The organism is Streptomyces sp. NPDC023723 (assembly GCF_040639815.1).
Lineage (GTDB): Bacteria > Actinomycetota > Actinomycetes > Streptomycetales > Streptomycetaceae > Streptomyces.
This window is the reverse complement of the sequence record NZ_JBFAAP010000005.1, coordinates 170778-225489: the sequence shown is the minus strand read 5'-3', so window position 1 is coordinate 225489 and position 54712 is coordinate 170778. Positions and strand designations below refer to the sequence as shown.

Annotated in this window: 54 protein-coding genes (1 of these 54 running past the window's edge); 23 read left to right on the top strand and 31 right to left on the bottom strand. The window is 74.4% G+C overall.

What is annotated here, in order from left to right; genetic code table 11:
- Positions 1 to 285 carry the 3' portion of a cation:proton antiporter gene (locus tag AB0G32_RS09215; protein ID WP_361160419.1) on the top strand. Its footprint begins 996 nt before the window's first position, so the window shows 285 of its 1281 coding nt (coding positions 997-1281); the start codon falls outside the window, past its left edge; it ends in the stop codon at positions 283 to 285.
- Positions 286 to 346: 61 nt separating this feature from the next.
- Here the strand turns inward: AB0G32_RS09215 and AB0G32_RS09210 are convergent, their stop codons facing one another.
- The 3 genes from AB0G32_RS09210 to AB0G32_RS09200 are packed head-to-tail and all read right to left on the bottom strand — an operon-like array spanning position 347 to position 4268.
- Positions 347 to 1789 (bottom strand): fatty acid--CoA ligase family protein, encoded by a 1443-nt coding sequence (locus AB0G32_RS09210; protein WP_361160417.1) that lies wholly within the window; start codon positions 1787 to 1789, stop codon positions 347 to 349.
- Positions 1782 to 3326 (bottom strand): FAD-dependent oxidoreductase, encoded by a 1545-nt coding sequence (locus AB0G32_RS09205; RefSeq protein ID WP_361160415.1) that lies wholly within the window; start codon positions 3324 to 3326, stop codon positions 1782 to 1784. The genes AB0G32_RS09210 and AB0G32_RS09205 overlap by 8 nt, the downstream gene beginning before the upstream one ends.
- 24 nt (positions 3327 to 3350) lie before the next feature.
- Positions 3351 to 4268, bottom strand: coding sequence for a helix-turn-helix domain-containing protein (locus AB0G32_RS09200; RefSeq protein WP_361160413.1), 918 nt, complete (start codon positions 4266 to 4268; stop codon positions 3351 to 3353).
- A 231-nt stretch (positions 4269 to 4499) separates the two neighbouring features.
- Here AB0G32_RS09200 and AB0G32_RS09195 point away from each other — a divergent pair, with 231 nt between their 5' ends.
- Positions 4500 to 5939, top strand: a complete 1440-nt coding sequence (locus AB0G32_RS09195) for an MFS transporter (protein ID WP_361160410.1) — start codon at positions 4500 to 4502, stop codon at positions 5937 to 5939.
- 10 nt (positions 5940 to 5949) lie between these two features.
- Here AB0G32_RS09195 and AB0G32_RS09190 read toward each other — a convergent pair whose 3' ends face one another.
- Positions 5950 to 6846, bottom strand: coding sequence for a helix-turn-helix transcriptional regulator (locus AB0G32_RS09190; RefSeq protein WP_361160548.1), 897 nt, complete (start codon positions 6844 to 6846; stop codon positions 5950 to 5952).
- Positions 6847 to 6990: 144 nt separating this feature from the next.
- Between AB0G32_RS09190 and AB0G32_RS09185 the strand changes: the two genes are divergently transcribed.
- From AB0G32_RS09185 to AB0G32_RS09175, 3 genes are all read left to right on the top strand, one after another.
- Positions 6991 to 7206 carry a 4-oxalocrotonate tautomerase family protein gene (locus AB0G32_RS09185; protein ID WP_361160408.1) on the top strand — a complete coding sequence of 72 codons (216 nt, stop codon included), beginning with the start codon at positions 6991 to 6993 and terminating at the stop codon, positions 7204 to 7206.
- A 53-nt stretch (positions 7207 to 7259) separates the two neighbouring features.
- Positions 7260 to 7799 carry an SRPBCC family protein gene (locus AB0G32_RS09180; protein WP_361160406.1) on the top strand — a complete coding sequence of 180 codons (540 nt, stop codon included), beginning with the start codon at positions 7260 to 7262 and terminating at the stop codon, positions 7797 to 7799.
- A gap of 190 nt (positions 7800 to 7989) precedes the next feature.
- Positions 7990 to 9228, top strand: a complete 1239-nt coding sequence (locus AB0G32_RS09175; RefSeq protein WP_361160403.1) for a wax ester/triacylglycerol synthase domain-containing protein — start codon at positions 7990 to 7992, stop codon at positions 9226 to 9228.
- Here the strand turns inward: AB0G32_RS09175 and AB0G32_RS09170 are convergent.
- Positions 9221 to 10060 carry a helix-turn-helix transcriptional regulator gene (locus AB0G32_RS09170; RefSeq protein ID WP_361160400.1) on the bottom strand — a complete coding sequence of 280 codons (840 nt, stop codon included), beginning with the start codon at positions 10058 to 10060 and terminating at the stop codon, positions 9221 to 9223. The two genes, AB0G32_RS09175 and AB0G32_RS09170, sit on opposite strands and share 8 nt — an antisense overlap.
- 150 nt (positions 10061 to 10210) lie before the next feature.
- Between AB0G32_RS09170 and AB0G32_RS09165 the strand changes: the two genes are divergently transcribed.
- Positions 10211 to 10972, top strand: coding sequence for an alpha/beta fold hydrolase (locus AB0G32_RS09165; RefSeq protein ID WP_361160397.1), 762 nt, complete (start codon positions 10211 to 10213; stop codon positions 10970 to 10972).
- Here the strand turns inward: AB0G32_RS09165 and AB0G32_RS09160 are convergent.
- The 4 genes from AB0G32_RS09160 to AB0G32_RS09145 form a co-directional block, all read right to left on the bottom strand.
- Complete coding sequence (locus tag AB0G32_RS09160; protein WP_361160394.1) at positions 10947 to 11330, bottom strand: VOC family protein; 384 nt, start codon at positions 11328 to 11330, stop codon at positions 10947 to 10949. The two genes, AB0G32_RS09165 and AB0G32_RS09160, sit on opposite strands and share 26 nt — an antisense overlap.
- Before the next feature lie 105 nt (positions 11331 to 11435).
- The gene (locus AB0G32_RS09155; RefSeq protein WP_361160393.1) at positions 11436 to 13064 is read right to left on the bottom strand and encodes a cation acetate symporter; all 1629 of its coding nucleotides are present in this window, start codon (positions 13062 to 13064) and stop codon (positions 11436 to 11438) included.
- The gene (locus AB0G32_RS09150) at positions 13061 to 13435 is read right to left on the bottom strand and encodes a DUF485 domain-containing protein (RefSeq protein WP_361160390.1); all 375 of its coding nucleotides are present in this window, start codon (positions 13433 to 13435) and stop codon (positions 13061 to 13063) included. Before AB0G32_RS09150 ends, AB0G32_RS09155 begins: the two co-directional genes overlap by 4 nt.
- 275 nt (positions 13436 to 13710) lie before the next feature.
- Positions 13711 to 14331 (bottom strand): helix-turn-helix domain-containing protein, encoded by a 621-nt coding sequence (locus AB0G32_RS09145; RefSeq protein WP_361160387.1) that lies wholly within the window; start codon positions 14329 to 14331, stop codon positions 13711 to 13713.
- Between the two features lie 86 nt (positions 14332 to 14417).
- On the opposite strand from AB0G32_RS09145, the gene AB0G32_RS09140 reads away from it, so the two are divergent.
- The gene (locus AB0G32_RS09140; protein ID WP_361160384.1) at positions 14418 to 15380 is read left to right on the top strand and encodes a zinc-binding dehydrogenase; all 963 of its coding nucleotides are present in this window, start codon (positions 14418 to 14420) and stop codon (positions 15378 to 15380) included.
- Positions 15381 to 15412: 32 nt separating this feature from the next.
- Here the strand turns inward: AB0G32_RS09140 and AB0G32_RS09135 are convergent, their stop codons facing one another.
- Positions 15413 to 16168, bottom strand: coding sequence for a phosphotransferase (locus tag AB0G32_RS09135; RefSeq protein WP_361160381.1), 756 nt, complete (start codon positions 16166 to 16168; stop codon positions 15413 to 15415).
- A gap of 145 nt (positions 16169 to 16313) precedes the next feature.
- On the opposite strand from AB0G32_RS09135, the gene AB0G32_RS09130 reads away from it, so the two are divergent.
- On the top strand, positions 16314 to 16841 hold the full coding sequence (locus AB0G32_RS09130; RefSeq protein ID WP_361160378.1) for a DinB family protein: 528 nt from the start codon (positions 16314 to 16316) through the stop codon (positions 16839 to 16841).
- Between the two features lie 110 nt (positions 16842 to 16951).
- Positions 16952 to 17911 (top strand): TAXI family TRAP transporter solute-binding subunit, encoded by a 960-nt coding sequence (locus tag AB0G32_RS09125; RefSeq protein ID WP_361160375.1) that lies wholly within the window; start codon positions 16952 to 16954, stop codon positions 17909 to 17911.
- Here the strand turns inward: AB0G32_RS09125 and AB0G32_RS09120 are convergent.
- The 7 genes from AB0G32_RS09120 to AB0G32_RS09090 all read right to left on the bottom strand — a co-directional run bounded on the left by AB0G32_RS09120 (position 17902) and on the right by AB0G32_RS09090 (position 27862).
- On the bottom strand, positions 17902 to 19296 hold the full coding sequence (locus AB0G32_RS09120) for a HAMP domain-containing sensor histidine kinase (RefSeq protein ID WP_361160372.1): 1395 nt from the start codon (positions 19294 to 19296) through the stop codon (positions 17902 to 17904). The genes AB0G32_RS09125 and AB0G32_RS09120 overlap by 10 nt on opposite strands.
- A complete protein-coding gene (locus AB0G32_RS09115; protein WP_361160370.1) occupies positions 19296 to 19973 on the bottom strand; it encodes a response regulator transcription factor in 678 nt (225 codons plus the stop codon). Before AB0G32_RS09115 ends, AB0G32_RS09120 begins: the two co-directional genes overlap by 1 nt.
- A 9-nt stretch (positions 19974 to 19982) precedes the next feature.
- Positions 19983 to 21320: an MFS transporter gene (locus AB0G32_RS09110; protein WP_361160367.1), complete on the bottom strand. Its 1338-nt coding sequence runs from the start codon at positions 21318 to 21320 to the stop codon at positions 19983 to 19985.
- Between the two features lie 497 nt (positions 21321 to 21817).
- Positions 21818 to 22012, bottom strand: coding sequence for a DUF5302 domain-containing protein (locus tag AB0G32_RS09105; RefSeq protein ID WP_361160364.1), 195 nt, complete (start codon positions 22010 to 22012; stop codon positions 21818 to 21820).
- Positions 22013 to 22060: 48 nt separating this feature from the next.
- Positions 22061 to 23683 (bottom strand): ribosomal protection-like ABC-F family protein, encoded by a 1623-nt coding sequence (abc-f, locus tag AB0G32_RS09100; RefSeq protein ID WP_361160362.1) that lies wholly within the window; start codon positions 23681 to 23683, stop codon positions 22061 to 22063.
- Between the two features lie 226 nt (positions 23684 to 23909).
- Positions 23910 to 27095 (bottom strand): amidohydrolase family protein, encoded by a 3186-nt coding sequence (locus tag AB0G32_RS09095; RefSeq protein WP_361160360.1) that lies wholly within the window; start codon positions 27093 to 27095, stop codon positions 23910 to 23912.
- Positions 27092 to 27862, bottom strand: coding sequence for a methyltransferase domain-containing protein (locus tag AB0G32_RS09090; protein WP_361160357.1), 771 nt, complete (start codon positions 27860 to 27862; stop codon positions 27092 to 27094). The genes AB0G32_RS09095 and AB0G32_RS09090 overlap by 4 nt, the downstream gene beginning before the upstream one ends.
- 269 nt (positions 27863 to 28131) lie before the next feature.
- Between AB0G32_RS09090 and AB0G32_RS09085 the strand changes: the two genes are divergently transcribed.
- On the top strand, positions 28132 to 28788 hold the full coding sequence (locus tag AB0G32_RS09085; protein ID WP_361160354.1) for a maleylpyruvate isomerase N-terminal domain-containing protein: 657 nt from the start codon (positions 28132 to 28134) through the stop codon (positions 28786 to 28788).
- 11 nt (positions 28789 to 28799) lie between these two features.
- Here AB0G32_RS09085 and AB0G32_RS09080 read toward each other — a convergent pair whose 3' ends face one another.
- Positions 28800 to 29144, bottom strand: coding sequence for an STAS domain-containing protein (locus AB0G32_RS09080; RefSeq protein WP_361160352.1), 345 nt, complete (start codon positions 29142 to 29144; stop codon positions 28800 to 28802).
- Between the two features lie 129 nt (positions 29145 to 29273).
- On the opposite strand from AB0G32_RS09080, the gene AB0G32_RS09075 reads away from it, so the two are divergent.
- Positions 29274 to 29600: a helix-turn-helix domain-containing protein gene (locus AB0G32_RS09075; RefSeq protein WP_361160349.1), complete on the top strand. Its 327-nt coding sequence runs from the start codon at positions 29274 to 29276 to the stop codon at positions 29598 to 29600.
- Here the strand turns inward: AB0G32_RS09075 and AB0G32_RS09070 are convergent.
- Positions 29597 to 31738 carry a SpoIIE family protein phosphatase gene (locus AB0G32_RS09070; RefSeq protein ID WP_361160346.1) on the bottom strand — a complete coding sequence of 714 codons (2142 nt, stop codon included), beginning with the start codon at positions 31736 to 31738 and terminating at the stop codon, positions 29597 to 29599. The genes AB0G32_RS09075 and AB0G32_RS09070 overlap by 4 nt on opposite strands.
- 252 nt (positions 31739 to 31990) lie before the next feature.
- Between AB0G32_RS09070 and AB0G32_RS09065 the strand changes: the two genes are divergently transcribed.
- The 8 genes from AB0G32_RS09065 (at position 31991) to AB0G32_RS09030 (ending at position 37265) form a co-directional block, all read left to right on the top strand.
- Positions 31991 to 32200 carry a hypothetical protein gene (locus AB0G32_RS09065; protein WP_361160343.1) on the top strand — a complete coding sequence of 70 codons (210 nt, stop codon included), beginning with the start codon at positions 31991 to 31993 and terminating at the stop codon, positions 32198 to 32200.
- A 114-nt stretch (positions 32201 to 32314) separates the two neighbouring features.
- Positions 32315 to 32755, top strand: a complete 441-nt coding sequence (locus AB0G32_RS09060) for a phage holin family protein (RefSeq protein ID WP_361160341.1) — start codon at positions 32315 to 32317, stop codon at positions 32753 to 32755.
- On the top strand, positions 32752 to 33237 hold the full coding sequence (locus AB0G32_RS09055; RefSeq protein ID WP_361160338.1) for a DUF3618 domain-containing protein: 486 nt from the start codon (positions 32752 to 32754) through the stop codon (positions 33235 to 33237). Before AB0G32_RS09060 ends, AB0G32_RS09055 begins: the two co-directional genes overlap by 4 nt.
- A 364-nt stretch (positions 33238 to 33601) precedes the next feature.
- On the top strand, positions 33602 to 34060 hold the full coding sequence (locus AB0G32_RS09050; protein ID WP_361160335.1) for an Rrf2 family transcriptional regulator: 459 nt from the start codon (positions 33602 to 33604) through the stop codon (positions 34058 to 34060).
- Between the two features lie 135 nt (positions 34061 to 34195).
- Positions 34196 to 34297, top strand: a complete 102-nt coding sequence (locus AB0G32_RS09045; RefSeq protein ID WP_361160332.1) for a putative leader peptide — start codon at positions 34196 to 34198, stop codon at positions 34295 to 34297.
- A gap of 118 nt (positions 34298 to 34415) precedes the next feature.
- Positions 34416 to 35522: an aliphatic sulfonate ABC transporter substrate-binding protein gene (locus AB0G32_RS09040; RefSeq protein WP_361160329.1), complete on the top strand. Its 1107-nt coding sequence runs from the start codon at positions 34416 to 34418 to the stop codon at positions 35520 to 35522.
- A gap of 56 nt (positions 35523 to 35578) precedes the next feature.
- Positions 35579 to 36376: an ABC transporter ATP-binding protein gene (locus AB0G32_RS09035; RefSeq protein ID WP_361160326.1), complete on the top strand. Its 798-nt coding sequence runs from the start codon at positions 35579 to 35581 to the stop codon at positions 36374 to 36376.
- Positions 36363 to 37265, top strand: coding sequence for an ABC transporter permease (locus AB0G32_RS09030; RefSeq protein ID WP_361160323.1), 903 nt, complete (start codon positions 36363 to 36365; stop codon positions 37263 to 37265). The genes AB0G32_RS09035 and AB0G32_RS09030 overlap by 14 nt, the downstream gene beginning before the upstream one ends.
- 131 nt (positions 37266 to 37396) lie before the next feature.
- Here the strand turns inward: AB0G32_RS09030 and AB0G32_RS09025 are convergent, their stop codons facing one another.
- The 11 genes from AB0G32_RS09025 to AB0G32_RS08975 form a co-directional block, all read right to left on the bottom strand.
- On the bottom strand, positions 37397 to 38281 hold the full coding sequence (locus AB0G32_RS09025; RefSeq protein WP_361160320.1) for a glutathione S-transferase C-terminal domain-containing protein: 885 nt from the start codon (positions 38279 to 38281) through the stop codon (positions 37397 to 37399).
- Between the two features lie 51 nt (positions 38282 to 38332).
- A complete protein-coding gene (locus tag AB0G32_RS09020; protein WP_361160318.1) occupies positions 38333 to 39613 on the bottom strand; it encodes an acyl-CoA dehydrogenase family protein in 1281 nt (426 codons plus the stop codon).
- Between the two features lie 68 nt (positions 39614 to 39681).
- A complete protein-coding gene (locus tag AB0G32_RS09015) occupies positions 39682 to 40248 on the bottom strand; it encodes a winged helix-turn-helix domain-containing protein (protein WP_361160316.1) in 567 nt (188 codons plus the stop codon).
- A 94-nt stretch (positions 40249 to 40342) separates the two neighbouring features.
- Positions 40343 to 40426, bottom strand: a complete 84-nt coding sequence (locus tag AB0G32_RS09010; RefSeq protein WP_361160545.1) for a putative leader peptide — start codon at positions 40424 to 40426, stop codon at positions 40343 to 40345.
- 90 nt (positions 40427 to 40516) lie between these two features.
- Positions 40517 to 41416 carry an LLM class flavin-dependent oxidoreductase gene (locus tag AB0G32_RS09005; protein ID WP_361160314.1) on the bottom strand — a complete coding sequence of 300 codons (900 nt, stop codon included), beginning with the start codon at positions 41414 to 41416 and terminating at the stop codon, positions 40517 to 40519.
- Between the two features lie 12 nt (positions 41417 to 41428).
- Entirely contained in the window at positions 41429 to 42409 is a 981-nt protein-coding gene (locus AB0G32_RS09000) for an ABC transporter substrate-binding protein (protein ID WP_361160312.1), read from the bottom strand.
- A gap of 29 nt (positions 42410 to 42438) precedes the next feature.
- Positions 42439 to 43203 carry an amino acid ABC transporter ATP-binding protein gene (locus AB0G32_RS08995; protein ID WP_361160310.1) on the bottom strand — a complete coding sequence of 255 codons (765 nt, stop codon included), beginning with the start codon at positions 43201 to 43203 and terminating at the stop codon, positions 42439 to 42441.
- Positions 43200 to 44207, bottom strand: a complete 1008-nt coding sequence (locus AB0G32_RS08990) for an amino acid ABC transporter permease (protein WP_361160307.1) — start codon at positions 44205 to 44207, stop codon at positions 43200 to 43202. The genes AB0G32_RS08995 and AB0G32_RS08990 overlap by 4 nt, the downstream gene beginning before the upstream one ends.
- Before the next feature lie 19 nt (positions 44208 to 44226).
- The gene (locus tag AB0G32_RS08985) at positions 44227 to 45177 is read right to left on the bottom strand and encodes an ABC transporter substrate-binding protein (RefSeq protein ID WP_361160304.1); all 951 of its coding nucleotides are present in this window, start codon (positions 45175 to 45177) and stop codon (positions 44227 to 44229) included.
- The gene (locus tag AB0G32_RS08980; RefSeq protein ID WP_361160301.1) at positions 45177 to 45689 is read right to left on the bottom strand and encodes a GNAT family N-acetyltransferase; all 513 of its coding nucleotides are present in this window, start codon (positions 45687 to 45689) and stop codon (positions 45177 to 45179) included. The genes AB0G32_RS08985 and AB0G32_RS08980 overlap by 1 nt, the downstream gene beginning before the upstream one ends.
- The gene (locus AB0G32_RS08975; protein WP_361160298.1) at positions 45686 to 46834 is read right to left on the bottom strand and encodes an LLM class flavin-dependent oxidoreductase; all 1149 of its coding nucleotides are present in this window, start codon (positions 46832 to 46834) and stop codon (positions 45686 to 45688) included. The genes AB0G32_RS08980 and AB0G32_RS08975 overlap by 4 nt, the downstream gene beginning before the upstream one ends.
- Positions 46835 to 47867: 1033 nt before the next feature.
- Between AB0G32_RS08975 and AB0G32_RS08970 the strand changes: the two genes are divergently transcribed.
- The 4 genes from AB0G32_RS08970 (at position 47868) to AB0G32_RS08955 (ending at position 53094) form a co-directional block, all read left to right on the top strand.
- On the top strand, positions 47868 to 48899 hold the full coding sequence (locus tag AB0G32_RS08970; protein WP_361160295.1) for an amino acid ABC transporter permease: 1032 nt from the start codon (positions 47868 to 47870) through the stop codon (positions 48897 to 48899).
- Entirely contained in the window at positions 48896 to 50875 is a 1980-nt protein-coding gene (locus AB0G32_RS08965) for an FAD/NAD(P)-binding protein (RefSeq protein ID WP_361160292.1), read from the top strand. Before AB0G32_RS08970 ends, AB0G32_RS08965 begins: the two co-directional genes overlap by 4 nt.
- The gene (locus AB0G32_RS08960) at positions 50862 to 52184 is read left to right on the top strand and encodes a sulfite oxidase (RefSeq protein WP_361160289.1); all 1323 of its coding nucleotides are present in this window, start codon (positions 50862 to 50864) and stop codon (positions 52182 to 52184) included. The genes AB0G32_RS08965 and AB0G32_RS08960 overlap by 14 nt, the downstream gene beginning before the upstream one ends.
- A gap of 211 nt (positions 52185 to 52395) precedes the next feature.
- On the top strand, positions 52396 to 53094 hold the full coding sequence (locus AB0G32_RS08955) for a hypothetical protein (RefSeq protein WP_361160286.1): 699 nt from the start codon (positions 52396 to 52398) through the stop codon (positions 53092 to 53094).
- A 187-nt stretch (positions 53095 to 53281) separates the two neighbouring features.
- Here the strand turns inward: AB0G32_RS08955 and AB0G32_RS08950 are convergent, their stop codons facing one another.
- The gene (locus tag AB0G32_RS08950) at positions 53282 to 54643 is read right to left on the bottom strand and encodes an MFS transporter (protein WP_361160284.1); all 1362 of its coding nucleotides are present in this window, start codon (positions 54641 to 54643) and stop codon (positions 53282 to 53284) included.
- Positions 54644 to 54712: the final 69 nt, after the last annotated feature.

Sequence of the window (54712 nt, the reverse complement as noted above, 5' to 3'; positions counted from 1 at the left end):
TGCTGGCTGGCCGCCCGGGCCTCCGGGGAGCCGAACCGGGTGGCGCTGCGGGTCGGGGCGCTGATGAACGCGCGGGGTCTGATGCAGCTGATCGCGCTCAACCTCGGCCTCGCGGCGGGCATCGTGACGCAGGCGATGTTCAGCGCGCTGGTGGTGGTGGCCATCGTCACCACTGTGATGGCGACGCCGCTGCTGGCGCTGATCGACCGGCGGGAGCGGGGCCGCGGGGAACGAGACGGCGACGGCCGTCCGCGGCCGGCGGCCGTCGTGGCCGAGAGTCACTGAACGCACGCGGCGAAGGCCCGGCCCCCTGGGGGGCCGGGCCCTTCCGTCCGCCGCCGCCTTGTCATCCCCGGCCGGCGAGCCGCCGCTTGTCGGGCTTGCCCGCCGGGGTGAGCGGCACCTCGTCGATGAGGGTGAGCCGGGTCGGCGCGCACGCCTCGCCCAGCCGTGCCGCCACCAGCTCCCGCAGTTCGCCGAGGCCGGGTCCGGGCCCGTCGGCGGGGACCACGAAGGCATGCACGGTCTCCCCGGTGCTGTCGTCGGGGACGGCGGTGACATACGCCTCGGCGACCGCCGGGTGGGTGGCCAGCAGCCGCTCCACCGGGCCGGCGTAGTACACGTTGGCGTTGACGATGATCACGTCGCGGGCCCGGCCGGTGAGCCACAGCCGTCCCTCGTCGTCGAGCCGGCCCAGGTCGCGGGTGCGGACCCAGCCGTCCGGGGTGAACACCTCGGCGGTCAGCTCGGGTTCGCGCCAGTAGCCGCTGCTCTGCGCCGGGGTGCGGACGAAGAGCTCGCTCTCGGTGCCGGGCGGGGCGGGGCGGCCGTCGGCGTCCCGGACCTCCAGGTCGACGGGCGGGACGCCCAGCGAACCGGGCTCGTCGGCGGGGGTGGCCATGGAGATCATGCCGGTCTCGGTCTGGCCGTAGCCGTGGAAGACGACCGGCCCGAGCACCTCGGCGGCCTCCCGCAGCCGCCCCGGTTCCAGCGGCGACCCGGAGACCATCAGCGCGCGCAGCGAGCCGAGGTCCACGGGTGCCTCCCGCTGGCCGGCCACCAGCTTGGCCAGCCGGGCGACGGTGATGACGCTCGCGGTGGCCCGGTGCCGGACGAAGGCGTCGGGGAAGGCGGGCGGGTCGGCGGTGACCAGGGTGCCGCCGGCCGCCAGGGAGAGCAGGCCGTACTCCATCATGACCTGGCTCGCCAGGGTGCCGAAGACCAGGAACCGGTCGAGGCGCCCGGCGAGTTCCCGGACCGCGGGCGGCCAGGCGTCGGGCTTCAGCGTCCAGGCCGCGGTCATCGCCGCGTAGCTCTGGGCGCAGGCCTTGGGCAGGCCGGTGCTGCCGCTGGTGTGCAGCAGCCGGGCGACGTCCCCGGGTCGGGCGGTGACCCGGGGCCGGACGCCGTCGTCCGGCGCCGACAGCAGGTCGTCGAGGGCGAGGACGGTCCCGGACGACGGGGTGTCCGGCGCGTCGGTGATCCGGTGGGTGACGTCGGTGAGGAGGTGGTCGCGCTGACGGTCGGTCAGGCCCGGCCGTACGCCGACCACGCGGGCGCCGACGGCATGGGCGGCGACGACCGCGGCGAACGCCTCGGGGCTGACGCCCAGCAGCAGCGCGACCCCGTCACCGGGACCGACGCCGCGCTGTCGCAGGCCGCTGGTCACGCGCCGTACCGACGCGAGGAGTTGGGCTCCGGTGACGGCCCGGTCCAGGTGCTCGAAGACCACGCGGTCGCCCGCCGCGTCGAGGAGGTCCAGTACGCAGCCGGGAAACTGCTCAGTCAAGGCACGCCTTCACGAACGAGGTCAGCGGCTGCTGGTGGACGGCCGGGATGTCCCAGTCGTTCTCCAGGTTCTCCGCGAGGTGGTGGGTGCCGTCCAGGACGCCGTCGCGGTAGTGGCGGACGACGGGGTGCAGGTAGACGGAGTCGGCGGCGTGCTCGACGTCGTTCTCGACGACGCGCGGGACGCTGACGTCGAACGGGTCGACGTCGTCGTGGCCGGGCCCGTACTCCAGGTCGACGGTGAACCGGTGCGCGGCGGCGCCGAGACCGCCGTCACTGACGTGGGCGAGCGGGACCTCTTCCTGGTACCGGGCCTCGTCGCCGTCCACGGTGACCACGTCGCCGAGGAACCCGAACTGCTGCCACAGTCCGGAGGAGCGGTTGACGCGGGCGACGAGGGCGTCGGCGACGGCCTCCGGGGTCGCGGGCAGCGTCCGGGCGGGCCAGGGGGTGTCGTGGTAGCGGGCGTCGAGGACGCGGCCGAGGGCCCGGACGCCGTAGCGGAAGCCGTGGATGAAGCCGTTGGTGCACTTCTTGAAGTCGCGCTGCTGGGTGAGTGTGCCGGCGAAGTAGAGGCCGGGGACGTTCACCGACTCGTAGGCGGAGGTCTGTTCGGGGAACCGGTCGTCGATGACGAGGGCGGGGCGGCAGGTGTCGTCGAAGACGCTCGCGTCGAAGCGGAAGCCGGCCGCCAGGATGATCCGGTCGTAGCGCAGTTCGCGCAGCTTCTCGACGGTGCGGGCGTAGCGGAACAGCACCCGGTAGCCGCCCTGCGGGGCCTTCTCGACGCTCTCCACAGTGCCGTCCAGGACGGCGTTCTGCGACTTGAGCTGGTAGCTGTCGAGGAAGTTGTTGTTCACCGCGCGCAGATGGCCGACGAAGTGGGTCTGCCATGCCATCTTCAGCGAGTGCGGGCCGGCCACGTGGATGACGGCCGCCTTCGCCATCAGTGACTCGGCGGTCTCGAAGGCGGAGTTTCCCTTGCCGACGACCAGCACCCGCTGGTTGGTGAAGGAGGCCGGGTCGGTCTCGAAGTCGTCGTAGCGTTCGGCGAGTTCGATGCCGGTGATGGGCGGTACGTTGAGGCGGGAGACGCCGGTCGCCACGACGATCCGGCGGGCCCGCCAGGTCCGTCCGGCGGCGTCCAGGACGGTGAAGACGCCGTCGGCACGGCGGACGCGGACGGCCTCGGTGCCGTATTCGACCCGCACGCCGGTCCGCTCGGCGTAGTCGGCGAGATAGCGCACGAAGTCGTCGGCGCGGGGGAAGTAGTCGTCGCTGTACCGGGTGAACAGCAGCTCCGGGTCGTCGCTGAGCAGCGAGTTCCAGTCCATCCGGAGGCGCAGCTCCGGGTCGCTGTAGCCGGTGTTGACCTTGTTGACGGATATCAGCTGCCGATGCCGGGGGAAGCGGGTGAAGAACGTTCCCGGGCCGTTTCCCCGCTCCAGGACGACGTAGTCGCGTCCGTCGCGTTCCAGGGAAGCGGCGAGCTGAAGTCCGGCCGGCCCGGCCCCGATGATCAGGTAATCGCGCACCATGCACGGGACGCTAGCGGCGCCACATCAGAAGGCTCTGAGATTGCCGGCCGGCTCCGGGTGGCCGGCCGGGGCGGGCACCGGGCGGGCGGCGGCGGACTCCAGGCGCAGCACGGCCGCCTCGTCCGGGGTGCCGGGCACCGCCTGGTAGACCACCATGCGCTGGCCGCCGGTCCGGGCCAGCCGCATGACCTCGTAGGTCAGCGTCATCAGGCCCGCCTTCGGGTGCCGGAACGTCTTCTGGCCGCCGCCGCGTTCGCAGACGTCGTAGCGCTCCCAGAGCCGGGCGAAGTCCGGCGACTTCACGACCAGTTCGCCGACGAGGGCGGTGAGCTCCGCCGACTCCGGGTCGGCGCCGGCGACCGCGCGCAGGTGCGCCACCGAGGAGGTGACGGTCGCCTCCCACGGCTCGTACAGGGTCCGGCCGACCGGGTGCAGGAAGAGGTAGCGGGTCAGGTTGCGCTGTTCCTCGGGCCACTCCCACAGGCCGGGCATCAGCCGCCGGGCCGGCGGGTTCGCGGCCAGCACCCGGTTGAAGCGGTTCACCACGTAGGCGGGCATCGGGCGGACCGACTCCAGCATCCGCAGGACCGAGTCGCGGACGGTGTGGTCGGAGGTGGCCGGCAGTTCGGAGCTCCGGCCGGAGGCCAGCTCGGCCAGTTCGTGCAGGCGTTCGTAGGCGTCGCCGCGCAGCCGCAGGGCGCGGCCGAGGGCGTCCACGACGGCGACGGACGGGTTGGTCTCCCGGCCGCGCTCCAGCCGGATGTAGTAGTCGACGCTCACCCCGGCCAGCGCGGCCAGTTCCTCGCGGCGCAGGCCGGGGGTGCGGCGCAGGCCCGCGCCGGCCGGGAGGCCGACGTCCTGCGGTCGTACCTGGGCCCGGCGGGCCTTGAGATACCGGCCGAGTTCGGTGCCCCGCGCGTCCCCTGTCCCTGCTGTCGCCATCCGCCCATTCTGACAGGCGGCCGGGGAGCGTGCGGGGCCGTGTCACTGCCTGGAACGCGGCACCTCCGGTACGGCGCGGTCTGCCGGGCGGCGGCGCGCGGGCCCAGAGTGGTCTGCGGAGCGGGCGGCCCGGCCGCCGGGGCCCAGGGGGTGCGCGGCACCGGACCGCGGCCCGGCGGCCGGTACCGCCCGCCCGTCCCGTCGCTGCCCTTCTCTTCGAGGAGTTCCGCCGTGCCCGCTCTCCGTCGCCGGTCCCCCGCCCACGGCTCCGTGCCGTCCGCGCCCATGCGCCACGCCGGGCGCGGTGGTCCGCCGGGGACGGACCGTCCGGTGGCGCGCGGCGCCCTCGCCCTGGTCGCGGGGCTGCTCGGCTTCACCGTGATCACCATCGACGTCTCGGCCGTGAACATCGCGCTGCCCGCGATCCAGGACTCCCTCAGCGGCGGGATGGCGGGGCTGCAGTGGGTGGTCGACGCGTACACCCTCACGTTCGCGGCGCTGATGCTGTCCGCCGGCGCCCTGGCCGACCGGATCGGTGCCCGCCGCGCCTACGCCTGGGGGGTGGCCCTGTTCACCGTCGCCTCCCTGGCCTGCGCGCTGGCCGGGAACATCGCGGTGCTGACCGGCGCGCGGGTGGCGCAGGGCGGTGCGGCGGCGATCGTGCTGCCGGCCTCGCTGGCGCTGATCCGGCACGCCTACGACGACGCCCGGGCCCGGGCCCGCGCCATCGCCCTGTGGACGGTCGGCGGGTCGGTGGCGATGGCGGCGGGTCCGGTGCTGGGCGGGCTGCTCACCGACACGGCCGGCTGGCGGGCGGTGTTCCTGCTGAACCTGCCGGTCGGCGCGGTGATCCTGGGCCTGCTGATCCGGGTGCCCGGCTCGCCGCGCCGGCCCGCCGCGCTGGACGGCGCCGGGCAGCTCACGGCCGTACTGGCCCTGGCCTCCCTGGCGTTCGCGGTGATCGAGGGCGGGCACCGGGGCTGGACCAGCGTCCCGGTGCTGGCGGCCGCGGTGCTCGCCGTCGCCGCCGGATACGCCTTCTGGGCGGTGGAGCGCCTCCAGCGGCGGCCGATGGTGCCGCTGGACCTGCTGACCGACCGCCGGGTCGCCGTCCCGCTCGCGGTCGGCTTCGCCGTCAACGCCGCCTTCTACGGCGGGATATTCCTCCTCGGGCTGTACTACCAGCAGGTGCGCGGCATGTCGGGGACGGTGGCCGGGCTGATGTTCGTGCCCATGTCGGCGCTGGTGACGGCGACCAACCTGGTCTCGCCGCGGCTGGCCGAGCGGATCGGGCGGCGGCCGGTGATCGTGGCCGGGCAACTGGTGTTCGTCGGCGCGATGCTGGCGCTGCTGCCGCTGGCCGCGCGCACCCCGGTGTGGCTGGTGCTGGTGCTGCTGGTGCCGTTGAGTGTCGGCGGGGCGCTGGTGGTGCCCGCGCTGACCGCGCTGCTGATGGACGCCGTGCCGGGGGCCCGGGCGGGGACGGCGTCGGGGCTGCTCAACTCGCTGCGGCAGACCGGCGGCGCGCTCGCCGTCGCCGTGTTCGGCAGTCTGCTCGCCGCGCCGGACGGCGGCTTCTCGCTGCCGGGCATGCGGACCGGTCTGCTGCTCGTCGCCGCCCTGCTGCTGGCCACCGCGGTACTGTCCCGGCTCGCACTGCCCCGGGAGTGACCCGGCCGGCTCAGCGGCCGGCGGTCCGGTCGGCGGGCGGCCGGACCAGGGCCGGGTCTGGCCGGTCCGCCGCCATGTCCTGGGCGCCGATCACGCCGAGCAGTTCCAGCTGTCCGGCGCCCTCGGTGCCGGGCGGGGCGGTGAACCACAGCAGGCGCTGGCAGCCGTCCTCGCTGAACAGGCTGTGGCAGTCCAGTTCGACGACGCCCAGGACAGGGTGGACGATCCGTTTGTGATCGGTCCGTCTGAGGGCGACGTCGTGGGTGTCCCACAGGGCGCTGAACTCGGGGCTGCGCCGCCGCAGTCCGGCGACCATCCGCCGGACCCGGACGTCGGCGCCGCGCCGGGCGGCCACGGCCCGCAGGTCGGCGACGAGGACGCGGGAGTGGTGCGGGTGGTCCTCGGCCGGGTAGAGGGCGCGGGCGGCCGGGTCGGTGAACCAGCGGTGCACGAGGCTCGCCTCCGGTCCGCGCCCCGCCGGGGGCCTGCCGACGAGCGCGGCGGCCAGTGGGTTCTGCACCAGGGTCTCGTGCAGGTCGGTGATGATCTGGGCGGGCGTGCCGCCGAGCCGGTCCAGCAGCCCGAGCAGGGCGGGCTGGACGTGCGCGTCCGGGCCGTGCGCCGCCGGCGGCAGCGGCCGCCGCGCGAGGTGGAACAGGTGGTCGCGGGTGTCGCCGTTCAGGCGCAGCGCCCGGGCGAGGGCGGCCAGCACCTGCGCGGAGGGCTGGGCGCCGCGGCCGCGTTCCAGTTCGGTGTAGTAGTCGGCCGACAGGCCGGCCAGCTGGGCGACCTCCTCGCGCCGCAGCCCGGGCACCCGGCGCCGGGGACCGGCGCTCAGACCGACGTCCGCGGGCCGGATCCGGTCGCGCCGGGACTTGAGGAAGGCACCGAGTTCCTTGTGGTTCACGTCCGCCATCGTCACGCACACCGGCACCCGGGAGCCAGGGGACGGCGACCCCTGGGTGCGGTCCACCCTGGCCGGGCCGGGCGCCGTCGCCCAGGCTGGGGTGCGCAGCATCCACCGCCAGCCCTCACAAGGAGTGCCACCACCATGCCGTTCGCCAACTTCAAGGTCCCCGCCGGTTCCCTCGACGACCGGCGGAAGAAGGAGATCGTCACCCGCGCCACCGAGCTGTTCGTCGACGTCTACGGGGAGCGGGCCCGCGCCACCACCCTGGTCCTGGTCGAGGAGGTCACCGACGGCGGCTGGGGCATCGGCGGCGAGGTGCTCACCCTCGCCGCGCTGAACGGCTCGCCCGGGAACTGACCATCCGGCTACGGTCCACGGGAGCGGCCGGACCGACGCCGGAAAGGGACGACATGCGCTTCACCGACGAACCCCGTACGCACTGCGAGGTATCCGTGGCGGCCGGGCCGGGCCGGGTCTGGGAACTGGTGACCGACATCGGACTCCCGGCCCGGCTCAGTCCGGAACTGCGCCGGGTCGCCTGGCTCGACGGCGCGGACCGGCCCGCGCCCGGCGCGCGCTTCGAGGGCCACAACCGGCACCGGCTGCTCGGCCAGTGGCGCACCGTCTCCCACGTGACCGAGCTGACCCCGGGCCGGACGTTCACCTGGGCGGTGACGGACGCCGACGGCCACTACGGGCCGCCCACCCTGGACCCGGCCCGGCCGATGGCGGTCTGGAGCTACACGCTGGAGGCCGAGGAGGACGGCACCCGGCTGCGCCAGTCGGTGCGGGTGGGGCCGGGCGCCAGCGGCCTCACCCGGGCGATCGAGCGCTGGCCGGACCGCGAGCCGGACCTCGTCGCCGCCCGGCTGGCGGAACTGCGCGCGGGCATCCGGGAGACCCTCACCGGCCTCAAGGCGCTCGCGGAGACGGACCCCGGCCACCGGTAGCCCGGACGGCAAGCCCCCGGGGCACACCGCCGGCCTCGCGTGCTCCCGCTCGCCGCGCCCGCCGCGATCCGGCCGGCCTCCATCCCGTCCGCCCCGCCCGGTGGCGGCCCCTACGGCCGCTCCCACGCTGTCACCCGGGCGATTCCCGACGAGGGCGCGACGTGACCGGTCGGGGCGCGGGCTCGTTGCGGTGAGCGTGTACTCCATCACCGCGACCGATCGCGCCTTCCTCACGATGCGGCGGCCCCCCGTCGCCGGATTCTTCCTCGACTTCGACGGCCGGGCGCCGTCCGTGGACGAGCTGGCGCGGCGCGTCGTGCGCCGGTCGGGCTCGCTGCCCACGCTGAACCGTCTGCTGCCGGCGGGCTCCGCCCGGTACTGGCCCGTGCGGACCGGCCCCGTCGAGCCGGACGTCCACGTCCGCCACTGGCCCGTCCCGGACGCCACGGACACCCCGGACGGGGACCGGGCGCTCCAGGACGCCTGCGAGGCCCTGCTGACCCGGGAGCTGCCCGGTCCGGGACATCCGCCGTGGGACTGCTGGCTGCTCACCCGGCCGTCCGCCGGGCGGTTCCGGATGTGCTTCCGCGTGCACCACGGCCTGCACGACGGGGTCGGCGCCGCGCACAGCGCCCTCGCCCTCCTCGCGGACACCCCGGTGAACGGGCCCCGGCTGTATCCCGGCGCCGGCCCCGGCCTGCGCGCGGGCCTGCGGGCGATGCGGGAGACGGTCGCGCCCGTGCTCCGCCCGGGGGCGCCCTGGAACACCATGCGCCGGGTGGCCGGGCCGGGCGGTGGCGTGCGGTGGGCGCACGGTGATGTGCCGCTGGCCCGGCTGCGCGCCCTGGCGGACACCCACCGCGCCAGCGTGAACGACATCGCGGTGGCCGCGCTGGCGCTCGCCCTGCGGTCGTGGAGCACGGAACTGGCGCTGCCCGACGCCCCGTCGCCGGCCCGGACGCTGGTGGCGATGTCCACCCGGCGGCCGCCGGAACGGCTCCGGCCGGGCAACCACGTCGCCTTCCACCGGCTGTATCTGCCGGTGTCCGCCGCCACGCTGGCCGCCTCGGCGGCCGAGGTGCGCCGGCAGACGGACGCCGTACGGCACTCGCGCCGCCGCGACGCGCTGCGCGCGCTGCTGGACCTGCCCGGTCCGCTGGCCCCCGGGGTGCGCGGACTGCGGGCCGTGATCAACCCCCGCCTCTACCCCTTCGTGGTGAGCAGCGTGTCCTTTCCGGACACGTTCACCTGCTTCGGCGGCCGGCTGGGCGCGGCCTCGCTGTTCCTGAACGTCGGCGACGACGAGCAGCGGTTCGTGTACCTGTCCTTCACCCGCACCCCGGACACCGTGCGCTGCACGGTCGTCACCGACGCCGCCCGGGCGCACACCACCGCGCTGCCCAGGCACTGGGTGCGGGCGCTCAGCTGACGGCGTCCGCCGGGGTCCGCGCGACGGAGGCGAGCAGGGCCAGCTTGTCGGCGCTGTCGGTGCCGGGGTCCGGGTGCAGCACCACCAGCATCTGGCCCGCCGTACCGCCGATGTGCAGCTTCTCCGCGTTCAGCCGCAGGTCACCGACCTGCGGGTGGGCGAAACGCATCGGCGCTCCTTCGCACACCTGGACGTCGTGGCGGGCCCAGAGCCGGCTGAAGCGGGGGCTTCGCAGGCAGAGCCCGCCAACCAGCTCGACGAACCGGGGGTCGTCGGTGTCGGTGCCGATCGACTGGCGGAAGACCGCGACCGCGCCCTCGGTGGTCTCCTCCCAGTCCGGGTAGAGGGCCTGGTCGGCGGGGTCGCAGAACAGGCCCCACAGCCGGTTGACGCCCGCCGCCAGCCGCGGCGACAGGGCCGTCGCCAACGGGTTGGCGGCGAGGATGTCGAAGTAGCGGTCCTCGACCAGCGCGGGCAGCGGGAGTGTGCTGACGAGCTGGGCGATGCCCGCGGGGACGGTTTCCGGCCGGCGCCGGTCGGACCGCCGGCGCGGCCGGGTGGCGCCCAGGCGCAGCAGGTAGGCCGTCGCGTCGTCGTCTAGCCGCAGGACGCGGGCCAGCGATTCGAGGACCTGCACGGACGGGTTGCGGTCCCGGCCCTGCTCCAGGCGCAGGTAGTAGTCGGCGCTGATGCCGGCGAGCATCGCGACCTCTTCGCGGCGCAGTCCGGGCACCCGCCGGATTCCCACCGCGGGGATACCGGCCGCCTCGGGAGTGACCAGCTCGCGGCGAGCGCGCACATAGTCACCGAGCAGGTTCGGTTCATCGGTCATCCACCCACTGTAGGTCGTGGTTCCGGGCCGCTGCCTGGTCCTGTCACCCCCAGGATCGCGGGGGCTCTGGCTGGTGGGGCGGCCGGTGCGCATCGTGATCGGTGGCGTGCACGCCGCACGTACGGATTCACACAGCGAGGAGCAACACCCATGTCGACCTATCTGCTCGTACACGGTGCCTGGCACAGCGGACGGGCCTGGGACCGAGTGGTCCCGCTGCTGTCGTCGGCCGGCCACCGGGCGCTGGCGCCGTCCCTGACCGGGTACGGCGACAAGGCGCACCTGCTCGGTCCCGAGGTGGGACTCGACACCCACGTCGACGACGTCGTGGGGCTGCTCGTCGAGGAGGACCTCACCGATGTGGTGCTGGTGGGGCACAGCTACGCCGGGCTGGTCATCTCGGCGGTGGCGAACCGGGTCCCGGAGCGGATCGCGCACCTGGTCTTCCTGGACGCGATGGTCCCGCTGGACGGCGAGAGCGCGGCCGACGTCATGCCCGTGACCCAGCACCTGATCGACCAGGCGCTGAAGTCGGAGAGCGGCTGGCGGGTGCCGCCGCTGCCCGAACTGCCGGCGCCGGCCGGGCTGTTCGGGATCACCGATCCCGCGGACATCGCCTGGGTGCGGTCGATGGCCTCGGACCATCCGGTGCGCTGCCTCCAGCAGCCGGTCCGGCTGGACAACCCGGCCGCGGACCGGATCGCGCGCACCCACATCCACTGCGTGGCCGGTGTGCCGGAGGGGTTCGCCCGGCGGCCGGTGCCCGCCGTGCAGCCGAACGGGACGCCGGCGCGGGTGTGGGAGCTGCCGACCGGTCACGACAGCATGGTGACCATGCCGGACGAGCTCACCGCGCTGCTGCTCCGCCTCGCCCCGGCGTCCGCCGTCACGACCCGCTCGGCGCGCGACTGAGGTCCACGACGCAGAAGAGGTTGTCGTCGGGGTCGGCGAGGACCACGAAGTCGGGCTCGGGCGGGTAGCGGTCCCAGTCGACGGCCCGGGCGCCGAGCCCGATCAGCCGCCGGACCTCCGCCTGCTGCTCCGCCGTACTGTCCGTGAACAGGTCCAGGTGCAGCCGGGGGCGCGGTTCGGCCGGGGACGCGCTGCGCAGCAGGCCGAGCGCCCGGCCGGAACCGTCGGCGTGGTCGAGCGTGCGCCAGGTCCCGCTGCGCCACTCCTCGGTGGCGACCAGGTCCAGCGCCCGGGTCCAGAAGGCCACCGCGCGCGGCAGGTCGGTGACACCGATGACGGGGATTCCGAGTCTCAGCATGGGGGCGAGAGTAGGGCCTGTCGTGCGAACTCCCGTCGTCCGCCCGGGGGCGTCGCCGACGGGGCGCCCGGCGCGGGCGGTGAGGGCCAGGGGGGCGTACGGCGGTCAGTCGTCCGGGGTCCATCCCGGGCGGCGGCGCGGCGGGCCGGCCAGGACCAGGTGCTCGACGGCCGCGTACCGCTCGCGTTCGCGCCGGGCGCCGCGGCGGCCGCCCCACAGGGTGCCCAGCCAGCCGAAGGCGAAGCCCAGCGGCACCGACACCAGGGCGGTGGTCGAGAACGGGAACCAGTTGAAGTCGGCCTCGGGGAAGGCCGCGGCCGGGGAGCCGGAGACCAGCCGGGTACCGGACATCAGGACCAGGGTGACGGCCGAGCCGCCGATCAGGGTGCACAGCAGGCCGGTCCGGCTGAAGCTGCGCCAGAACAGGGTGAAGACCAGGGCGGGGGCGATGGCCGAGGCGCCCATGCAGAAGGAGAGCGTGGCCAGCGGCTGGAGGCTGCGATGCTGGGCCAGGGCGGCCAGTACCACCACCGGGACGCCGACGACCAGTGCGGAGACCCGGGCCAGGGTCATCTCCCGCACCGGCGGCAGGCCCGCGCGGCGGGAGGCGATGACGTCGTGCGCCAGTGAGTTGGCGCAGGCCAGCGTCATCCCGGCGACGGAGGCGAGCAGGGTGAGGAAGACCGCCGTGGTGACGGTGCTGAACAGCAGGCTCTCCACGCGGGACACCTCGGGGCCGAACGCGGCCCGCGCGCCCAGCAGGTAGGCGGTGCTGCCGCGCGGGTCGGCGGTGGTGATCCCGGCCCGGCCGACCAGTGCCGTCGCGCCGATCCCGATGACGGTGATCACCAGCATGAACAGCGCCACCGACGACACCGCCCAGGACATGGTGCGCCGCACCTGCCGGGCGCTGCCCGCGGTGTACATGCGCATGGTGACGTGCGGCAGACAGGCGCCGCCCAGCACGATGGCGACCTGGGTGCTGATCATGTCCGCGGCGGGGTGGGGGCCGTCCGCGAACTGGAGTCCGTAGCGCAGGAACGCCTCGCCGGCCCCGCTGCGCCGCGCGGCCGTGTCGACCATCGCCCGGGGGTGCCAGCCGAAGGTGTGCAGGACGAGGACGGCGACGACCAGCCCGGAACCCAGCAGGATGACCGTCTTGAGGATCTGGATCAGCGCGGTGCCCTTCATCCCGCCGAGCGCCGCGTAGCTGATCATCAGCAGTCCCGCGCCGCCGATGCAGCCGGTCTTCATCATGCTGTCGGAGAACCCCAGGATGAATCCCAGCAGCTGTCCCACGCCGGCCAGTTGCACGATCATCATCGGGACCAGCGACAGCAGCGTCACCGCGCACGCCGTGATGCGCACCGTCCGTCCCGGCATCCGCCGGCCCAGCGCGTCGCCCATGGTGAACCGGCCCGTGTTGTGCAGGGGTTCGGCGAGCAGCACCATCAGCAGCAGCAGGGACAGCAGCGTGCTGAGGGCGAGCACGACGCCGTCGTAGCCGGACAGCGCGATCACCCCGCCGACGGTGAGGACGGTCGCGGCGGAGATGTAGTCGCCGGCCACGGCCAGGCCGTTGCGCAGCGGCGACAGCGAGCGGTAGCCGGTGTAGAACTCCTCCAGGTCGTCCCGGTCGGGGCCGGTGAGCACGCACAGCAGCAGGGTGACGGTGACGACGCTGCAGAACGCGACCAGGGACCAGGACTGGGCGGAGCCGCCGAGGTCCGTCATGCCGGCGGCTGCCCGTCACCGCCGGCCGCACGCCCGTATCCGCTGACTCTGCGGGCCAGCGGATCGACGTACCGTTTCGCCGCGTATTCGAACAGGACGACGCCCAGCCAGGTGACCGGCACCTGGGCCAGGGCCAGCAGCAGTCCCGTGGGCAGGCCGCCGGGCGCGGGGCGGGCCATGAGGCCGGGGGCCTCGACGGTGAGCGCGAGGAAGACGGCGAAGTAGCCGAGGGCGGCGAAGGTGGCGACCCGGCGCTGCCACCGGCAGGCGCGCCGCAGCACCCGCAGCGCGCGGTGGTAGCCGGACCAGGAGGCCGGGCCGGCCTGATACCGCTGTCCGGCCGGGCTGGACTCCGAGCTGTCACAGGACATCTGAAGTCTCCTAGCGCGCGGCAGGGGGCCCGACCTTCGTCGCACGCTATGCGGGTGCCACCGGACGCGAAGGGTTTTCCGTTGAACTGTCCCCCGGGTCCGGGTCCGGCGCCGGTCACGCCTGTGGCCGGTGGTGCCGGTGGGCCGGCCGGGGCCGCCGATGCCCGCCGCGCCGCCTTTCGCGCCCTGCCTCTCCCGCGTTCGCCGTATCCGCTCCTACGTCCGGTGTCGCGGTGGCGGGGCGTGCATCGGTACCGGTCCGGCCGGGGCGGCGGCTACTCCGTGCCGACCAGGCGGGCCACCGGCGGCAGCGGTGCGTGGTCCGGGGACGCCTGGAACGCCTGGATCACGAAGGCGGCGAAGCGGCGGGAGGCGGCGGCCCCGGCGGCCCGTGTCGGTGCCTGGATGCCCCGGTTGGCCATCAGGACGAGGATCAGGTCGTCCAGCGCGAAGTCGGGGCGCAGCCGGCCGGCCTCCTTGGCGCGCCGGGCCAGTGCGGCGACCGCCCGCAGGGTCTGCTCCCGGCCGGCGGCCAGGTCCACCGCCTCGGGGTAGGCCGACACGAAGGCCTCGGTGAAACCCCGGTCGTGGGCATGCAGCGCGCAGATCCGCTCGATCACCCGGCAGAAGCCGTGCCACGGGTCGGGGTCGGCGAGGCCGTCCTCGGCGATGTCCTGGCAGGCCCGCAGCTGGTCCGCGAAGGCCGCGGTGGCCAGGTCCCGCTTGGTCGGGAAGCGGCGGTACAGGGTGGCCGGGCCGACCCCCGCGTGCCGGGCGACCTCCCGCATCGGTACGTCCAGCCCCCGGGCGGCGAACAGGGCGCGGGCGGCGTCGAGGACGCGGTCGCGGTTGTCGCGGGCGTCCGAGCGCAGGGAGTGAGGCAAAGGGTCGGTCACCGCTCTCACTTTAGCGAAGCGGACGGGGGCGTCCGTTAGCGTCCGAAGGGCGGTGGGCACCGCGGCCGAGCAGTGAGGAGAAGGCGTTGAAGGCAGTGGCGATCAAGGCGTTCGGGGGTCCGGAGGGACTGGCGGTGATCGAGCTGCCGGTTCCGGTTCCCGGCGCCGGACAGGTGCGGATCGCCACCGAGGCGATCGGGGTCGGCGGCGTCGACGCGGTGATCCGCAGCGGCGCGCTGGCCGCGTACGGGTACCGGACGGGTCATGTGCCGGGCGGGGAGGTGGCGGGCACCGTGACCGCCGTCGGCGACGGCGTGGACGCCGGGTGGCTCGGCCGGCGGGTCTGGGCGTTCACCGGCACCGGCGGCGGCTACGCCGAGCAGGCGGTCGCGCCGGTGGCGGAGGTCCTTCCGCTGCCCGCGGGTCTGTCGGCGGTGGCGGCGGTGACGCTCGGCAGTGCCTCGGTGGTGGCGCACTTCGGTCTCGCCCAGGCCCGGTTCACGCCGGGCGAGTCGGTGCTCGTGCGGGGCGCGGCGGGCAGCCTCGGGATCACCGCGGTCCAGCTCGCCGCCCGGCGCGGGGCCGGCGCGGTGGCGGTCACGACGTCGTCCGCCGAGCGCGGCGAGCGGCTGCGCGAACTCGGCGCGACCCAGGTGCTGGACCGCTCCGGCGCGGGCGGCCGGGCCGCTCCCGCCGAGTACGACGTGGTCTTCGACGTGGTCGCCGGGGCGGACCTGCCGTCCTTCTTCGGCAGGCTCCGTCCAAGCGGCAGGCTGGTCGTGGTCGGCGCGGTCGGCGGGCAGCCGCCGGCGGACTTCGGGGCGCCGGTGATGGCGGCGTTCCAGCGGTCGCTGTCGTTCGCCGCGTTCAGCGCCGCGACGGTCCCCGTGGCGGACCGGCAGGCCGTGCGGAGCGAGCAGTTCGCCGCCGCGGCCCGGGGCGAGCTGCGTACCGTGGTGCACCAGGTGCTGCCCCTGGACCGGGCCGAGCGGGCGCACCGGGCGATGGCCGCCGGTGAGGTCTTCGGCCGGATCGTCCTGACGCCGTAGCCCGCGCCGGCGGGCCGCTCGGCGCTCGGCGCTCAGAGCAACGCGCGTTCCAGCGTGTCCCGGTGGCCGGCGACCCACTGGCGGGCCCGGCGCACCTCGGTGACCACCCCGGCGTCGCGCAGCCGCGTCGTCGCGGCGTCGCCCGCGGCGGCCCCGGCCTCGATGCCGCGCCAGCACCGGTCCTGCCACCACAGGATCGTGGCCACCAGGTCCCGCCGGTCCGCGAGCCCGTAGGCGTCGGCGATCAGCCGTACCCGTCGCGCGGCCTCCGCCACGTCGGCGACGGACGGGCCGAGGGCCAGGAACTGCCAGCAGAGGTGGGCGATGTCGTGGACCCGCGCGCCCGGCGCCGCCAGGTCCCAGTCGATGAACGCCACCGGCCGCAGGCCCGCGCCGCCGACCGGCCGGTAGACGGTGTTCCTGGGGGCCAGGTCGTTGTGGCACACGACCTCCCGGGTCCCGGCCAGTGGTGTCCCGGCCGTCAGGTCGTGGAACGCGCGCACCAGCCGGGCGGCCGCCGCCAGGCTCTGGTCCGAGCCGACGGCTTCGGGCTGCCGCGGCTGCCAGGCGACATGGCCGTCGAGGTGGCTGAGGATCTCGCGGCCCCGCTCGTCCACGCCGAGGAAGCGCGGTGCGCCGTCCCAGCCTTGTGCCGCCAGCAGACGCAGCAGGCCGCGCACGAACGCCGCGCGGGCGGGCGCGGGCCGGCGCACCGTGTCTCCGACCCGGACGACGGTGTTGACCAGGCCGCCCGGCAGGGGCACTTCGGGCAGCGGCGGTTCGGACATCTGCCCAGCATGCCGGATCACCAGCGGGCCCGCTCACCGGCATGCCCGATCACCGCCCGGCCCGTCCGGTCGGCCGCCGGGTGTTCGGTGTTCGTTCCCCGCGAAGCGGGCCGTGTCCGGCGGCCGGTCCTGTCAGGGTGCCCCCATGAAGACGACACCGGACGGCCGGCCCGTCCCGCCGATGTGCGCCGCCGAGCGTCCCATGCTGGACGCCTGGCTGGACTTCCACCGTGCGACGCTCGCCCTGAAGTGTTCGGGCCTGCGCGACGACCAGGCCCGACGGGCCTCGGCTCCCCCGTCCACGATGACGCCGCTGGGTCTGGTCCAGCACCTGGCCGAGGTCGAACGGCACTGGTTCCAGGGCGTGTTCGCGGGCCTGGACGTGCCCCCGGTGTTCGGCGCGGACAACCCGGACGGCTTCGGCCTGCGGCCCGGCCGGGGGCTGGAGGAGGCCCTGGCCGTCTGGCGGGCGGAGGTCGCCCGGAGCCGGGAACTGGCCGACGGCGCGTCCCTGGACGACCTGGGCCGGCTGTCCGCCGAGGAGGCCGGCCGCGTCGGCGGCGCCGGTGTCTCGCTGCGCTGGATCATGGTGCATCTGATCGAGGAGTACGCCCGTCACAACGGTCACGCCGACCTGCTCAGGGAGGGCATAGACGGAGCCGTCGGGGCGTGAGGCGCCGAACCCCCGCGCGTCCCTCGCCGTGATCGTCTGCGCGGCGGCGCGTCCGCTTCCGGCTCAAGTGCGGTATCCGCGCCCGCCGACGCAGGCCCTACCCTGGCGGTATGTCCAGCCGTCCGCCCGTGGCCCGCCGCGCCCTGCTCGCGCTGGCCGTCGCGGTGGCCGCGTCGAGTCCGGCGGTGGGTCCCGGCCGGACGCGGGTGCGGTCGCTGGTGCTGGCGACCGGGCTGTCGGGCGCGCCGTACGGCACCTTCGGCCGCCGGCTGGCCCGGGAGATCGACCGGCGGGTGGACGCGCTGCGCGTCGACGTGGTCAACACCTCGGCGAGCATCCGCAACCTCCGGCTGCTCGGTTCCGGCGCCGCCGACCTCGGTCTGGTGCTCGGGGACAGCGCCGCGGACGCCTACGAGGGGGCCGGTGAGTTCGCCCGGCCGCTGCCGGTGTCGGCGCTGGCCCGCATCTACCTCAACTACACCCACCTGGTGGCGCGTCCGGCGGCCGGGGTGGCCACCGTCTCCGATCTCGCCGGACTGCGGGTCTCGCTCGGCGTCCAGGGGTCGGGGACCGTCACCGTCGCCCGGCGGATCCTGGCCGCCGCCGGGCTCGGCGGGCGGGTGCGCCGCTGCTATCTGGGGCTGGACGACTCGGTGCGGGCGCTGCGGCGCGGTGAGATCGACGCGTTCTTCGCCTCCAGCGGGGTGCCGGCCAGTGCCGTCACCGCGCTGTCGGCCGCCCGGCCCGTCAAGCTGGTCCCGCTGGACGGCCTCGCGCGGGTGCTGCGGGCGGAGCACGGGCCGGCGTATGTCGATGTGTCGATTCCGGCGGGGACGTACGGGCAGGAGTCCGAGGTGCCGACGGTCGGGGTGCCGACGTATCTGATGGCCCGCTCGGCGGTGCCCGTCCAGGCCGCCTTCGAGGTGACCCGGGCGATGTTCGCGGCGCGGCAGACCCTGCCGGGTCCGGAGGTGCCCGGTGCCTACCTGGACGAGCGGTACGCGATCGGCACCGACCCGGTGCCGCTGCACCCGGGTGCCGTGCGGTACTACCGGAGCGTCTACGGCTGAGCGCGCCGCGCCCGGTCACCGGCGGGCAGCCGGAACTCCACCACCAGACCGTGCGGCCGGCCCGCCCGCAGCGCGAGGGTGCCGCCGGCCGCGCGGGCCAGTTCGTCGGCGATGGCCAGGCCCAGTCCGCTGCCGTCGACTCCGCTGTGCCGGGGGGAGCGCCAGAAGCGGTCGCGGGCGGCGGCGAGTTCCGCGTCGGCCAGCCCGGGGCCGTCGTCCTCGATCCGCAGCAGTACGTCCCCGCCGCCCGGGGCGCCGTCGTGGACCGTGACGGTGACGGTGCCGCCGCGCGGGACGAACTTGACGGCGTTGTCGACGGCGATGTCCGTGATCCGGCCGGCGGTGTCGGGCGGGCACCGCACCACCAGGGCGGCGGGCAGGCCGGTGCGCAGCCGCACGCCCGCGGCCTCGGCGACCTCCGCCCAGATGTCGAGCCGGGGCGCGAGTTCGCCGACCAGGTCGACCGGCTCGGCCCGGGCGGCGCCCTTGGCCTCGATACGGCCGAGGGTCAGCAGGTCCTCCAGGAGGGTGCCGATGCGGTCGAGTTCCTCCATCGCGCCGTGGTAGCGGTCGGCGCCGGAGTCCAGCAGGTGCGGGCGCAGGTTCTCCAGCCGGAGGCTGAGCACGGCGAGCGGGGTGCGCAGTTCGTGGGAGGCGTCGGAGACGAAGGCGCGCTGCTTGTCGAGGGCGGCGGCGACGGCGTCGGCCATGGCGTTGAACCGCGATTCGAGGCGGCGCAGTTCGGAGGGTCCGCCGCCGGTGTCGGGGACCCGGGCCGTCATCCGGCCCTGGGCGATCGCCTCGGTGACCGCGTCGAGGTCGTCGACCGGCCTGAGCGCCCAGCGGGCCAGGCGCCGCGCGGCCTCCACCGCGAGGGCGAAGGCGACCGCGGCGCCCCCGGCCAGGGTGAGCCACACCCGCAGGACGTCGTCGCGGGCCTCGGAGGTGGGGGCCGCGAGCAGCACCACGCCGGTCACCTGGGCATCGCTGCCCACCGGTTCGGCGATCACCACCCGGTCCGGTCCGAAGACGGTGACGAGCGGGAGGCGCGCGGTGGTGCGGCCGGCCAGTGCCCGGCGCAGCGGTCCGGCGCCGTCCGGCACCGGGTCGCCCGCGCGGACCAGGACGGTGCCGGAGTCGCGGCGCACCTCCACCGCGGCGCCGTAGAGCCAGGCGTAACGGTCGGCCTCGGCGCGCAGCACGCTCGGGTCGCTGTCCTTGATCGCCCCTTCGGCCAGCTCCGCCAGCCGGGTGGCGTCGGCGCGCCGGGCAAGCAGGAGTTCGGCGGTCCGTTCCTGGGTGTAGGCCAGGCCCAGCGGGACGGACAGGGCGAGCAGGATGCCGCCGATCAGCGTGAGGTAGGTGGCCAGCAGCCGGCGGCGCATCAGCCGCCCAGCCGGTAGCCGACCCCGCGCAGGGTGCGGATCAGGTCGGGCCGGCCGGTCTTGGTGCGGATGCCCCAGACGTGCACGTCCAGGGAGCGGGAGACGGCGAGGAAGGCGTCGCCCCAGACCGCGTCCATGATCTCCTGCCGGCTGCGGACGACGCCCGGGGTGCGGGCCAGCAGGCCGAGCACGTCGAACTCGCGTGCCGTCAGGGCGACCTCGCACCCGGCCACGGTCACCGTGCGGGACGCCAGGTCGATGTGCACGTCGCCGACGTCCAGTTCCCGGGCCGCGGCCCGGGGCTCGCGGCCGGGCGGTCGGGCCTGCCCGGCACGGCGGCCTACGGCGTCCATCCGGGCCAGCAGTTCCTTGATCCGGAACGGCTTGGTGAGGTAGTCGTCGGCGCCCTGGCTCAGTCCTTGCAGGACCGTGCGTTCGTCGCCGCGCGCGGTCAGCACGATCACCGGTACGGCGGAGACCCGGCGCAGCTGCCGGAGCATGTCCAGGCCGTCCATGTCCGGCAGTCCGAGGTCGAGGAGGACGAAGTCGGCGCGGTCCTTGCGGCGCAGGCCCTCGTCGGCCCGGCTCACCCGTTCCACCGGGTGGCCGCGCTCGACGAGGGCGGTGGTGAGGGCGTCGGCGAGCCGCTCGTCGTCCTCGATCAGCAGCACACGCATGCGCCCAGGCTAGGCCGTGACCTCGGCGGGCTTCCCCGGGGCCCGCTCGCCGCGGGTGAAGGACACGTCCTTGGTCTCCCGCATGGTCAGGTACACCACCAGGGAGACCGCGGCGCACGCCGTGACGTACCAGTAGAAACCGGACTCCATGCCCGCGTCCTTGAACCACAGCGCGACGTATTCGGCGGTGCCGCCGAACAGCGCGTTGGCGAGCGCGTACGGCAGGGCGACGCCCAGCGCGCGGACCCGGGCGGGGAACAGTTCGGCCTTCACCAGGGCGCTCATCGAGGTGTACCCGGTGATGATCACCAGTCCGGCGATCATCAGCAGCAGGGCGCTGCCGAAGGTGGAGACATGGCCGAGCGCGGACATCAGGGGGACGGTGAAGATCATCGCGCCGAGCCCGAAGCCGATCAGCAGCGGACGGCGGCCGATACGGTCCGACAGACCGCCGGCCAGAGGTTGCAGACAGATGAAGACCAGGATGGCGACAAAGCTGACCAGCGAGGCGTCCGTGGTGCTCAGCCCCGCGGTGTTGTGCAGGTATTTGGTCATGTACGTCGAGTACGTGTAGTCGCACAGGGTGCCGCCCATGCTGAAGCCGACGACGAGGGCGACGGTGCGCCGGTACTCCCACAGCCCGCGCAGGGTCCCGCGCTCGTTGCCCGACTTGGTCTCGGCCTCCTCGGCCACCGCCTCCTCGAAGGCGTCGGTCTCCACCAGGTTGCGGCGCAGCCAGAACACCACGGCGGAGCCCACCGCGCCGACGACGAAGGGAATCCGCCAGCCCCAGGAGGTCAGGGTCTGCTCCGACATGTTCTGCTGGAGCAGGATCTGCAGGCTCAGCCCGATGAGCTGGCCTATCTTCATCGACACCATCTGGAAACTGGCGAAGAAGCCGCGCCGGCCCGCGGGCGCCGCCTCCGCCAGATACGTGGCGCTGGCCGCGTACTCACCACCCACCGACAGCCCTTGCAGCAGCCGGGCGAGCAGCAGTACGACCGCGCCCCAGTAGCCGACCTGGGAGTGGGTGGGGGCGACGGCGATGAGCAGGGCGCTGAGCGACATCATCAGCACCGTCACGGTCAGCGCCGCCTTGCGTCCCTTCCGGTCGCCGAGCCGGCCCAGCAGCCAGCCGCCCACCGGCCGCATGAAGAAGCCGACCGCGAAGATGCCGGCGGTGTGCAGGAGTTGCGAGGTGGTGTCTCCGTCGGGGAAGAACGCCGAGGCGAAGTAGACGGAGAAGGTGGAGTAGACGAACCAGTCGTACCACTCGATCATGTTGCCGATCGAACCGCCGACGATCGCCTTCCAGGGGCTCGGCGCGGCGGCCCGCGCGCCCGTCATGGACACAACTGTCTCCAGCCTGTGAGGAATCGGAAATACCTGCGGCGAACCCGCATCACCGCAGGTCGCAGCAGCTTGACCGATGACCGGGACGGCAACCAGAGCCTCGGGCGGAGATCTAACCGGTGCTTAAGACTTCGTCCGCGCGGCGCCCGGGACGGGGCCGGTCGGGACGTATCGCCGCGCCGTCGGCACCGCATGCCGGGGTGCGCCGCGCGGGACCCGGCCGGCGGCACCCGGCTCGTGCGCGGTCGCGGCGGCACCTGTTCGACGGCACGCCGGCCCCGGGTCCATGAGCGCGGCGATCGGCAGCCGGGGGGCGCCGGGGACGGACGGCTTGAGGGCGGCGGCCAGGGGATGGCCGGCTCAGCCCGGGACGGGATCGGCAGCGGCGGCGTGCCGCCGGGCGCGCGGCGGACGGCACGGGCCCGCGCCGGGGCAGAGCGGAGCCGCCGCGCTCCGCCGGTGCGGAGTGCGGCGGCCCGGTAGCGGGAGCGTCAGCCGGATTTGCGGCGGAAGTTGCGGCTCTGGCCCTTGGGCCCGTTCAGGCCCTTGATCTTCTGCCGGCCGTCCTGGTGGGCCTGCTGGGACCTGCTGGCGCGGGCCTTGCGCTCCAGCGCCTCCTGGAACTTGCGCTTGGCCTCGGTCTCCTCGTCGGTCTTCTCGGTCTTCTTTTCCGGGCTGTCGGTCATGTGGGGGTCTCCTTCATTTTCGGTGGTCGGACGGTGGCTCGGTGGGGCTCAGGCGAACGGAGCGGGGCTCCGGTCCCGGGCCGGGAGGGCGAGGTGGCCGCCCTGCCAGCGCTCGCGCAGCCGGCGGTCGTGCGAGACGAGGACGAGGGTGCCGGGGTAACTGTGCAGGGCCTCCTGGAGTTCCTCGGCGAGGGCCGGCGAGAGGTGGTTCGTTGGCTCGTCGAGGAGCAGGACGTCGCAGCGGCGGCTGAGCAGCCGGGCCAGGGCGAGCCGCTGCCGCTGGCCGGTGGAGAGGTCGGTGACCCGGGCGGTGAGGCGGCCGGGCGCGAACAGGCCGAGGGCGAGCAGCCGTTCGGCGTGTTCCTCCGAGGTGCCGGGCAGGCCGCGGGCGTAGGTCTCCAGGACGGTCGCGCCGGGCCGGCCGGAGACGGGCTCCTGGGGCAGGTGCCCGGCGCGGCCGTGCCGGGTCAGCCGGCCCGCGTCGGGGGCGAGCCGGCCGGCCAGCAGACGCAGCAGGGTGGACTTCCCGGTGCCGTTGTCCCCGGTGACCAGCAGCCGCCCGCCGGCCTCGACGGTGAGGTCGACGGGGGCCAGCCTGCCGTGCACGGCGAGGCCGGTGGCGGTGAGGGCCGTGCCGGTCAGCGGGCTGGGCCGGAACGCGGGTGCGAAGCGGAGCGGCTCGGGGGGCGCGGGGACGGGGTCGGCGAGGAGCCGGTCCAGCCGTTGCCCGGCGCTGCGCACGCGGCTGGCGAGGGCCTGCTGGACGCGGCCGGCGGCCGTGCCGTAGGCCATCTTGTTCTTGTCCTGGATGCCGCGGCCCGGGGCGACCCGGCGGGCGGTGGTGGCGGTGCTCTCCCGCAGGGCGTCGGTCTCGGCCAGCCAGCGGGCGTGTTCCTGGGCCTGGCGGGCGCGGGCGGCGGCCTTCTCGGCGAGGTAACCGGCGTAGCCGTTGCCGTAGCGGGTGACGGTGTGCCGGTCGGCGTCGACCTCCAGGAGGGTGGTGGCGACGCGGTCCAGGAAGGCGCGGTCGTGGGAGACGACGACGGTGGTGCCGCGGCGGCCGCGCAGGTGGTCTTCCAGCCAGGTCAGGGCGGCCGCGTCGAGGTGGTTGGTGGGCTCGTCCAGGAGCAGCGCCTCGGGATCGGAGGCGAGCACGGCGGCCAGCCGCAGCCGGACCTGTTCGCCGCCGGAGAGGGCGCCGACGGCCCGGCCGCGGGGCAGCCCGGGCAGGCCGAGGCCGTGCAGGGCGCGCTCGACGCGGGCGTCCGCCTGGTAGCCGCCGCGCAGTTCGAAGGCGGTCGTCAGCTCGCCGTACTCGGTGAGCGCGGCGTCCTCGCCCGCGGTCATCGCCGCTTCCAGCGCGCGCATCCGGCGCTCAAGGGCGCGCAGGTCGCTCAGTGCCTCGTCGACGACCTGCTGGACGGTGTGGTGGGGCGGCAGCCGGCCGTCCTGCGGGAGGTGGCCGAGGCCGCCGTCGGTCTGGACGACGACCTCACCGCTGTCGGGCCGCTCGGCACCGGCGAGCAGCCGCAGCAGGGTGCTCTTGCCGGAACCGTTCTCCCCCACCACACCGGTGCGTTCACCGGCGGTGAGGGTGCAGGTGACGGAGTCAAGGACGAGCCGGCCGTGGTACGACTTCGTCACGGCGCGTGCGGTGAGCTGCGTGGGCATGCGAGTACTCCGGAACGTTCGCGAGCGAGGCGGCCCGGGTGGGCCGCTGGGTCGGGAGAACGTTCTGGATGAGCATGTCCGCTCCGTTGCCTCGACGACAGTACCCGCACACGCTGGCACGCATCCGACGGCGGGGCAACCGAGTTTTTCCGGACAGCCGGGCAGGAGCGCGGGTGGGCAGGAGCGCGGGTGGGCCGGCGGGCGGTCGGGCGATCGGGCGGGTCAGTCAGTCGTCGGGACGGCAGCAGGAGCCGCGCCGGAGCCGGTGGGCCACGTCGAGCCACGAGCCGGTTTCCGGGGGCGGCTGCGGGACGGTGCCGTAGGCGGCGGTCAACTCGGCCGTGCGGTGCGGAGTTCCGGCGCGCAGGACGGCGCGGGTTCGCACCAGGTGGCCGAAGTCGCGGAACGGGTCGCCGTCGACGACGGTGAGGTCGGCGAGCTTGCCCGGTTCGACCGTGCCGAGGTCGGCGGAGCGGCCGAAGAGCCGGGCCGGGACGGTGGTGACGGTGTGCAGCGCCTGGACGGCGGTGAAGCCGTGGCCGTGCAGGGCGCGCAGGCCGAGGTGGAGCGACAGGCCGGCCGGCACCAGCGGTGCGTCGGTGCCCAGGGCGAGGGTGGCGCCGGCCTCGGCGAGCCGCCGGTAGTTGCCCATCTCCACCGCCAGGGCGTGCCGTTCGGCGGCGGTGGCCGCGGTGCCGGCCCGGTCGCGGACGGCGGCGGCGTCCCAGGGCGGCAGCAGGGCACGCACCCGGGGGTCGTCGGCCAGCGCGGGGTCGGCGGCGAGCAGGATCTGCGCGGTGAACGGCGTGCCGATCAGACCGAAGCGGCCGTCGGCGTACTGCGCGGCCAGGTCCTGGTGGATGTGGCCCCGCGGGGTGGTGGCGTGGCCGTGCGGCAGGCGTTGGGTGGCCTGGAGGTGGGTGGTCAGGTCCTGCCCCGCCGCGCGGCCGGGTGCGCACAGGTGGCTGCCGCAGGGCACGCCCAGCGCGTGGGCGGCCGCGGCGGCCTCGGCCATGACGGAACCGGAGGCCCGCACATACGTCTTGACGAAGTCGACGTCGAGGGCGGCGGCCCGGCGCAGGGTGCGCCGCACACCGGCGGTGGTGCGGTGGGCCCGGCCCATGCTGTACGCGGTCCGGGCGCCGTCGATGAGTTCCGCGCAGGCCAGCAGGCGGGGACCGGTGCTGTGGCCGCTGTCGGTGGATTCCCGCAGCCGGACGGCGTCGTAGAGGGAGCCGCCGAGGCAGGCGGTGGTGGTGATGCCGTAGGCGAGGGCCGCGAGGTTCTGCCGGGCCCCGTAGGTGGCGGTGTAGGGGTGGGTGTGGCTGTCGAACAGGCCGGGCAGCACGGTCTGCTGGGAGGCGTCGAAGGTGCGGTGGCCGGGGCGGCGGGCGCGGTGCGGTTCGACGGCGCTGATCCGGCCGTCGCGGACGAGGATGTCGACGTCGTGCCGCGGGGGCGAGCCGGTGCCGTCCCAGAGCTGGCCCGCGTGCACCCGCAGCGGTTCGCGGCGGGCGGGGCGGGCGGGGCGGGTGGTGATCCCGGCGGTGCCCAGCGTCCGGGTCGCGAAGCGGCCGGCGCCGGCGCCCAGGGTGAGCAGGCGCAGGCGGCCGCGGGAGAGGTAGAGCAGGGTGCGGGAGTCGGCGGCCCAGCTCGGGTGGTCGGCCGGTTCGTCGGTGAGCCGGCGGGGCGGGCCGGCCGGGGCGCCGGCGGGGGTGACGGGCAGCAGCCAGAGGGCCGATTCGGCGACCAGGGCCAGGTGCCGGCCGTCGGGCGACCACACCGGTCCGGCGGCGGCCCGGTCGGACAGCGACTGGTGGGGTGCGGGCAGGTGGCGCCGGTCGGTGCCGGTGCGGGTGTCGACGACCCGGATCAGGTGGTAGCCCTCGCGGAAGCGGAGGTTGAGCCGGTTGCGGTCGCAGAAGGCCAGGTAGCGGCCGTCCGGTGACCAGGTGGGCGCGCCGGGTGGTCCGTCGGCGGACAGCGGCCGGGCGATCACCCGCTCGGTGCCGGTGGCCAGGGTGCGCAGCAGGAGGTTGCCGGTGACGTCCTGGCAGGCCAGGCGGGAGCCGTCCGGGGAGAGCGCCGGGTACAGCCGGCCGCCGCCGGCGACGAGTTCGTCGCGGTCGCCGTCCAGGTGCCGGCGGCGGACGGCGGCCAGTCCGTCGCGGTCGGTGCAGTAGAGCAGGCTGCGTCCGTCGGGGGCCCAGGCGGGCATCTGGAGGTGGTGCACCGGGGCCTCGCGCACCAGGGCGCGCGGCTCCCCGCCGACCGGCAGCAGCCACAGGGTGCCGAGCGCGGCGAAGGCCACGCTGCGGCCGTCGGGCGACAGCGCCGGGAGGTGGATGCCGCGCACCGGGACGGGGCGGGCCGGATCGTACGGGCGGGCCTTGGGCCGCCATCGGTTGCGGGGCACCGGCAGGTGGGCGGCGAACGGGATGTCCCGGGACCGGCTGCCGCGGGCGCCGAGGGTACGGATCCGGATGCGGCCGTCGGCGACGTACAGCAGCCGGTCCTCGTCGAGCCAGCAGGGCGGCGCCGCGGCGAGGTCCTCGTCGTCGGTGACGACCCGGCCGTCCACCAGCAGCGCGGTCCGCGTGGCCGACGGGCCCGGGCCGGACAGGCGCAGGCAGGCGACCCGGCCCGCCGGGGAGACGGCGGGGCACGTCAGGCGGCCCGAGGACACGGTGTGCAGGGTCTCCGGCCCGCCGCCGGTGAGGGGTACGCGCACCAGTGTCCGGCCGCCGTCGGAGGTGCCGTCGGGCAGCCGGGCGGCGCGTACGCAGACCAGGGACCGTCCGTCCGGTGACCAGGCGGGGTCCTGGTCGTCGAAGTCCCCGCCGGTCACCCGGCGCGCGCGGCCGCCGTCGGGGTCGCAGGTCCACAGGCCGTAGGCGGTGCCGGCCACCGCGTCGCCGCCCCGCTCGGAGGCGAAGGCGAGCCGGGTCCCGTCGGGCGACCAGGCGACGCCGCGGTCGTCCCACGGCCCGTCGGTCAGGCGGCGCGGCCCGCCGCCGTCCGCCCGCAGCGTCCACAGGTGGAAGCCGCCGCCCCGGTAACCCACCAGGGCCACCGTCGTGCCGTCGGGCGACAGCGCGGGGCGGGTCGCCTCCAGTTCCCAGTCGGTCAGCCGCACGGCGGTGCCGCCCGCCCGCGGAATCCGCCAGAGGACTCCCTGCACCTCGGCGATCAGGACGTCGCCGCCCCGGGCGGCGGTGACCGACCCGCCGGTCAGCTCGGTGAGGGCGACCGAGTCCGGCGCCGGTCGCCGGGACCGCGGGTGCGCGGCCGCGGGTCCGGCCACGGCGGGGAGCGCGGCCGTCCCCGCCGCCGCGCCCAGGAAGCCGCGCCGGCTGACCCGGCCGGGGTCCGTCGCGCGGCCGGTCCCGGCCACCGGTTCCGGCCGGCTCATGAGCCGGGACGTTCGATGCGCAGGACGTCCTGCTGGTGCGCCATCAGGTATCCGCCGTCCGCCGTCGCGAAGTGCCGCTGTACGTACTCCTGCACGGCCTGCCGCGCGGGCCGGGTGCTGCCGGGGAAGCTGAGCAGGAAGCCGGCGACGGTGACCGTCTCCGCCAGGTCGGTGCTGCGGTAGTGGGCGGGCACGGACTCCATCCGGAGGTCGCCGGCCGGGCCGGCCGGGGCGGCGGCGAGTTCGTCCGCGAGGTCCCGCAGGCCGAGGCGGACGCCGGTGAAGTGGCGCACCATCCGCATGCACGCGTTGTCCGGGTCCTGCTGGACGACCAGCAGGGTGCCGCCCGGCCGGACCCAGCCGAGGACCCGCCGGACCGTGCGGGCCCAGTCCTCGCGGGGGATGTAGTACAGCACGTGGGAGAGCAGTGCCAGGTCGACGCGGGCGCCGGGGTCGGCGCGGAGCACCGGCTCGGTCAGGACCTCCGCGTCGGGGCAGGTGCGGGCGAGGGCCCTGCGCATCGGTTCGCTGGGTTCGACGCAGACGGTGCGCTCGAAGGACCGGCCGACGTGCCGGGTGGTGGTGCCGTCGGCGGGGCCCACGTCGAGGAACACCCGCCGGGCGGGCAGCCCGCGCACCACCTCGTCGAGGTAGGCGTGCAGGACGGCCTTCTCGTCGCTGCGGGCCAGGAACCGGGTGAACGCGTCGTGGTAGGCGTCCTCGTCGGTCCGCAGACCACCTGTGGTCAGGGTCTTCGGCGGTTCCATGCCTGGGTCCCCTTTCGAGGGTTTCGCGGGCGGGTCACGACGACTGGACCCTGCCACCGCGGGCCGCCCGGCCGGTGGAGGGCGCGCGTGCGGCCGGAGCGCACGGAAGCACGGGCGGGCGTGCGGGTACGCCCGCGGCCGCCGCACCACCCCCGGACGCTTCGACCGCCCCCCTTTCGGGGGTCCCGGGCCGGACGCCGGCGGCGGGCCGGATGCCGCTGTCCGGGCGGTGGCTGGCCGGCCCGCGCGCTCCGCACTACCGTGCCGTCGTGGAGCTCTTCTCGCGCTGCTGGGCGGCGCTGCGCACGGTGGTCGACGGGTTGCCGGACGCGGACTTCGCCCGGCCGTCCGGCTGTACCGGCTGGCTGGTCCGGGACCTGGTCTGCCATCTGGTCATCGACGCCCAGGACGTCCTGATCACCCTCGCGACCCCGGTCGACGCCGCGCCCACCCGGGACGCGGCGACGTACTGGGAGGTCACCGGGGCACCGCCGACCGGTGACGATCCGCTCGACGCGCTGACCGTGCGGCTGGCCGCCGCCTACCGTGACCCCGGGCTGCTCAAGTTCCACCTGGACGACGTGGGCGGCGCGGCCGGCCGGGCCGCCGGGGCGGCCGATCCGGGCCGGACGGTGGGCACCCGCGGCCAGGTCCTCACCGTGGGCGACTACCTCGGCGCCTACGTCCTGGAGTGGACGCTGCACCATCTCGACCTGGTGGCGCACCTCCCCGCCGTCCCGGGGCCGCCCGCGGCCGGGCTCGCGCGGTCCCGGGAACTGCTGGAGCGGATCACCGCCGCGGCGTTCCCCGCCGTGTTCTCCGACGCGGACGCGCTGCTGCTCGGCACCGGGCGGCGGCTGCCGGACGGCGCCGAACGGGACCGGCTCGGGCCGCTGGCCGCACGGCTGCCGTTCGTACTCGGATGACCGGCGGCGGGTCAGTCGCCGAGGGCCTCCCGGACCGTGGGATAGCAGCCGATGAGCCCGTCGACACCCAGGATGTCGAACACCCGCAGGATCGCCGGCGAGCACGCCGCCAGCCGTATCCAGCCGTCGCGGGACATCGCGGCACGGTGGGCCTGGATCAGCGCGTTGAAGCCGGCCGAGTCCATGAAGGACACCGAGGCGAGGTCGACGACCGTGAACGGAGCCGGAACACCGGACGGCAGCAGCGCCTGGCGCACCTCGGCGCCGACGTCCTGGTCGATGTCACCGTGCAGCGTCACCACGGTGACGCCGCCGGGGGTGAGAGAGCGCACCGCGGAGAACGGCTGCGGGGTCATGGCACACGTCGTCCTTTCCCGTGCTTGGTCTGCCACCAGAATCGACCCCGGCCACTACACCTGTCAACCGATACCTGAAACCGTGTTCCTATTTACCGTTGCATGAAACACACGTCATACTCAGGGATCATGGGTGGAGTACCTGAGCCACACACCGGCTGGACATTTCTGACGAACCACGCCCGCGTCCTGGCGGTGATCGCCGACGATCCGAGCGCGCGCGTGCGGGACATCGCCGCGCACTGCCGGCTCACCGAGCGCGCGGTGCACAAGATAATCGCCGACCTGGAGGAGGACGGCTACCTCTCCCACACCCGCCAGGGGCGGTCGAACGTCTACCGGATCGAACCGGGGGTCCCGCTGCGGCACCCCGCCGAGGCGGAGGCCGGGCTGACCGTGGCCGCGGTCCTGTCCGTCCTGGCCCGGCACGACGCGCAGCGCGGCCCCAAGCCCTAGCCGGGGGACGCGGGGCCCCCGTCGGCCGGGTCCCGGCGCAGGGCCAGGAGCGCGACGTCGTCGGTGCGCCGGCCGGTGGGGCCGGCCTTGGCCAGGAGGTCGTCGATCAGCAGGTCCAGGTCTCCCTCGTCGGCCTGGGCGAAGTGGCGCGCGAGACGGGCCACGGAGTCGTCGAGGTCGACCCCCGGCATCTCGATCAGGCCGTCGGTGTAGAAGAGCAGCGCCAGCCCCGGCACGAACGGGATCTCGCGGTGCGGGAACACGGCGTCGGGGTCGATGCCGAGCAGCGGGCCGGGCGACACGCCGGCGGGCCGGGTGTCCCCGCCGGGCAGCCGGACCAGGGGCGGCAGGTGGCCGGCGCTGGCCAGGGTGGCCCGGCCGCGGACGAAGTCCAGGTGGGCGTAGAGGCAGCTGGTGAACAGGTCGGGGGCGAGATCGGTCAGCAGCCGGTTGGTGCTGGCCAGTACCTGCCCCGGCGGGATGCCGCGGGCCGCGCCCGCGTGCACGGCGGTCCGGACCTGTCCCATGAGGGCGGCGGCCGCCGCGTTGTGTCCCTGGACGTCGCCGATGACGGCCGCGGCGGCGCCGTCGCCGAGCCGGATCAGGTCGTAGAAGTCGCCGCCGATGTCCATGCCCCGGGTGGCGGGCAGATAGCGGGCGGCCACCCGCAGACCCGCGATCTCCGGCAGGGTCCGCGGGAGCAGGGCCTGCTGGAGGCTGTGGGCGAGGTCGAGCTTGGTGTCGTAGAGACGGGCCCGGTCGAGGGCCTGGGCGATGAGGCCGGCCAGCGCGGTCAGGACGGCGCGTTCCTCGGCCGGGAAGCGGTGCGCGCGCTCGTAGGACAGGATGCAGCAGCCGACCGGGCGGCCCGAGATCACCAGCGGCAGGAAGGCCCAGGCCGCCTTGCCGCTGATCAGCGGGGCGTCCGGGTAGGAGCGCCGTAGTTGTACCGGGTCGGCGAAGAAGGCGGGGACCCCGGTGGCGAGGGTGCGCCCGGCGGGCGTCAGGTCGCTGTCCACGGGCAAGCCGTCCAGGCGTTCGACGATCTCGGGGGCGTAGCCGCGGGACCCGGTGATCAGCAGCCGGCCGGCGTCGGCGGCGGACAGGATCAGGCCCTGGGCGCCGAACGCGGGCAGTACCTGGTCGGCGACCAGGTCCATGACGTCCTGCACGCCGACGGCCTCGGCCAGCGCGGCGGCCAGATGGGTGAGCTGGTAGAGCTGGCCCGCCCGGGCCGGTGTGGCGGGGTGCGCGGCCCGGCGGGGCGCCGCGGCCGGCGGCGGCTCGGCGTCGCTCGGGACGATACGGACGCTGATGCCGCTGGCGTCCGGGTAGAGGTGGAAGTCCAGCCACCGGTCGGGCGGGCGGCACGCGGTGAAGGCGACCGGCCGCCGGCCGAGGACGGCGGCCCGGTAGCGGTCCTCGTGGACCGGGTCGTCGAGCCAGCGCAGCGACTCCCACGGCAGGGTGCCCAGCAGCCGGTCGGCGTCGGCGCCCAGCAGTTCGCAGGCACCGGCGCTGAGGTAGGTGAAGCGGCCCGCCAGGTCCACCGCGCAACTGCCGCCCGGGAGGCGCTCGGCGAAGTCCGCGGCGGCCAGGTCGGGGCCCGCGGCCCGGTGGGCCGGCCCGGCCGGCACGGTCCGGGGCGGGGCGTCACCGCCCGGCAGGACGCCGCGCCCGGCGGCCTCCTCGACCAGCCGGGCCAGCCGCCGGCAGCTGGAGCCGATGTGCCCGCGTTCCCGGGCGGACATGTACGGCGGGCGCGGGGTCGGCCACATCAGCAGCAGCGCGCCCCAGCACTGAGCGCCGGTGACGGGGGCCGCGGCCAGCGCCATCGGGTAGGGCAGGGCCAGCGCGGTACGGGGATGGGTCCGGGCCAGCTGGGTGTGGCTGCCGGCCCACACCAGCCGGTCCTCCCGGACCGCGTCGGCCACCGGGGCGGCGGCGGCCAGCGGGACCCTGACCCAGGGGACGGCGAACTCGGCGGGCGCGCCGTACAGCGCGTCCAGGCGCAGCAGCGGGTCGCGCGGCGCCAGCAGGTAGAGGGCGCCCACGGACGCGCCGATCCGGCGCACGGTCTCCGCGAAGGCGGCGTCCAGTGCGCCGAGGCCGACGGCCGGTCCGCGTGTGCCGGTCACCGGGCACCTCCAGCAGCGCCGGGAAGGATTGATCCGGGCAGCAGCGACCTTCGTCCTTTCCCGCTCCGCCGGGCCGCGCGGCGGACCCGGCACCTGGTACGGCTTCCCCCACTCAGGGACGCTACCCGCGCGCGGGGCGGTCGGCATGGCGACGGACGGGAGTCGCACGGTCATGGAACCTTCACCTCGGGCCGCCGCTCAGCGGCCGGACAGCGGGCACCCGGTTCAGTGCTGTCGGTGAAGGGGGCCCTGATGATCGTCGTCGCCGTTCTGCTGCTGCCCGCCCTGGGGCTCGTGCTCTTCGGGATGGACCGGCTGGAGGACCGGCTGTTCGGTCCGCCCCGCCAGCCGTCGCCGGTGCGGCACGGGCGCCGCCGCCATCTGCGGCTGGTCGGCGGCACCGCGACGGAGCACCGCCATCGCCGGGCCGGTGCCGAGGGCCGGCGCACGGACGCCGCCTGACGCGGGCCGTCTGGCAGTCGCTGTCGGGGGTACTCGCGCGCTTCAGGGACGCCGGGACCGCGGCGCGGACCCGGCAAGCGGCGAACGGAACGGGAGATGATCACCGTGGCGACCATGGGCACACGGCCGCCCTCCGCCGGGGCGGACGGACACGGACCGGGGCAGGGGCCGGGGCAGGAGCCGGTGAGCGAGCTGGTGCAGCGGGCCTCGCAGCAGCTGACCGAGCTGGTGCGCGGCGAACTGAAGCTGGCGCAGGCGGAGATGAAGGAGAAGGGGAAGCGGTACGGCAAGGGCGGCGGCATGTTCGGCGGCGCCGGCCTGGTGGGCTTCCTGATGCTCCAGGCCCTGGTGGCCACCGCGATCGCCGCGCTGGCGGTCCCGCTGCCCGTGTGGGCCGCGGCGCTGATCGTGACCGCGGTGCTCGGCGTGCTCGCCGCGGTGCTGGCCCTGATCGGGAAGAAGCAGGTCAGCCGGGCGGCGCCGCCGACACCGCAGCGGACCATCGAGAACGTCAAGGCCGATGTGGCCGAGATCAAGGGGAGCGCACACCGATGACCCAGCCGCCGCACGACGAGCCGACCGCGCAGAACCCCGAGGAACTGCGCCGGCAAGTGGAACGCACCCGTCAGGAACTGGGCGAGACAGTGGAGGCGCTGGCGGCCAAGACGGACGTCAAGGCCCGCGCCCAGGAGAAGGCGAACCAGACCAAGGAACAGGCCGCGGCGATGGCCGGCCAGGCCAGGCAGCAGGCCGCCGCGGTGACCGGACAGGCGAAGGCCAAGGCCGGCGAGGTGGCGCAGCAGGTCCGGGACAAGGTGCCGGATCCGGTTTGGGACAAGGCCGCCCGGGCCACCGGGCAGGCCCGCGCCACGGCGTCCCGGGCCGGCCAGGTCTGGCACGACAAGGCGCCGAAGCCGGTACGGGAGAAGACCGACCGGGCGGCCCGGGCGGCCCGGGAGCACCGCGTCCTGCTGCTGGCCGGCGCGGGCACGGGCACCGTACTGCTCTGGCTGGCACTGCGGCGCCGGGGGAACTGACCCGGACCGCGAACGCCCGCCCGGTCACCCCGGCGGGACGTACCGACCGGGCGCGGGCTCTTTTACCGGCGGCCGGCTTCGGGCGGCGCGGCTCGTGGGGCCGGGCCGGGTGGGTGAGGGCGTCGGGGCCGGGCCCCGACTCCCTGTGCGGGCCGGCTTCGGGGCGGGCGCGGGCCTGCTGCCGCGGCCGGTCTCGGGCGGGCGCCGCTCGTGGGGTCGGGCCGGCTTCGGGCGGGCGCGGCTCGTGGGGCAGGGCCGGGTGGGTGAGGGCGTAGGGGCCGGGCCCCGACTGCCCCGTGCGCGGGGGCCGGTCCCGTCGCGGCGTCCGGCGGAGGGCCCGGCCGCCGTGCGGAATAATGCCCGTATGCGGATCTCAGCCAGGGCGGACTACGCGGTACGTGCCGCGCTGCAACTCGTCGCGTCGGGGGATGACGGGCCGGTGAAGGCGGAGGCCATCGCCGACGCCCAGGACATCCCGCACAAGTTCCTCGAGGGCATCCTCAGCGACATGCGCCGCGGCGGGCTCGTGGTCAGCCAGCGCGGCGGCAACGGCGGGTACCGGCTGGCCAAGCCGGCCGCCGCCATCTCCATCGCCGACGTGATCCGCGTCGTGGACGGCCCCCTGGTCTCGGTACGCGGAGTGCGCCCGCCGGAGCTGTCCTACCGGGGCCCCGCCCAGTCACTGCTGCCGCTGTGGATCGCGCTGCGTTCCAATGTGCGCGAGATTTTGGACGGCGTGACGCTGGCGGACGTCGCGGCGGCCGAACTGCCCGCCGACGTGGCCGCGTTGACCGACACCCCGGGGGCCTGGACCAACCCCTGATCCGTCCGCCCCTCGCCCGCATCTCACATAATGGGACGCGGCTGACCATCATATGAACAACCCCTTGGGGTAGGCGTCACCTTCTGCCACGATCCCTATCAACCCGGTGGGAAAACTAGGAATCGAGGGGTGACCATGAGCACGCTCAGCCGCGCAGGCCGGTCCCTGCCCCTGCTCACCTCCCGTCGGCACATCGACCTCCTCCGCACGTCCAGCGCCGTCTGTCCCGGCTCCTGAGCGACCGGCGCCCGCATCGCCGTACCGCCCGCCCCTGGACGTTCCCCCCGGCCCGCGCCGCCCGTGCGCGCGTGCCTCCGCAGCTCCGTGCCCACGCACCTTCCGAAAGGACACCTCCGTGTCTGCCGCCAGACCGTTCACCGCCCTGCGCACCCTCGCCGCCCTGGCGGCGCTTCCCCTTCTGCTGACGGCCTGCGGCTACGGCTCCGAGTCCACCGACGACGACAGCCAGACCGGTGTCGCCGCGGACGCGAAGAAGCTCTCCGCCGACGAGGTCAAGATCGGCTACTTCCCGAACCTCACCCACGCCACCGCGCTGGTCGGCGTCCAGGAGGGCCTGTTCCAGAAGGAGCTGGGCGGCACCACGATCAAGGCGTCGACCTTCAACGCCGGCCCGTCCGAGATCGAGGCGCTGAACTCCGGGTCCATCGACATCGGCTGGATCGGCCCCTCCCCCGCCGTCAACGGCTACACCAAGTCGGACGGCAAGAACCTGCGGATCATCGGCGGTTCCGCCTCCGGCGGGGTCAAGCTCGTGGTCAACCCGGACAAGATCAAGACCGAGGACGACCTCAAGGGCAAGAAGATAGCCACCCCGCAGCTCGGCAACACGCAGGACGTCGCCTTCCTCAACTGGATCGCGGAGAAGGGCTGGAAGGTCGACGCGCAGAGCGGCAAGGGCGACGTCTCCGTGGTCCGCTCGGACAACAAGGTGACCCCGGACGCCTACAAGGCCGGCTCGATCGACGGCGCGTGGGTGCCGGAGCCGACCGCCTCCAAGCTGGTCGCGGACGGCGCCAAGGTGCTGCTGGACGAGTCCGACCTGTGGCCGGACAAGAAGTTCGTCATCACCAACATCATCGTGTCGCAGACGTTCCTCAAGGAGCACCCCGACGTCGTCGAGGCGGTGCTGCGCGGCTCGGTCAAGACCAACAAGTGGATCAACGCCAACCCCGACGCGGCGAAGGCGTCCGCCAACAAGGCGCTGGAGAAGCTCTCCGGCAAGGCGCTGCCGGCCGAGGTCATCGACCCGGCGTGGAAGTCCATCACGTTCCTGGACGACCCGCTGGCCTCCACCCTGGACACCGAGGCGGAGCACGCGGTGAAGGCCGGTCTGCTGGAGCAGCCGAACCTCAAGGGCATCTACGACCTCGCGCCGCTGAACAAGGTCCTCAAGGCCGAGGGCGAAACCGAGGTCGACGACGCCGGCCTCGGCACCGAGTGACCCGGCGCGAACGATCCGACTCGTGAGATCCAAGAAGCTCCCAGGAGGTGACGACCATGGCCACCGCGACCGCCAAGGCCGCTGAGGACACCGGGGCCGCGACGCCCGCCGCCCGGGTCGAGCACGTCTCGAAGTCCTTCCCCGCACCGGGGGCGCCCGGCGGACAGCAGCTCGTGCTGGACGACATCACCCTCGATGTCGCGCCGGGCGAGTTCGTCACCCTCCTGGGGGCCTCCGGGTGCGGCAAGTCCACGCTGCTGAACCTGGTGGCCGGCCTCGACGCGCCGTCCGCCGGCGCCATCAGCACCGACGGCAGGCCCGCCCTGATGTTCCAGGAGCACGCGCTGTTCCCGTGGCTGACCGCGGGCAAGAACATCGAACTCGCGCTGAAGATGCGCGGGGTGGCCAAACCCGAGCGGCGGCCGGAGGCGGAGCGGCTGCTCGAACTGGTCCGGCTGCACGGCGCGTACGGCAAGCGGGTGCACGAGCTGTCCGGCGGGATGCGGCAGCGCGTCGCGCTGGCCCGGGCGCTGGCCCAGGACAGCAGGCTGCTGCTGATGGACGAGCCGTTCGCGGCGCTGGACGCCATCACCCGGGACGTGCTGCACGACGAACTGACCCGGATCTGGCGGGAGACCGGCCTGTCGGTGCTGTTCGTCACGCACAACGTGCGCGAGGCGGTGCGGCTGGCCCAGCGGGTGGTGCTGCTGTCGTCCCGGCCCGGGCGGATCGCCCGGTCCTGGACGGTCGGCATTCCGCAGCCGCGCCGCCTGGAGGACAGCGCGGTCGCCGAGCTGTCCGCCGAGATCACCGAGGAACTACGGGGGGAGATCCGCCGCCATGGCCAGCACTGACATCGATCCGGCACCGGGGCACGACAAGGCGTCGCAGGACCTGGCGGGGCTGGAGGCCGGCCTCGACGCGCTGGACACGGTGCAGGTGGGCCGTACGCCGCTGCGCGAGACGCTGCTGCGCAAGGTGCTGCCGCCGGTCACCGCCGTCGCCCTGGTCCTGGTCGTCTGGCAGGTCCTGGTGTGGGCGGAGGTCGCGCCGTCGTACAAGCTGCCCTCGCCGTCCGCGGTGTGGGACGAGGTGTCCACCGCGTGGCTCGAGGGCACCCTGCTCGGCTACATCTGGACCTCCGTCTCGCGGGGCCTGCTGGGCTTCCTGCTGGCGCTGGTCATCGGCACGCCGCTCGGACTCCTGGTCGCCCGGGTGAAGTTCGTGCGGGCCGCGATCGGGCCGATCCTGTCCGGGCTCCAGTCGCTGCCGTCCGTCGCCTGGGTGCCGCCCGCGGTGATCTGGCTGGGGCTCGACGACAAGATGATGTACGCGGTGATCCTGCTCGGTGCCGTGCCGTCGATCGCCAACGGCCTGGTGGCCGGGGTGGACCAGATCCCGCCGCTGTTCCTGCGGGCCGGCCGGACGCTGGGCGCCACGGGGCTGCGCGGTGCCTGGCACATCGTGATGCCGGCCGCGCTGCCCGGCTATCTCGCGGGGCTCAAGCAGGGCTGGGCGTTCTCGTGGCGGTCGCTGATGGCGGCCGAGATCATCGCGTCCTCGCCCGATCTGGGCGTGGGGCTGGGCCAGTTGCTGGAGAACGGCCGCAACAACTCCAGCATGTCGCAGGTGTTCCTCGCCATCCTGCTGATCCTGGTGGTGGGCATCGCCGTGGACCTGCTGGTCTTCAGTCCGCTGGAGCGGCGGGTGCTGCGCGGCCGGGGGCTGCTGGTCACCCGCTGAGACCCACCTGTACGAAAACCACCCGTACGAGCATCACCCGTACGAAGAAGACCGCACGACGACGAAGGCACCGGCCGTACACGGCCGGTGCCTTCGCGGTGCCCGCCGGTGCGGCGCGGGTGCCCGCCGGTTCAGACCGCCTCGGCCGTGACGCCGTCGCGGGCGGGCGCGGACCAGTCCAGGACGCACAGCGCCGCGCCGGCCGCCTCCGGTCCGCGGCAGTGCGCGTCGTGCCGGCGGGCGATGCCGTCCAGGTCCAGGTGCGGGCCGAAGGCGGGGTGGGCGGCCAGCCGCCGGGCATGGGCCCACAGCCGGGGATGGGCCGCGATCCGCTGTACGGCGGAGGCGTCCAGATGCCTGCGGTGCACGGTGTCGAGTTGCACCAGGGCCACCCACAACTCGACGTCGGCGGCGGTGATCGCGTCGCCGAGCAGGTACGGGCCGGTGGCCAGCCGCCACTCCAGGGAGCCGAGGGCCCGCAGCAGCGAGCCGAGGGCGGCGGTGCGCGCCTCGGGGGCGGCGTCGGCCTGTCCGGCCGTCTGGGCCGCGTCGTTGATGCCGTGCTCGCACAGGCGTCGCACGGCGTCGATCTCCTCGTCCTGGCCGCAGGGGTACAGCACCGGGCGGCAGCGGTCCGCGGGGCCGAAGCGCCGGGCCAGGTCGCGCAGGATGTCGGGGGTGTGGGTGCTGACGATCCGGCCGGTCCAGTCGTCGCTGAGCACGGGTGCGGTGGCCGGTCCCGGGTGGCGGTGCGAGCTGGCCTCGTACAGGGGGCGCAGGGCCGTGTGGCCGCCGCCGGGTTCGTCGGGCACGGCGGGCAGCAGGGTCACCGGGAGGACGTCGTCGAGGCCGAGCAGGCTGTGTGTGATGGCGATGCCGAGACAGTGCGGGCAGGACAGCGAGAGGTGGAGGCGGTAGCGGCGGGGCGCGGCGTAGTGACCGCTGCGGGGGTCACGGCCGATCCGGCCCCGGAACGACGGCAGGGACGGCACGGCTGGCGAGGGCGTGGCGGGCATGTTTCTCCCTGGGGACGGTTCCGGTGGGTGCGGTCGCGGCGTGCGGTGCCGTCAGGCGGGGAGGGCGAACGGAGGGTGTGCTCCGCTGAGGAAGTAGTCCCCGACCTGCCGCAGTCCGTGGGCGACGGGGTGGTAGAGGGTGTGGGTGCGGGCGTTGCGCCAGAAGCGGTCGAATCCGTGGCGCGAGGAGGCGGCGCCGGGGCCGATGACGTCCAGGGTGCGGGTGGTGATGTCGTGGACGGCGCGCGCGGCGGCGGCTTCGGCGGCGGTGGCCAGTACGGAGATCTCGGCGCACTCGTCGTCGGTGAGGTCCTCGCCGCGGGCCAGTCCCTCGTCGAGGGCGGCCACGGCCTGGTCGGCGAGGGCGGCCGCGGCCCGCGCGTCGACGGTGAGTTCGCCGTAGGTGACCAGTACGTGCGGGTCCTGGGCGAGGCCGTCCTGCCAGGCCGGGAGGCCGACCACGGGGTAGTCGCCGAGCGGGGTGCCATCGCCGGCCCGGGTGTACTCCCGGGTCCTGGTGTACTCGCGGGCCTCGGCGAGCACTCCTTCGGCGATGCCCAGACAGAGCTGGGCGGAGACCAGCCGGGCGGTGGCGGCCGCGAGGCCCGCGAACGGCGGCAGCGCGCCCTCGTCGGAGGAGAGCGAGCCCAGCACCGCGTCGGCCGCGACCGGTACGCCGTCGAACTCCACGCTGCCGCCGCCCGACAGTCGCTGTCCGAACGCGTCCCCGTCGTCGCCGCTGGTCACGCCGGGATGAGCGGGGTCGACGAGGACGGCCAGCGGCTCGCCGCTGTCGGAGCGGGCGGCGCGGACGGCCAGCCGGTCGGCGACCCGGGCCCCGCCGACGGTGCCCTGCCGCCCGTTCAGCAGATAGCCGCCGCCGGCCTCCGGGGTGAGCCGCAGGGGCGGTTCGTGGGCGGCGAAGCCGCCGCCCCAGCACCACTGGCCGGCGGCGGAGTCCCTGGCGATGCGTGCGGCCGTCTCGGGGCCGGCGAAGAAGCGGGCCGTCCAGGACAGGACGTAGTGACCGCCGAGGAGTTGGCCGATGGCGCCGTCGGCCGCGGCGATGTCCCGCACGACGGCGTGCGCCGTGCCCCAGTCCGCCCCTCCCCCGCCGTGTTCGGCGGCGGTCAGCAGGGTCAGCAGTCCGGCCTCGCGGAGCCGGTCCACCTCGTCGAACGGGGGTTTGCCGGCCTGGTCGCGGGTGATCGCGTCGGTGGCCAGGTCGTCGGCCACCTCACGGGCGACGCGCAGCCAGTGCGCACGGCCGCACCGCGCGCCTGCCGGGGCGGGGGCGGTGGTGGCCGGGTCGGGGGCGGTCGTCACATCCATGCCCGGCCCCTCGGTGACCGGCGGACGGACACCGGGCCGGGCTGCGGCAGTGCCACTGTCGTTCCTCCTCAGGACTGGCCCCGGGACGCGGGGCCGGAACACCCCGGCCGGCCGGGGGTGTACTTGTAGCCCACGCGCCGGACGGTGACGATCCGGTGCCGGTGGGCGCGGCCGAGCTTGGCCCGGACCCGGGCGATGTGCACGTCGACGGTGCGGCCGTCGCCGATGTGGCCGTACCCCCAGACGCTGCCGATCAGTGACTCGCGGGAGAGCACCTGGTCGGGGTGGGCGACCAGGTGGGCGAGCAGCTCGAACTCCAGGTAGGTCAGGTCCAGTACGCGTCCGTCGATCCGGGCGACCCGGCGTACGGCGTCGACCCGGATCTCGCCGTCCGGCTCGGCCGGGTCCGGGTCGGCGGCGGCCGGCACGGGGGTGAGGGGGTGGATGACCGGGCGCGGTCCGTCCGGGACGAACAGCCGGGCGGGGTCGGTGCCTTCCGGGACGAAGACGACGTAGCCGACCAGTGGCCCGGCGGCCCCGGCGGCCGGGTCGCCGGGCGGGTGCTCGGGCACCAGCCGCAGGTGACGGGAGCCGGGGTCGGGGGCCGGGTTCTCGGACGGCAGGGGGGTGGTCATGACGGGCTCCTTGACAGGGGCGCCGGGCGGCCGGGCAACGGAGGCGGCCGGGAGGAGGCGAGCGGCGAGCGAACAGAAGAGGGTGGGGGTCGTCCTACGGAAGACGGCAGACCGCGCTGGCGACGCGACAGAAGTCGACATGCCGACGGCGAACGAGCGGCTGCTGCGTACTGGACATGTGTTCCATCCTGCGCACCCGGACCACCCCCGGTCAACAGTTTCCTATAAATCCGGTAGGGATAATAGAGAAATGGCGTTCCGGGGCCGTTCAGTGGCCGGTCCGGGCCGGCCGCGGCGTGCGCAGGCCGAGGTGCTCGCGCAGGGTGCCGCCGGTGTAGGCGGTGCGCAGCAGGCCGCGTTCGCGCAGTACCGGTACCGCGTCGTGCACCACGGCGGCGAGGTCGGCGGGGGCCGAGGCCGGCAGCAGGTGGAAGCCGTCGACACCGCCGGCCGCCCGCCAGTCGGCGAGCAGGCCGGCGAGGTCGGCGGCGGTGCCGGTGAACCGGGCTTCGGCGGGCGGCAGCCGGTCCCCCGTCCCGCCGAGGCCGACGGCGAGCCGCAGCAGCACCCGGAGCCCGTCCGGGTCCCGCCCGGCCTCGGTCACCCGGCGGCGCAGGGCCGCGCGGGCCAGCCGGGCGGTGGCCGGGCCGTCGGCGTCGAGCAGTACGAGTTCGGCGTGCAGCGCGGCCAGTTCCCACTGCCCGTCCGTGTCGTGCACGTCGAGGGCGACGGCGACGGGCGGCCGGCCCTGCGGCGGGCGGGGCGCGGTGGCCGCGGTGTCCCGGCCGTCCCACAGCCGCACCGCCGCCGCCACGGTGTCGGCGGCCCCGGCCCACCGGTCGGGCCCCGAAGTCGGGTCGCGGCGGCCGGAGTCGGTCCCGCCGGCGGGGACGTCGACGAGCCAGCCTGCCCGGCCGCCGCTGGCGGAGTCGAGGCCGGCCAGCACGGCGGCCGCGCGCGGCGGATCGGCCCGGTCGGCCGGCACGGCCGGCACCAGGCCGACGCGGCTAGTCACCGGTGCGACACCGGTCAGCGCGGTGGCGTCGGCGGCGGTGACGAAGTCCAGGGTGCCCTGTTCCGCGAGGCGGGTCAGGGCGGCCCAGCGGGAGGCGCTGTCGTCGTCCGGCGCCACGTCCAGGGCCACGGAGAGGTGAAGTCGGCGGGGCATGGTCTCAGTCCCTCACTGTCCGGTCTCGGGCAGGCCGGGCGGGTTGATCTCCGACTTGGTCACGGCCTCGTCGGACAGCCCCCAGCGGGCGAGCACCTTGGCGTACGTCCCGTTGCCGATGACCTCGTTCAGCGCGTCGGCGAGCGGCCCGACCAGTCCGCTGTCCTTCTTGGTGGTGGCCGCGATCAGGCCCTGCAAGGTTTCGCCGGCCCCGGAATAGGTACCGGCGATCTCGGTCTTCCCGGCGGCGGCCACGTGGTAGGCGGCGGTCGGGTTGGGCCCGAGGTAGAGGTCGATGCGGCCGGACTGGAGGGCGAGATAGGTGTCGCTGTCGCTCTGGTAGTACTTGATGTCGACCGGTTTCCGGCCGGCCCGCTCGTTCTCCTTCGACCACTCGACGAGCAGCTTCTCCTGGTTGGTGCCGCTGCTCACGGCGACCGTCAGCCCGGCCACGTCCGCGGGCCCGTCGACCTTCAGGCCGCTGCCCTTCTTCGCCTCGAAACCGAGGTTGTCCTCGCGGTAGGTGGCGAAGTCGTACTTCTCCTTGCGCTCCTCGGTGACGGTGATGTTGCTGAATCCCACGTCGTACTTGGCGCTGTCGAGGCCCACGAAGATGTTCTCCCAGGAGACCGGGGTGGTGTCGATCCGCAGGCCGAGGACGTCGCCGACCAGGTGGGCGATGTCGGTCTCGACGCCGATGACGGTCTTGTTGTCGGTGGCGTAGAAGTTCAGCGGCGCCGCGGAGGAGGACGAGGCGACGACCTCCAGCGTGCCTCTTTCGCGGATCTTCGCCGGCACCTGGGCGGCGATGGAGCCGACCTTCGCCGTGCTGACACGTTTCTGGTCGGCGCTCAGGTTGATCTTCGTCTTGGTGCCCGAGGTGTCCGCGACCTCGGTGGTGGAGCCGTCGGAGGGGTCCGCGCAGCCGGCGAGGAGGAGGGCGGCGGCGAGTCCGATCGCGGTGGCGGTGGCGGTGCGGGCGAGGGCGGGCACGGTGGTTCTCCCGGGGTGGAGGGGGACGGTCACAGGACTTTGGCGAGGAAGGCGCGGGTGCGTTCGTGGCGCGGGGTGTCCAGGACGGCGGCGGGCGGGCCCTGTTCGACGACGACTCCGCCGTCCATGAAGACGACGGTGTCGGCGACCTCGCGGGCGAAGCCGATCTCATGGGTGACGACGATCATGGTGGTGCCGGTGCCGGCCAGGTCCTTGATGACGTCGAGGACCTCGCCGACCAGTTCGGGGTCGAGCGCCGAGGTGGGTTCGTCGAAGAGCAGCACCTTCGGTTCGAGGGCGAGCGCGCGGGCGATGGCGACCCGCTGCTGCTGGCCGCCGGAGAGCTGGCGCGGATAGGCGGCGGCCTTGTCGGCGAGTCCGACCCGGTCCAGCAGCCGGTGTGCCGTCCGAGCGGCCTCGGCGCGCGGGCGGCCGAGCGCGGAGACCGGCGCCTCGACGAGGTTCTCCAGGACGGTGAGGTGCGGGAAGAGATTGAAGTCCTGGAAGACGAACCCGATGTGGGTGCGCTGCTTGAGGACGTCCCTCTCCTTCAGTTCGTGCAGGGTGTCGCCGGAGCGGCGGTAGCCGATGAGTTCGCCGTCGATGCTGATCCAGCCGCGGTCGACCTTCTCCAGGTGGTTGATGGTGCGCAACAGCGTGGACTTGCCGGAGCCGGAGGGCCCGAGGATCACGGTGACCTGTCCGGCGTCCACCCTCAGGTCGACGCCGCGCAGCACCTGGAGGGGGCCGAAACTCTTGTGGACGCCGCGGACGTCCACCATGACCTCGCTCATCGGCTCTCTCCCAGTTCCTTCAGTGGTACGACGGGCTGGTCCCGCCGGGCGGCCGCCGCGCGCAGGGAGCGCACGGAGTACCGGACGCGCTGGAGCGGCGTGGGCGGCGGGGTGCGGTCGGCGCCGCGGGCGAAGCGGCGCTCGACGTAGTACTGCGCGACCGACAGCACGGAGGTCAGCAGCACGTACCAGGCGGTGGCCACCAGCAGCAGCGGGATCACCCGGCCGTTGCGGCCGTAGACGACCTGGACCTGGTAGAAGAGTTCACCGATGGCCATCACGTAGACCACCGAGGTGCCTTTGAGCAGGCCGATGATCTCGTTGCCGGCGGTGGGCAGGATGGCGCGCATGGCCTGCGGCAGCACGATCCGGCGGATCTGCCGCAGCCGGGGGATGCCCAGGGCGGCGGCCGCCTCCAGCTGGCCCGGGTCGACCGAGACGACGCCGCCGCGGACGATCTCGGCGGCGTAGGCGGCCTGGTGCAGGGAGAGGCCGATGACGGCGGCGCCGATGGTGCCGATGAGGCTGTCGCTGTCCACCGACCAGAACACCGGTCCGAAGGGGATGCCGACGCCCAGCCGTTCGTACAGGGCGCTGAGGTTGAACCAGAACACCAGCTGGACGATCATCGGGATGGAGCGGAAGATCCAGATGTAGCTCCAGGCGGCGGTCTGGAGCAGCGGGCTGCGGGACAGCCGCATGAACGCCAGGACGGTGCCGAGCAGGAAGCCGAGCACGGTGGCGTAGGCGGTCAGCTGGAGGGTGACCCAGACCGCTTCGACGATGGTCTCGGACAGCACGTAGTCGCCGAAGACGTCCCATTCCCAGACCGGGTTGGTGGCCAGGCCGTGCCCGAACTGGGCGGCCAGCACGGCCACGACGACGGCCGCCGCCCAGCGGGCGTGGTGGCGGGCGGGGACGACCTTGAGGGCGGCCGGGTCGTCGGGCGGCGGCGGGAGCACGGCGGTGCCCGGCGGGGCGGCGGGTTCGGTGGTGAGTCGCATGGCGGGGTTCCCGGTCGGCTCAGGTGTGTTCGGGCGGGTTGATCCGCGACGCGTCGATCGCGGAGGCGGAGGTGCCCCACTTCTTCAGGATCCGGGCGTACGTGCCGTCCTCGATCAGTTCGTCGACGGCGGCCTGGAACGCCTTGGTGAGCGGGGAGCCCTTCTTGAAGGCGAAGCCGACGTCGAGGCGGTGGTACTCGCCGAGGAAGGCGGTGCCCGAGGCGGGCTGCGCGGCCTGGTAGCGCAGGCCGTTGATGGTCGACATGATCACGTCGATGCGGCCCTGCTGGAGCGCGGTGAGGGTGGCGCCGTTCTCCGAGTAGACCTTGACGTCGTAGGGCTTCTTCCCGGCGTCCGCGCACACGCTCTTCCGCGCGTTCAGGGTGGCTTCGAAGGTGGTGCCGGCGTTGGTGCCGATGGTCAGGCCGCACAGCTGGGTGAGGTCGGTGACCTTCTTCTTCAGCGTGCTGCTGCCCTTCTTCACCGCGAAGCCCTGGCCGTCGTCGATGTAGGTGACGAAGTCGATGGTCTTCAGGCGTTCGGTGGTGACGCCGAAGTTGCCGGTGCCGACGTCGTACTTGCCGCTTTCGAGGGCGGGCAGGATCGTCTCGAAGGAGGCGTCCTGGCGTTGCACCGTGATGCCGAGGACCTTGGCGACGGCGTCGGTGAGGTCGATGTCCTGGCCCTCGGGTTCCTGGTCCGACCCGTTCGGGAAGTAGGCCGACGGCGGCGCCCCGGCCGAGCTGCCCACCCGCAGGGTGCCCGCCTCGCGCACGGCGGCGGGCAGCAGGGCGGCGGCCGACGCCACCTTCCGCACGGCGGCGACCGGGTCGTCGGTGGGGGCCGGTGACTGGGCGCCCGCCGGTGCCGTGCCGTCGGTGCTGCCGGAGTCGCAGGCGGTCAGCGCCAGCAGTGGCAGCAGGGCGAGGGCGGCGGCGAGGCGCGGGCGGAACCGGGCCGCGGTGGGCATCACGAGGTGTGCTCCTTCACGTGCTCGAGGTGGTTCAGGTGTTTCTCGAACGGCAGCGGCCCGATGGTCTCCGGGTCGGCGGTGGTGTCGAACAGCGGTGTGTAGCCGGTGGCCAGGTCCAGACCGCGGGCCTCGGGCTGGCGGGGTCCGGTGGTCAGGTAGATCCGCCGGTAGCCGCGTGCCCGTGCCTCGTGTTCGAGTTCGGTGACGACCCGGCGGGCCAGGCCGCGGCGGCGGTGCGCGGAGTGCGTCCAGATGCGTTTCAGCTCGGCGGTGTCGGCGTCGTAGCGGCGGAAGGCGCCGCCCGCCACCGGCTCGGCGCGGTCCAGGAGGAGCAGCAGCACACCGCCGTGCGGCGCGGTGAACTCCTCGTCCGGGTAGCGGGCCAGTTCGGCGTGGGCGTCCTTGCCGTAGCGGCGGGAGTACTCGTCGCCGAGTTCGCGCAGCAGGGGCCGCACCCTCGGGTCGGACACCGGTACCTGAATTACCGTCAGTTCCGGGGCGGACGTCATCCGCGCACCGCCGCGAGGGACTGGGGTGCGCGGGCCGCCCGCTCGGCGTCGCGCCTGGCGTCGCGCTTGGCGACCTCCTCGCGGACGATCGGGATGACGTACCGGCCGAAGTCGATGGCGTCGCCGAGCAGGTCGTAGCTGCGGGCGGAGAGGATGTCCACGCCCAGGTCGTAGTAGTCCAGGAGGGCCTGGGCGACCGTTTCCGGGGTGCCGACCAGGGCGTTGGAGTTGCCCGCGCCGCCGGTGGCGGCGGCGGTCGGGGTCCACAGGGCGCGGTCGTAGCGCTCCCCCGCCTCGGCGATGGCGATCAGCCTCTGCGAGCCGGTGTTCTGCGGCGCCCCGGCCCGCGGGCCGCGGTGGTGGCGTACCAGGCCGGCCTCGCGGCGCTGCCGGATGGCGCCCACCGTGCGGTGCGCCTTCTCCCAGGCCAGTTCCTCGGTCGGCGCGATGATCGGGCGGAAGGCGACCTGGATGCGGGGCGCGTCGGTGCGGCCGGCGGCCCGCGCGGCGGCCTTGACCTGTTCGATCTGCTCGGCGGTCTGCGCCAGCGGCTCACCCCACAGGCAGTAGATGTCGGCCTCGGCGCCGCCGGCCGCGTGGGCGGCGGGTGACGAGCCGCCGAACGAGACGCCGGGGCGGGGCTGTTGGACCGGGAAGACGTCGCTGACGAAGTCGTGGAAGCGGTAGTGCTCGCCCTCGTGGTCGAAGGGCTCGTGGGTGGTCCAGATCTTCTTGACGATGCCGATGTACTCCCGGGTGCGGGCGTAGCGCTCGTCCTTGGTGAGGGTGTCGCCCTCGCGGGCCTGCTCGTGGTCGTTGCCGCCGGTGATGAAGTGGACGGTCAGCCGTCCCTCGCTGATCCGGTCGAGGGTGGCGAAGGTCTTCGCGACGAAGGTGGGGTAGGAGACGTTGGGCCGGTGGGCGAGCAGGATCTGAAGGCGGTCCAGCCTGCTCGCGATGTAGGCGGCGGCCGGTGCCGGGTCGGGTGCTCCGGAGCCGTAGGCGAACAGCACCCGGTCCCAGCCGTGGTCCTCGTGCGCCCGGGCGAGCCGGAGCGTGTACTCCTTGTCGAAGGCGGCACCGGAGCGGGGTGTGGTCTCCGAACCGTCGTTGGTGGCGGCGATGCCGAGAAACTCCACGGGCATGGCAAGGGCCTTTCGCAGGGGCTGCCGGCCGCGCGCGTACGGGGGCCCGGCAGCCGCCGGTGGATGAGGAACGTGCTGAGACGCGAGGCGACCTGAGGAACCGTGACGGCACGTCAGAGTCGTGATGACGCCGAGGGGCGAGGAAGGACGAAGGAGCGGCAGCGCGCGTCCACGCGAAGAGGGAGCTCGGCCCGCGACGGGTTCACCGAGGGAGGGAAGGGCCGGTCAGACAGCCCGCTGCCGAGTCAGGCGCAACACGCCGCGGACCACACCCGACCGAAGTCGATGTGGCCACGCGAGACCAAGCGCTGCTGGGCAGTCATGCGACTAATTGAGCAGGACATCACTCGGCTCGTCAAGCGAGGACCGGATACCGGTACCGGCCGCGCGGCTCCCCGGCGCTGCGGGGGCGGGAGCCGGGATCGGCTGCGCGGCTTCCCGGTGACCCGGTGGCCGGAGGCCGGGATCGGCTGCGTGACTCCCCGGTGACCCGGTGGCCGGAAGCCGGGATCGGCTGCGCGGCTCCCCGGTGACCCGGTGGCCGGAAGCCGGGATCGGCTGCGCGGCTCCCCGATGCTTCGGGGCCGAAGGCCAAGGCCGGTACCGGCCGCGCGACTCACCGAGGCTTCGGGGGCCGAAGGCCCGTACCGGCCGCGCGACTACCCGGTGACCAGGTGGCCTCCGTGCCGCCTCATGGCCGACGGCCCGCTCCGGCGCGAGCACCGCGCCGATGGTCCGGCGGTCGGGGCGCCGGTGTCAGCCGCGCGGTTACCCTGCCTCCGCGCCCCGGAGGCAGGTATCGGCCGCGCCGCTCCCCGAGGGTCCGGCGGCCGGGCACCGATCGGCGGTCGCGGGTGCCCTGTTGACACGCCCGTGCCAGGGGCACATACGATCGAAGCGGATCGGCTCCGCCCCGTGCGGTGCCCTCCGGCCGCGTTGAGGGACGCGGCACGCGTGATGACGCCGGCCTCCCGGCCGCACCCCGGCCGGGTGGTCGCCCATGCCTGCGCATCCCTCCCCCGGAGAGCCCCCGATGGCCACACCTTCCGAAGTCACCACCCCCGCCACCCCCGCCACCCCCTCCGCCGTCACCACCGCTCCCCCGGGCACACCGGAGCCGACCGACGCCGAACTGCCCCGTGTCGTGCCGCGCCGGCACCCCGGCCGCTGGGTGGCCGCGGCCGCCGCGCTGCTCGTCCTCGCGATGGTCCTCAACTCGATCGTGCGCAACGACGCCTTCCAATGGGCCGTGGTCGGCGAGTACTTCACCACCGGCGCCGTCCTGGACGGCCTGCTGCTCACCCTGTGGCTGACGGCCGCGGTGATGGTGCTCGGCTTCCTGCTGGGCACCCTGCTGGCCGTGCTGCGACTGTCGGCCAACCCGGTGCTGCGGACGCTCAGCTGGGGTTTCGTATGGATCTTCCGGTCCACACCGCTGCTGGTGCAGCTGCTGTTCTGGTTCAACATCGGCGCCCTGTACCCGGCCCTCGGGCTCGGCATCCCGTTCGGGCCGGAGTTCGTCACCGTCAAGACGGTCAACCTGTTCGGCCCCACCCTCACCGCGGTCGTCGGCCTGACCCTGCACGAGTCCGCGTACGCCGCCGAGGTGGTGCGCGGCGGCATCCTGTCGGTGGACGCCGGACAGACCGAGGCCGCCCAGGCGCTCGGGCTGAGCAGGCGCCGCACGCTGCGCCGGATCGTGATCCCGCAGGCGATGCGGTCGATCGTGCCGACCGCCGGCAACATGCTGATCGGCACCCTGAAGGGCACCAGCATCGTCAGTGTGCTGGCCGTGCACGACCTGCTGTACTCGGTACAGCTGGTCTACAACCAGACCTACCAGGTGATCCCGCTGCTGATGGTGGCCACCCTGTGGTACATCGCGGTCACCACCGTGCTCAGCGTCGGCCAGTTCTACGTGGAACGGCACTACGCGCGCGGCAGCTCCCGTGCCCTGCCGCCCACCCCGCTGCGGCGCCTGCGGCTGCGGACGGCGGCCGTCCGGGCCCGGCTGACCGCCGCGACGGCCGCCGACGCCCGCCCGGCGACCGGCGGTGACCAGTGAGCGAGAGCGCCGGCCCGGCCGTACTCGCCGTCGTCGGCGCCGGTCCGCGGGCCACCGGACTGCTGGAGCGGCTGGCCGCCAACACGGACGAACTCTGGCCGCGCTCCGCGGAGTTGCACATCCACCTCATCGATCCGCATCCGCCCGGTCCGGGCCGGGTCTGGCGGCACGAGCAGTCACCACTGCTGCGGATGAACTCCATGGCCGAGGACGTCACCATGTTCACCGACGAGTCCTCCGTCATCGACGGCCCGGTGCGGCCGGGGCCGTCGTTGGCCCAGTGGGCCGCCCAGTTCTCCGGGCAGGGCCCCTGGTACGCGCCCCACGCCGAACCCGCCGACCCGGAGGTGCTCGCCGAACTCCGCGCGCTCGCGCCCACCGACTTCCCCACCCGGCGCGCCCAGAGCGCCTATCTGGACTGGGTGTTCCGCGCGGCGCTGGCCGCGCTCCCGCCGTCCGTGACCGTCACCTGGCACCGCACCACCGCCACCGGCGTCTTCGGCCCCCCGGACGGCCCGCAGCGGGTGTTCCTGGCCGACCGCGACACCCCGCTCACCGCCGATCTGGTGGTTCTCGCCCAGGGCCACCTGGGCACCGCGGCGCCGGCCGCCGAACACCGCGCGCCGGCCGCCTTCGCCCGCCGCCACGGCCGCTTCCACCTGCCGCCCGCCTTCTCGGCCGACGCCGACCTGGCCGGGCTGCGCGCAGGTGAACATGTCGTCCTGCGCGGCTTCGGGCTGGCCTTCGTGGACCTGGCGGTCCTGCTCACCGAGGGCCGCGGCGGCACCTACCGCACCGAGCCGGACGGCACCCTCACCTATCTGCCGTCCGGTCGTGAGCCGGTGCTGCACGTCGGGTCGCGGCGCGGGGTGCCCTACCACTCCAAGACCGGCTACCGGCTCCAGGGCCCCCGCCCGCCGCTGCCCCGCCACTTCGGCCCGGCGGCGGTCGACGCGCTGCTCGCGGCGGACCGCCCGCTGGACCTGCGGCGCGACGTGTGGCCGCTGATGGCCAAGGAGATCGGGTTCGGCCACTACCACGAGCTGTTCCACGCCCATCCGGAGCGCACCGGCCGCCCCTGGTCCGAGTTCTGCGCCGGCTACGACCGGCTCGACTGGTACTCCGGTGACCTGGCCGCGCTGGTCGCCTCGTCGGTCCCCGACCCGGCCGACCGGCTCGACTTCGAGGCCCTGGACCGGCCACTGACCGGCGTCAGCTTCACCACCCCGGACGCCTTCCAGGAACACCTGCGCGATTACCTCGCCCGGGACGTGGCCCGCCGCGCGGACCCGGCGCACAGCGCCGACCTGGGCGCGTTCCTCGCCCTGCTTTCCGTCTACGGGCAACTGCCCCGGCTGGTCGCCGCGGGACGGCTGACGGCCCGCTCGGTGGCCGAGGGGGTGGACGGCTGGTGGCAGGGCTTCTTCAGCTTCCTGGCCTCCGGACCGCCCGGGTTCCGGCTGCGCCAGCTGCACGCCCTGTCCCGGGCCGGGATCGTCCGGTTCACCGGCGCCGACCTCAGGATCGGCACGGACGAGGCCACCGGCACCTTCACCGCCACCAGCCCCACGGTGCCCGGGCACACCGTGCGCGCCACCGCCCTGATCGAGGCGTATCTGCCCCGGCACGCGCTCGACCGCACCGAGGACCCCCTGCTGCGGCGCCTGTACCGGGCCGGTGAGCTCGCCGAGGAGGTGGTCACCGACGCCACCGACACCCATCGCTCCGGGCTGCTCACCGTCTCCCCCGCCGACGCCCACCTCGTCGACCCGCTGCTCGGCGGCCCCCACCCGCGCCGGATCGCGCTCGGCGCACCCACCAACAGCCGCGCCGTCGCCGCCTTCGCCCGGCCCCGCACCGACGCCCCGGCGTTCCGGCAGAACGACGCCGTGGCCCGGGCCCTGCTGCGGACGTGGCGTCCGGCGCCCGCCGAAGCCCACGACCACCAGGAAAGGCAGCCCCATGCACACTCCTGAAGCGAGTCCCGCGCACATCGCCGAGGCCGCCTACGACCGCCGCAGACTGCGCCAGTGGCTGGCCGGGCAGGCCCGCGCCGAGGGGGTCTCCCGGCGCACCATGCTCCGACTGCTCGCGGCGGCCGGCGCCGCGGGGACCGTCCCGACAACCCTCGCCCCGGCCGCCGCCGCGGCCACCACCGCCACCGCCACCGCCACCGCCACCGGCACCGGCACCGGCACCGGCACCGGCATCGTCAAGCCCTTGCCCGAGGCGTGGTTCACCGTCCGCGGCACCAACGCCGAGACCCGGTTCGCCGCCCTCGCCGAGACCGGGCACCACACCCCGAACGAGCGTTTCTTCGTCCGCAACCACACCGCCACACCGGTCCTGGACGCCGCCGACTGGACGCTCACCGTGTGGGGTGACGGACTCACCCACGGCGGCTCCGTCGAGTTCACCCTCCCCGACCTCAAACGGCTGCCGGCCGTCACCCGCACCGCGTTCGTGGAGTGCGCGGGCAACGGCCGCAGCCTCTTCACCACCCAGCAGGGCCAGACCGTCAGCGGTACCGCCTGGACCCTCGGCGCGATCGGCACCGCCCGCTGGCGCGGCACCCGGCTCGCCGACGTACTGCGCCTGGCGGGCCTCGGTCCGGCCGCCGTCGACGTGCTGCCCCGGGGCCTGGACGCCGACTACGTCACCGCCGACGGCACCGACCTGGGCCGGGTGCGGCGCCCGCTGCCGCTGGCCAAGGCACTGGACGACGTACTGCTCGCCTACGAGATGAACGGCGAACCGCTGCCGCCCGACCACGGACACCCGGTGCGGGTGCTGGTGCCCTCGTGGATCGGCATCGCCTCCGTCAAGTGGGTGGGCGACATCCAGGTGTCCGCCCAGCCGTTGTACTCACCCTGGAACACCGACTTCTACCGGCTGTTCGGCGACGCGTACCCCGAGGGCGGCAGCGCGCCACTGACCCGGCAGACGATCAAAAGCGCCTGGGAACTGGACTGGAACGCTCAGCTCACGCCGGAAACCGAACACCGGCTCACCGGGCGGTCCTGGTCCGGGGCGGCCGGTGTCGTCCGGGTCGACGTCAGTACCGACGGCGGTACGAACTGGCGTCCGGCCCAGTTGCACGACACACCCCGGCGCGGCGACTGGACGCGCTGGTCGGCGCGGTGGCGACCGCCGGCGCCGGGGGCCTACACGCTGCTGGCCAGGGCCACCGACCGCGCCGGTCGCACCCAGCCCGGCAGCACCGTCCACAACACCCAGGGCTATCTGTTCGACGCGGTCGTACGGCATCCCGTGACCGTCGCCTGATGGTGTGTCAGTCACCTTCGTCCGAGCCGAAAACGACCCGAGAGGAACAAGTGGCACCACTTGTACGTAGTATCTCCACTTCAGGGCATGCGCAGCAGCCAAGGCACGCGCAGCCGTCGAGCGCGGTCGGCCGGGCGGCACATCGTCCGCCGGCACCCGGCTGGTGCCCGCCGACAACTACGACCGTCAGCACCAAGGAGAGTGACCGACCATGTCGGAGACAGCGTCCACCGCCACCGAACTCGCCTCGCAGTACGCCGCGCAGGTGACCGGCGACCTGGAGCGCAACACCAAGGAGCAGGAGCGCCTCAGCGGGGAGATCACCGCGCTCCAGGAGCAGCTCGCGGGGTTGCAGCGCGACCACAGTGTGCTGGTCAACATCCAGCAGGCACTGGGTTCGACGCGGGCCCCGGTCGAGGAGACGGCCGCGCCCGACACCGCGGCGGTGCCCGCGCCGCGCAAGAAGCCGGCGCCCGCCGCGGGCACCGAGGGCAAGCGGACCCGGGCGAAGAAGTCCGCCCCGCAGCAGGGCAAGGCGGAGAAGAAGGCCCCGGCGGCGGGCAAGGCCGCGGCCAAGCCGGCCGCCAGGTCCACCGCAAAGTCCACGGCCAAGGACGCGCCCAAGGCCGCGGCGAAGAAGCCGGCCGCACCGACGCTGGGTGAGCTGATCCTCGGGGTGCTGGCCGCGCAGAAGGAGCCGCGGTCCGCCGCCGAGGTGGCCACCGCGCTGAGCGAGGCCCACGCCGACCGGCCGGCCAAGACCACGGTCGTGCGCAACACCCTGGAGAACCTGGTGGCCAAGAACCAGGTGCAGCGCACCAAGCAGGGCTCCTCGGTCTTCTACACGGTCTCCGAGGCACCGCGGGCCGCGGCGTCGGCGGACGAGGCGCCCGCCGAGAAGGCCGAGTAGCGGTCACCGCTGCGCGCATGGCGTTACGTCAATTGCGTAGAGCGACCCGGAAACGGGCGCTGACCGGCCGTCCGGCGGCGATGGCGACTCCGGTTCCTCCGGCTCCGGCCGGGAACGGGTCACCGTCGCCGCCCTCAGCAAGGGGCAGGTCGACGCGATCGCGGGCGCGGGGTTCGCGGGTGACCGTTCAGGAGGGCCGCTGTTCGCGCAGGTCGCTCGCCTTGACGCCGGCCAGCAGCAGGACGACGGCGAGCAGCACGATGCCGGCGCTGATCCGGAGGCCCAGGGAGAGGCTGCCGGTGCGGTCCTGGATGAAGCCGAGCAGCGACGGGGAGGCGGCCGCCGCGAACGAACCCATCGAGGTGACCAGGGCGATGCCGGTGGCGGCGGCGCGTTCGCCGAGGTAGATCGAGGGGATGGAGTAGAAGACGGTGAGGCCGGAGTAGTGGGCGGCGGCCATCACCGCGAGCAGCACCACGACCAGGGCCACGTCGTGTCCGGCGACGGAGAGCGCCACCATGGCCAGGGCGGCGACGGTCCAGCTCAGCGCCGCGTGCCAGCGGCGTTCCAGGGTGCGGTCGGAGTGCCGTCCCACGATCATCATGACCACGATGCCGAGCAGCGGCGGCAGCGCCGAGAAGAAGCCCAGGTCGAGGACGTCACCGACGCCCGCCTCGGCGATGATCCGCGGTGTCCAGAAGGAGACGGCGTTGGCGAGGGTGTAGGCGCCGCAGGCACACAGGCCGATGATCCACACCTTGGGGTCGCGGAGCGCGAGGAACAGTCCGCCGTGCCCGGGGCCGGCCGGGTCACCGGCCGCCTCCTTGCGGCGCTGGTCGGCGTCGAGGTCGGCGCGGACCGCCGCCCGCTGGGCCGGGGTCAGCCAGCGCGCCTGCTCGGGTTCGTCGACGAGCCACAGCAGGACCGCGCCCGCCAGCAGCAGCGGCGGGACGCCCTCGACGATGAACAGCCACTGCCAGTCGGCGAGTCCGGCGCTGCCGTCGAACGCCTTCATGATGGCGCCGGACATCAGCGAGCCGAGGACGCCGGAGACGGGTACGCCGGCGAAGAACACCGCGGTCATCCGGGTGCGCCGGGCCGAGGGGAACCAGCGGGACAGGAAGTAGAGCGCCCCCGGGAAGAACCCGGCCTCCGCGGCGCCGAGCAGGAACCGGGCGACGTAGAAGGTGATCTCGTTGTGCACGAGTGAGGTGGCTATGGTGACCACGCCCCAGGACGCCATGATGCGGATCAGCGTCTTGCGGGCACCGAGCCGGGCCAGCAGCGCGCTGCTGGGCACCTCGAAGAGGATGAAGCCCACGAAGAAGAGCGTGACGCCCAGGCCGTAGACGGCGGAGCCGAACCCGAGGTCGCGTTCCAGGCCCTGCTGGGCGATGCCGATGTTGGTGCGGTCGATGAAGCTGACGACATAGCAGATGACCAGGAGCGGCATCACCCGCCAGGCGATGGTGCGGTAGGTCGCGGCGCGGTCGACCCGGGAGGTGTCGGCGGCGTCCTGGGATGCGGTGGAGGTCGAAGGGTCGGCCACGACGTACGACTCCTTTGTCGGAATGTGCCGGGGGGTGCCGCGACAGGGATCGGGCGGTGCGAGTTTCCG

Bases quoted from the DNA above. Each gene is read 5' to 3' on its own strand.
- AB0G32_RS09090 (WP_361160357.1), bottom strand. From the start codon at position 27,862: ATGGAACCGCCGAAGACCCTGACCACAGGTGGTCTGCGGACCGACGAG.
- AB0G32_RS09185 (WP_361160408.1), top strand. From the start codon at position 6,991: ATGCCGTTCGCCAACTTCAAGGTCCCCGCCGGTTCCCTCGACGACCGG.
- AB0G32_RS09105 (WP_361160364.1), bottom strand. From the start codon at position 22,012: ATGACCGACAGCCCGGAAAAGAAGACCGAGAAGACCGACGAGGAGACC.
- AB0G32_RS09005 (WP_361160314.1), bottom strand. From the start codon at position 41,416: ATGCCCCGCCGACTTCACCTCTCCGTGGCCCTGGACGTGGCGCCGGAC.
- AB0G32_RS09205 (WP_361160415.1), bottom strand. From the start codon at position 3,326: ATGGTGCGCGATTACCTGATCATCGGGGCCGGGCCGGCCGGACTTCAG.
- AB0G32_RS09170 (WP_361160400.1), bottom strand. From the start codon at position 10,060: ATGACCGATGAACCGAACCTGCTCGGTGACTATGTGCGCGCTCGCCGC.
- AB0G32_RS09120 (WP_361160372.1), bottom strand. From the start codon at position 19,296: ATGCGCCGCCGGCTGCTGGCCACCTACCTCACGCTGATCGGCGGCATC.
- AB0G32_RS08970 (WP_361160295.1), top strand. From the start codon at position 47,868: ATGGCCACACCTTCCGAAGTCACCACCCCCGCCACCCCCGCCACCCCC.
- AB0G32_RS08975 (WP_361160298.1), bottom strand. From the start codon at position 46,834: ATGCCCGTGGAGTTTCTCGGCATCGCCGCCACCAACGACGGTTCGGAG.
- AB0G32_RS08955 (WP_361160286.1), top strand. From the start codon at position 52,396: ATGTCGGAGACAGCGTCCACCGCCACCGAACTCGCCTCGCAGTACGCC.
- abc-f (WP_361160362.1), bottom strand. From the start codon at position 23,683: ATGCCCACGCAGCTCACCGCACGCGCCGTGACGAAGTCGTACCACGGC.
- AB0G32_RS09065 (WP_361160343.1), top strand. From the start codon at position 31,991: ATGATCGTCGTCGCCGTTCTGCTGCTGCCCGCCCTGGGGCTCGTGCTC.
- AB0G32_RS09030 (WP_361160323.1), top strand. From the start codon at position 36,363: ATGGCCAGCACTGACATCGATCCGGCACCGGGGCACGACAAGGCGTCG.
- AB0G32_RS09045 (WP_361160332.1), top strand. From the start codon at position 34,196: ATGAGCACGCTCAGCCGCGCAGGCCGGTCCCTGCCCCTGCTCACCTCC.
- AB0G32_RS09200 (WP_361160413.1), bottom strand. From the start codon at position 4,268: ATGGCGACAGCAGGGACAGGGGACGCGCGGGGCACCGAACTCGGCCGG.
- AB0G32_RS09160 (WP_361160394.1), bottom strand. From the start codon at position 11,330: ATGCTGAGACTCGGAATCCCCGTCATCGGTGTCACCGACCTGCCGCGC.
- AB0G32_RS08960 (WP_361160289.1), top strand. From the start codon at position 50,862: ATGCACACTCCTGAAGCGAGTCCCGCGCACATCGCCGAGGCCGCCTAC.
- AB0G32_RS09025 (WP_361160320.1), bottom strand. From the start codon at position 38,281: ATGCCCGCCACGCCCTCGCCAGCCGTGCCGTCCCTGCCGTCGTTCCGG.
- AB0G32_RS09050 (WP_361160335.1), top strand. From the start codon at position 33,602: ATGCGGATCTCAGCCAGGGCGGACTACGCGGTACGTGCCGCGCTGCAA.
- AB0G32_RS09130 (WP_361160378.1), top strand. From the start codon at position 16,314: ATGAAGACGACACCGGACGGCCGGCCCGTCCCGCCGATGTGCGCCGCC.
- AB0G32_RS09095 (WP_361160360.1), bottom strand. From the start codon at position 27,095: ATGAGCCGGCCGGAACCGGTGGCCGGGACCGGCCGCGCGACGGACCCC.
- AB0G32_RS09115 (WP_361160370.1), bottom strand. From the start codon at position 19,973: ATGCGTGTGCTGCTGATCGAGGACGACGAGCGGCTCGCCGACGCCCTC.
- AB0G32_RS08980 (WP_361160301.1), bottom strand. From the start codon at position 45,689: ATGACGTCCGCCCCGGAACTGACGGTAATTCAGGTACCGGTGTCCGAC.
- AB0G32_RS09110 (WP_361160367.1), bottom strand. From the start codon at position 21,320: ATGACGGGCGCGCGGGCCGCCGCGCCGAGCCCCTGGAAGGCGATCGTC.
- AB0G32_RS09150 (WP_361160390.1), bottom strand. From the start codon at position 13,435: ATGTCCTGTGACAGCTCGGAGTCCAGCCCGGCCGGACAGCGGTATCAG.
- AB0G32_RS09075 (WP_361160349.1), top strand. From the start codon at position 29,274: ATGGGTGGAGTACCTGAGCCACACACCGGCTGGACATTTCTGACGAAC.
- AB0G32_RS08985 (WP_361160304.1), bottom strand. From the start codon at position 45,177: ATGCCCACCGCGGCCCGGTTCCGCCCGCGCCTCGCCGCCGCCCTCGCC.
- AB0G32_RS09060 (WP_361160341.1), top strand. From the start codon at position 32,315: ATGGGCACACGGCCGCCCTCCGCCGGGGCGGACGGACACGGACCGGGG.
- AB0G32_RS09080 (WP_361160352.1), bottom strand. From the start codon at position 29,144: ATGACCCCGCAGCCGTTCTCCGCGGTGCGCTCTCTCACCCCCGGCGGC.
- AB0G32_RS09180 (WP_361160406.1), top strand. From the start codon at position 7,260: ATGCGCTTCACCGACGAACCCCGTACGCACTGCGAGGTATCCGTGGCG.
- AB0G32_RS09135 (WP_361160381.1), bottom strand. From the start codon at position 16,168: ATGTCCGAACCGCCGCTGCCCGAAGTGCCCCTGCCGGGCGGCCTGGTC.
- AB0G32_RS09020 (WP_361160318.1), bottom strand. From the start codon at position 39,613: ATGGATGTGACGACCGCCCCCGACCCGGCCACCACCGCCCCCGCCCCG.
- AB0G32_RS09010 (WP_361160545.1), bottom strand. From the start codon at position 40,426: ATGTCCAGTACGCAGCAGCCGCTCGTTCGCCGTCGGCATGTCGACTTC.
- AB0G32_RS09015 (WP_361160316.1), bottom strand. From the start codon at position 40,248: ATGACCACCCCCCTGCCGTCCGAGAACCCGGCCCCCGACCCCGGCTCC.
- AB0G32_RS09165 (WP_361160397.1), top strand. From the start codon at position 10,211: ATGTCGACCTATCTGCTCGTACACGGTGCCTGGCACAGCGGACGGGCC.
- AB0G32_RS09125 (WP_361160375.1), top strand. From the start codon at position 16,952: ATGTCCAGCCGTCCGCCCGTGGCCCGCCGCGCCCTGCTCGCGCTGGCC.
- AB0G32_RS09155 (WP_361160393.1), bottom strand. From the start codon at position 13,064: ATGACGGACCTCGGCGGCTCCGCCCAGTCCTGGTCCCTGGTCGCGTTC.
- AB0G32_RS08995 (WP_361160310.1), bottom strand. From the start codon at position 43,203: ATGAGCGAGGTCATGGTGGACGTCCGCGGCGTCCACAAGAGTTTCGGC.
- AB0G32_RS08990 (WP_361160307.1), bottom strand. From the start codon at position 44,207: ATGCGACTCACCACCGAACCCGCCGCCCCGCCGGGCACCGCCGTGCTC.
- AB0G32_RS09035 (WP_361160326.1), top strand. From the start codon at position 35,579: ATGGCCACCGCGACCGCCAAGGCCGCTGAGGACACCGGGGCCGCGACG.
- AB0G32_RS09055 (WP_361160338.1), top strand. From the start codon at position 32,752: ATGACCCAGCCGCCGCACGACGAGCCGACCGCGCAGAACCCCGAGGAA.